The sequence below is a fragment of the Ruegeria sp. AM1 genome (assembly GCF_056540745.1).
In genome coordinates this window covers 170,716-225,999 of sequence record NZ_JBQFXH010000003.1, presented here as the reverse complement: position 1 = coordinate 225,999, position 55,284 = coordinate 170,716, and the positions used below count along the sequence as shown (strand labels likewise).

57 protein-coding genes (2 of these 57 cut by a window edge) are annotated in these 55,284 nt (G+C 60.8%); 21 read left to right on the top strand and 36 right to left on the bottom strand.

From position 1 onward, the window contains the following. Positions 1-52, bottom strand: partial view of an efflux RND transporter periplasmic adaptor subunit gene (locus tag ACR0I7_RS11535; RefSeq protein WP_480511111.1) — the start only. The gene continues 1,049 nt to the left of window position 1, outside the view; the window shows 52 of its 1,101 coding nt (coding positions 1-52); the start codon lies at positions 50-52; the stop codon falls past the left edge of the window. Positions 53-289: 237 nt separating this feature from the next. Further along, positions 290-733: a low molecular weight protein-tyrosine-phosphatase gene (locus tag ACR0I7_RS11530; protein WP_480511109.1), complete on the bottom strand. Its 444-nt coding sequence runs from the start codon at positions 731-733 to the stop codon at positions 290-292. A gap of 27 nt (positions 734-760) precedes the next feature. Here ACR0I7_RS11530 and ACR0I7_RS11525 point away from each other — a divergent pair, with 27 nt between their 5' ends. Beyond that, entirely contained in the window at positions 761-1,456 is a 696-nt protein-coding gene (locus ACR0I7_RS11525) for an NAD-dependent deacylase (protein WP_480511107.1), read from the top strand. Between the two features lie 70 nt (positions 1,457-1,526). Continuing rightward, a complete protein-coding gene (locus tag ACR0I7_RS11520) occupies positions 1,527-2,135 on the top strand; it encodes an HdeD family acid-resistance protein (RefSeq protein WP_480511105.1) in 609 nt (202 codons plus the stop codon). Between the two features lie 91 nt (positions 2,136-2,226). Here ACR0I7_RS11520 and ACR0I7_RS11515 read toward each other — a convergent pair whose 3' ends face one another. From ACR0I7_RS11515 to meaB, 4 genes are all read right to left on the bottom strand, one after another. Next, a complete protein-coding gene (locus tag ACR0I7_RS11515; RefSeq protein ID WP_480511103.1) occupies positions 2,227-2,691 on the bottom strand; it encodes a copper chaperone PCu(A)C in 465 nt (154 codons plus the stop codon). A gap of 42 nt (positions 2,692-2,733) precedes the next feature. Then, positions 2,734-3,084 carry a hypothetical protein gene (locus ACR0I7_RS11510; RefSeq protein ID WP_480511102.1) on the bottom strand — a complete coding sequence of 117 codons (351 nt, stop codon included), beginning with the start codon at positions 3,082-3,084 and terminating at the stop codon, positions 2,734-2,736. Positions 3,085-3,488: 404 nt separating this feature from the next. Next, positions 3,489-3,776, bottom strand: coding sequence for a 50S ribosomal protein L28 (gene rpmB, locus ACR0I7_RS11505; RefSeq protein WP_008756960.1), 288 nt, complete (start codon positions 3,774-3,776; stop codon positions 3,489-3,491). Positions 3,777-3,965: 189 nt separating this feature from the next. After that, positions 3,966-4,943 (bottom strand): methylmalonyl Co-A mutase-associated GTPase MeaB, encoded by a 978-nt coding sequence (meaB, locus tag ACR0I7_RS11500; RefSeq protein ID WP_480511100.1) that lies wholly within the window; start codon positions 4,941-4,943, stop codon positions 3,966-3,968. Positions 4,944-5,129: 186 nt separating this feature from the next. Between meaB and hrpB the strand changes: the two genes are divergently transcribed. The 3 genes from hrpB to ACR0I7_RS11485 all read left to right on the top strand — a co-directional run bounded on the left by hrpB (position 5,130) and on the right by ACR0I7_RS11485 (position 9,757). Next, positions 5,130-7,580 carry an ATP-dependent helicase HrpB gene (gene hrpB / locus ACR0I7_RS11495; protein ID WP_480511175.1) on the top strand — a complete coding sequence of 817 codons (2,451 nt, stop codon included), beginning with the start codon at positions 5,130-5,132 and terminating at the stop codon, positions 7,578-7,580. 149 nt (positions 7,581-7,729) lie between these two features. Further along, positions 7,730-8,188, top strand: coding sequence for an NUDIX hydrolase (locus ACR0I7_RS11490; protein ID WP_480511098.1), 459 nt, complete (start codon positions 7,730-7,732; stop codon positions 8,186-8,188). 90 nt (positions 8,189-8,278) lie between these two features. Further along, entirely contained in the window at positions 8,279-9,757 is a 1,479-nt protein-coding gene (locus tag ACR0I7_RS11485; protein ID WP_480511096.1) for an inorganic phosphate transporter, read from the top strand. 61 nt (positions 9,758-9,818) lie between these two features. Here ACR0I7_RS11485 and ACR0I7_RS11480 read toward each other — a convergent pair whose 3' ends face one another. Both ACR0I7_RS11480 and ACR0I7_RS11475 read right to left on the bottom strand, forming a co-directional pair. Further along, complete coding sequence (locus ACR0I7_RS11480; RefSeq protein WP_480511094.1) at positions 9,819-10,793, bottom strand: 2-dehydropantoate 2-reductase; 975 nt, start codon at positions 10,791-10,793, stop codon at positions 9,819-9,821. A gap of 69 nt (positions 10,794-10,862) precedes the next feature. Then, the gene (locus ACR0I7_RS11475; RefSeq protein ID WP_480511092.1) at positions 10,863-11,828 is read right to left on the bottom strand and encodes a pirin family protein; all 966 of its coding nucleotides are present in this window, start codon (positions 11,826-11,828) and stop codon (positions 10,863-10,865) included. Between the two features lie 219 nt (positions 11,829-12,047). Between ACR0I7_RS11475 and ACR0I7_RS11470 the strand changes: the two genes are divergently transcribed. Together ACR0I7_RS11470 and ACR0I7_RS11465 are read left to right on the top strand one after the other, a co-directional pair. After that, positions 12,048-12,527, top strand: coding sequence for a twin-arginine translocation pathway signal (locus tag ACR0I7_RS11470; RefSeq protein WP_480511090.1), 480 nt, complete (start codon positions 12,048-12,050; stop codon positions 12,525-12,527). Between the two features lie 6 nt (positions 12,528-12,533). Continuing rightward, positions 12,534-13,133 (top strand): ferric reductase-like transmembrane domain-containing protein, encoded by a 600-nt coding sequence (locus ACR0I7_RS11465; protein ID WP_480511088.1) that lies wholly within the window; start codon positions 12,534-12,536, stop codon positions 13,131-13,133. Here ACR0I7_RS11465 and ACR0I7_RS11460 read toward each other — a convergent pair. From ACR0I7_RS11460 to ACR0I7_RS11450, 3 genes are read right to left on the bottom strand one after another with little or no spacing between them, the layout of a single operon-like run. Beyond that, positions 13,130-13,474, bottom strand: a complete 345-nt coding sequence (locus ACR0I7_RS11460) for a 5-carboxymethyl-2-hydroxymuconate Delta-isomerase (protein ID WP_480511086.1) — start codon at positions 13,472-13,474, stop codon at positions 13,130-13,132. The two genes, ACR0I7_RS11465 and ACR0I7_RS11460, sit on opposite strands and share 4 nt — an antisense overlap. Positions 13,475-13,529: 55 nt before the next feature. Then, the gene (gene argF / locus ACR0I7_RS11455; protein ID WP_480511084.1) at positions 13,530-14,456 is read right to left on the bottom strand and encodes an ornithine carbamoyltransferase; all 927 of its coding nucleotides are present in this window, start codon (positions 14,454-14,456) and stop codon (positions 13,530-13,532) included. Between the two features lie 29 nt (positions 14,457-14,485). Beyond that, complete coding sequence (locus ACR0I7_RS11450; RefSeq protein ID WP_480511082.1) at positions 14,486-15,673, bottom strand: acetylornithine transaminase; 1,188 nt, start codon at positions 15,671-15,673, stop codon at positions 14,486-14,488. A 293-nt stretch (positions 15,674-15,966) separates the two neighbouring features. On the opposite strand from ACR0I7_RS11450, the gene ACR0I7_RS11445 reads away from it, so the two are divergent. Beyond that, on the top strand, positions 15,967-16,860 hold the full coding sequence (locus tag ACR0I7_RS11445) for a DMT family transporter (RefSeq protein WP_480511080.1): 894 nt from the start codon (positions 15,967-15,969) through the stop codon (positions 16,858-16,860). Here ACR0I7_RS11445 and ACR0I7_RS11440 read toward each other — a convergent pair. Then, positions 16,842-17,645 carry an ABC transporter permease gene (locus ACR0I7_RS11440; RefSeq protein WP_480511078.1) on the bottom strand — a complete coding sequence of 268 codons (804 nt, stop codon included), beginning with the start codon at positions 17,643-17,645 and terminating at the stop codon, positions 16,842-16,844. The two genes, ACR0I7_RS11445 and ACR0I7_RS11440, sit on opposite strands and share 19 nt — an antisense overlap. A 126-nt stretch (positions 17,646-17,771) precedes the next feature. Between ACR0I7_RS11440 and ACR0I7_RS11435 the strand changes: the two genes are divergently transcribed. Together ACR0I7_RS11435 and ACR0I7_RS11430 are read left to right on the top strand one after the other, a co-directional pair. Beyond that, complete coding sequence (locus tag ACR0I7_RS11435; protein WP_480511076.1) at positions 17,772-18,341, top strand: GcrA family cell cycle regulator; 570 nt, start codon at positions 17,772-17,774, stop codon at positions 18,339-18,341. 5 nt (positions 18,342-18,346) lie between these two features. Continuing rightward, the gene (locus tag ACR0I7_RS11430) at positions 18,347-18,991 is read left to right on the top strand and encodes an NUDIX hydrolase (protein ID WP_480511074.1); all 645 of its coding nucleotides are present in this window, start codon (positions 18,347-18,349) and stop codon (positions 18,989-18,991) included. A 3-nt stretch (positions 18,992-18,994) separates the two neighbouring features. Here ACR0I7_RS11430 and ACR0I7_RS11425 read toward each other — a convergent pair whose 3' ends face one another. Together ACR0I7_RS11425 and ACR0I7_RS11420 are read right to left on the bottom strand one after the other, a co-directional pair. Further along, on the bottom strand, positions 18,995-20,071 hold the full coding sequence (locus ACR0I7_RS11425; protein ID WP_480511072.1) for a DUF2235 domain-containing protein: 1,077 nt from the start codon (positions 20,069-20,071) through the stop codon (positions 18,995-18,997). Further along, positions 20,049-22,340 carry a xanthine dehydrogenase family protein molybdopterin-binding subunit gene (locus ACR0I7_RS11420; protein WP_480511070.1) on the bottom strand — a complete coding sequence of 764 codons (2,292 nt, stop codon included), beginning with the start codon at positions 22,338-22,340 and terminating at the stop codon, positions 20,049-20,051. The genes ACR0I7_RS11425 and ACR0I7_RS11420 overlap by 23 nt, the downstream gene beginning before the upstream one ends. A 140-nt stretch (positions 22,341-22,480) precedes the next feature. Between ACR0I7_RS11420 and ACR0I7_RS11415 the strand changes: the two genes are divergently transcribed. The 3 genes from ACR0I7_RS11415 (at position 22,481) to ACR0I7_RS11405 (ending at position 27,199) form a co-directional block, all read left to right on the top strand. Further along, a complete protein-coding gene (locus ACR0I7_RS11415; protein WP_480511068.1) occupies positions 22,481-25,531 on the top strand; it encodes a valine--tRNA ligase in 3,051 nt (1,016 codons plus the stop codon). A gap of 132 nt (positions 25,532-25,663) precedes the next feature. Then, positions 25,664-26,827, top strand: a complete 1,164-nt coding sequence (locus ACR0I7_RS11410) for a benzoate/H(+) symporter BenE family transporter (protein ID WP_480511066.1) — start codon at positions 25,664-25,666, stop codon at positions 26,825-26,827. Positions 26,828-26,866: 39 nt separating this feature from the next. Continuing rightward, complete coding sequence (locus ACR0I7_RS11405) at positions 26,867-27,199, top strand: DnaJ family domain-containing protein (protein WP_480511064.1); 333 nt, start codon at positions 26,867-26,869, stop codon at positions 27,197-27,199. On the opposite strand, the gene ACR0I7_RS11400 is transcribed toward ACR0I7_RS11405, so the two are convergent. The 3 genes from ACR0I7_RS11400 to ACR0I7_RS11390 all read right to left on the bottom strand — a co-directional run bounded on the left by ACR0I7_RS11400 (position 27,196) and on the right by ACR0I7_RS11390 (position 29,480). Then, a complete protein-coding gene (locus tag ACR0I7_RS11400) occupies positions 27,196-27,567 on the bottom strand; it encodes a VOC family protein (RefSeq protein ID WP_480511062.1) in 372 nt (123 codons plus the stop codon). The genes ACR0I7_RS11405 and ACR0I7_RS11400 overlap by 4 nt on opposite strands. Further along, positions 27,564-28,346, bottom strand: coding sequence for a crotonase/enoyl-CoA hydratase family protein (locus ACR0I7_RS11395; protein WP_480511061.1), 783 nt, complete (start codon positions 28,344-28,346; stop codon positions 27,564-27,566). Before ACR0I7_RS11395 ends, ACR0I7_RS11400 begins: the two co-directional genes overlap by 4 nt. 63 nt (positions 28,347-28,409) lie before the next feature. Beyond that, on the bottom strand, positions 28,410-29,480 hold the full coding sequence (locus ACR0I7_RS11390) for an SMP-30/gluconolactonase/LRE family protein (protein WP_480511059.1): 1,071 nt from the start codon (positions 29,478-29,480) through the stop codon (positions 28,410-28,412). Positions 29,481-29,572: 92 nt separating this feature from the next. Between ACR0I7_RS11390 and ACR0I7_RS11385 the strand changes: the two genes are divergently transcribed. Beyond that, complete coding sequence (locus ACR0I7_RS11385) at positions 29,573-30,682, top strand: pyridoxal phosphate-dependent aminotransferase (RefSeq protein ID WP_480511058.1); 1,110 nt, start codon at positions 29,573-29,575, stop codon at positions 30,680-30,682. Between the two features lie 286 nt (positions 30,683-30,968). Here ACR0I7_RS11385 and ACR0I7_RS11380 read toward each other — a convergent pair whose 3' ends face one another. From ACR0I7_RS11380 to ACR0I7_RS11350, 7 genes are all read right to left on the bottom strand, one after another. Further along, complete coding sequence (locus tag ACR0I7_RS11380) at positions 30,969-31,451, bottom strand: hypothetical protein (RefSeq protein WP_480511056.1); 483 nt, start codon at positions 31,449-31,451, stop codon at positions 30,969-30,971. 127 nt (positions 31,452-31,578) lie between these two features. Further along, positions 31,579-32,775: a pyridoxal-phosphate-dependent aminotransferase family protein gene (locus ACR0I7_RS11375; protein ID WP_480511055.1), complete on the bottom strand. Its 1,197-nt coding sequence runs from the start codon at positions 32,773-32,775 to the stop codon at positions 31,579-31,581. A gap of 55 nt (positions 32,776-32,830) precedes the next feature. After that, on the bottom strand, positions 32,831-33,463 hold the full coding sequence (locus ACR0I7_RS11370) for a bifunctional 4-hydroxy-2-oxoglutarate aldolase/2-dehydro-3-deoxy-phosphogluconate aldolase (RefSeq protein WP_480511054.1): 633 nt from the start codon (positions 33,461-33,463) through the stop codon (positions 32,831-32,833). Positions 33,464-33,466: 3 nt separating this feature from the next. Continuing rightward, positions 33,467-35,272, bottom strand: coding sequence for a phosphogluconate dehydratase (gene edd / locus ACR0I7_RS11365; protein ID WP_480511052.1), 1,806 nt, complete (start codon positions 35,270-35,272; stop codon positions 33,467-33,469). 2 nt (positions 35,273-35,274) lie between these two features. Further along, a complete protein-coding gene (gene zwf, locus ACR0I7_RS11360; RefSeq protein WP_480511050.1) occupies positions 35,275-36,720 on the bottom strand; it encodes a glucose-6-phosphate dehydrogenase in 1,446 nt (481 codons plus the stop codon). Between the two features lie 173 nt (positions 36,721-36,893). Continuing rightward, positions 36,894-39,137: a phosphoenolpyruvate--protein phosphotransferase gene (gene ptsP, locus ACR0I7_RS11355; protein WP_480511049.1), complete on the bottom strand. Its 2,244-nt coding sequence runs from the start codon at positions 39,135-39,137 to the stop codon at positions 36,894-36,896. 46 nt (positions 39,138-39,183) lie between these two features. Beyond that, positions 39,184-40,422 (bottom strand): aspartate kinase, encoded by a 1,239-nt coding sequence (locus ACR0I7_RS11350; protein ID WP_480511046.1) that lies wholly within the window; start codon positions 40,420-40,422, stop codon positions 39,184-39,186. A gap of 155 nt (positions 40,423-40,577) precedes the next feature. On the opposite strand from ACR0I7_RS11350, the gene ACR0I7_RS11345 reads away from it, so the two are divergent. After that, positions 40,578-40,934, top strand: a complete 357-nt coding sequence (locus ACR0I7_RS11345; protein ID WP_480511044.1) for a hypothetical protein — start codon at positions 40,578-40,580, stop codon at positions 40,932-40,934. Here ACR0I7_RS11345 and ACR0I7_RS11340 read toward each other — a convergent pair. The 5 genes from ACR0I7_RS11340 to ACR0I7_RS11320 all read right to left on the bottom strand — a co-directional run bounded on the left by ACR0I7_RS11340 (position 40,928) and on the right by ACR0I7_RS11320 (position 43,997). Further along, a complete protein-coding gene (locus tag ACR0I7_RS11340) occupies positions 40,928-41,566 on the bottom strand; it encodes an SDR family NAD(P)-dependent oxidoreductase (RefSeq protein WP_480511042.1) in 639 nt (212 codons plus the stop codon). The genes ACR0I7_RS11345 and ACR0I7_RS11340 overlap by 7 nt on opposite strands. Before the next feature lie 3 nt (positions 41,567-41,569). Next, positions 41,570-42,025, bottom strand: coding sequence for a DUF1178 family protein (locus ACR0I7_RS11335; protein WP_480511040.1), 456 nt, complete (start codon positions 42,023-42,025; stop codon positions 41,570-41,572). A gap of 51 nt (positions 42,026-42,076) precedes the next feature. Beyond that, a complete protein-coding gene (locus ACR0I7_RS11330; protein ID WP_480511038.1) occupies positions 42,077-42,559 on the bottom strand; it encodes an NUDIX hydrolase in 483 nt (160 codons plus the stop codon). Positions 42,560-42,687: 128 nt separating this feature from the next. Further along, positions 42,688-43,437 carry an EcsC family protein gene (locus ACR0I7_RS11325; RefSeq protein ID WP_480511036.1) on the bottom strand — a complete coding sequence of 250 codons (750 nt, stop codon included), beginning with the start codon at positions 43,435-43,437 and terminating at the stop codon, positions 42,688-42,690. 53 nt (positions 43,438-43,490) lie between these two features. Next, positions 43,491-43,997 (bottom strand): GNAT family N-acetyltransferase, encoded by a 507-nt coding sequence (locus ACR0I7_RS11320; protein ID WP_480511173.1) that lies wholly within the window; start codon positions 43,995-43,997, stop codon positions 43,491-43,493. A gap of 61 nt (positions 43,998-44,058) precedes the next feature. On the opposite strand from ACR0I7_RS11320, the gene ACR0I7_RS11315 reads away from it, so the two are divergent. After that, positions 44,059-44,664, top strand: a complete 606-nt coding sequence (locus ACR0I7_RS11315; protein ID WP_480511034.1) for a flavin reductase family protein — start codon at positions 44,059-44,061, stop codon at positions 44,662-44,664. A 96-nt stretch (positions 44,665-44,760) separates the two neighbouring features. On the opposite strand, the gene ACR0I7_RS11310 is transcribed toward ACR0I7_RS11315, so the two are convergent. After that, on the bottom strand, positions 44,761-46,395 hold the full coding sequence (locus ACR0I7_RS11310; RefSeq protein WP_480511032.1) for a SulP family inorganic anion transporter: 1,635 nt from the start codon (positions 46,393-46,395) through the stop codon (positions 44,761-44,763). A gap of 166 nt (positions 46,396-46,561) precedes the next feature. Here ACR0I7_RS11310 and ACR0I7_RS11305 point away from each other — a divergent pair, with 166 nt between their 5' ends. Together ACR0I7_RS11305 and ACR0I7_RS11300 are read left to right on the top strand one after the other, a co-directional pair. After that, positions 46,562-47,119 (top strand): invasion associated locus B family protein, encoded by a 558-nt coding sequence (locus tag ACR0I7_RS11305; protein ID WP_480511031.1) that lies wholly within the window; start codon positions 46,562-46,564, stop codon positions 47,117-47,119. A gap of 72 nt (positions 47,120-47,191) precedes the next feature. Continuing rightward, the gene (locus ACR0I7_RS11300) at positions 47,192-48,064 is read left to right on the top strand and encodes an S-methyl-5'-thioadenosine phosphorylase (RefSeq protein ID WP_480511029.1); all 873 of its coding nucleotides are present in this window, start codon (positions 47,192-47,194) and stop codon (positions 48,062-48,064) included. 11 nt (positions 48,065-48,075) lie between these two features. Here the strand turns inward: ACR0I7_RS11300 and ACR0I7_RS11295 are convergent, their stop codons facing one another. Continuing rightward, entirely contained in the window at positions 48,076-48,996 is a 921-nt protein-coding gene (locus ACR0I7_RS11295) for an alpha/beta hydrolase (RefSeq protein WP_480511027.1), read from the bottom strand. Between the two features lie 121 nt (positions 48,997-49,117). Between ACR0I7_RS11295 and ACR0I7_RS11290 the strand changes: the two genes are divergently transcribed. Then, positions 49,118-49,747 carry a LysE family translocator gene (locus tag ACR0I7_RS11290; RefSeq protein WP_480511026.1) on the top strand — a complete coding sequence of 210 codons (630 nt, stop codon included), beginning with the start codon at positions 49,118-49,120 and terminating at the stop codon, positions 49,745-49,747. 43 nt (positions 49,748-49,790) lie between these two features. On the opposite strand, the gene ACR0I7_RS11285 is transcribed toward ACR0I7_RS11290, so the two are convergent. Beyond that, entirely contained in the window at positions 49,791-49,964 is a 174-nt protein-coding gene (locus tag ACR0I7_RS11285) for a hypothetical protein (protein ID WP_480511024.1), read from the bottom strand. A 225-nt stretch (positions 49,965-50,189) separates the two neighbouring features. On the opposite strand from ACR0I7_RS11285, the gene ACR0I7_RS11280 reads away from it, so the two are divergent. Both ACR0I7_RS11280 and ACR0I7_RS11275 read left to right on the top strand, forming a co-directional pair. Then, positions 50,190-50,729: an adenine phosphoribosyltransferase gene (locus tag ACR0I7_RS11280; RefSeq protein ID WP_480511022.1), complete on the top strand. Its 540-nt coding sequence runs from the start codon at positions 50,190-50,192 to the stop codon at positions 50,727-50,729. Between the two features lie 170 nt (positions 50,730-50,899). Continuing rightward, positions 50,900-51,382, top strand: coding sequence for a fasciclin domain-containing protein (locus ACR0I7_RS11275; protein ID WP_480511019.1), 483 nt, complete (start codon positions 50,900-50,902; stop codon positions 51,380-51,382). 32 nt (positions 51,383-51,414) lie between these two features. On the opposite strand, the gene ACR0I7_RS11270 is transcribed toward ACR0I7_RS11275, so the two are convergent. The 4 genes from ACR0I7_RS11270 to ACR0I7_RS11255 form a co-directional block, all read right to left on the bottom strand. Continuing rightward, positions 51,415-52,830, bottom strand: coding sequence for an FAD-binding oxidoreductase (locus tag ACR0I7_RS11270; RefSeq protein ID WP_480511017.1), 1,416 nt, complete (start codon positions 52,828-52,830; stop codon positions 51,415-51,417). Between the two features lie 38 nt (positions 52,831-52,868). Continuing rightward, a complete protein-coding gene (locus ACR0I7_RS11265) occupies positions 52,869-53,687 on the bottom strand; it encodes an MBL fold metallo-hydrolase (RefSeq protein WP_480511016.1) in 819 nt (272 codons plus the stop codon). 81 nt (positions 53,688-53,768) lie between these two features. Then, entirely contained in the window at positions 53,769-54,353 is a 585-nt protein-coding gene (locus ACR0I7_RS11260) for a GNAT family N-acetyltransferase (protein WP_480511013.1), read from the bottom strand. Next, positions 54,353-55,284 carry the 3' portion of a M16 family metallopeptidase gene (locus ACR0I7_RS11255; RefSeq protein WP_480511011.1) on the bottom strand. Its footprint extends 331 nt past the window's final position, so 932 of the gene's 1,263 nt are visible here — the last part of the coding sequence; the start codon falls outside the window, past its right edge — the gene reads right to left on this strand; the stop codon is at positions 54,353-54,355. Before ACR0I7_RS11255 ends, ACR0I7_RS11260 begins: the two co-directional genes overlap by 1 nt.

Here is a 55,284-nt window from a genome sequence, read left to right as displayed (position 1 = left end):
CGCCCACGCCGCTGGCGATCACTGCGCAAAATATAAGGGCTTTCGTTTGCATCCGGTACTCAATCATCCGCAGGTGTGGTCCCTCATGATCACTATTCACGCTGACCTGCAGTGGAGCAACGCTTATTTGAACGGGTTTTTCGCAGGCCGCCGGTCTTTATCCCCAGGTTCAGGCAAACCGCCAAAGGGCCCGGCATAAGGCGCGCACCGCCCATCAACGAACAGAACCGCAGTCTCCGGCGCCGGAATATCGCCCTCCTTCGATCAGGGTGCAGGCGGCGGCGGGCGATCAGCGGCGCAGATGCACCGCGAGCCCCTCGACCGCAGCTTCGATCAGATCCAGCGCCCCGTCAAAATCGCGCGTGTAATAGGGATCGGGCACGTGATCGGGCCCCGTATGGGGCGCAAAATCGGTCAGCAGGCGCACCGGGGTGGTGTTCCCAGAGGGGCGCAGGGCTTCGATATTCTCGATATTGCTGGCATCCATGCCGATGATCAGGTCGAAGCGGTCGAAATCACCGGCGACAAATTGGCGGGCGCGCAGGTCGTCCAGCCGTATGTCGCGGTTCAGCGCGGCCTGTTGCATCGGGCCATAAGGCGGATCCCCGATATGCCAGCCCGAGGTGCCCGCGCTGTCCGTTTCATACTGCGGCGCATGGGCGCGAAAGACGCCTTCGGCGGCGGGGGACCGGCAGATATTGCCCAGACAGACAAAGAGGATACGGTGTGTCATGCACATGGTGTAGCGCGTGGAGGGGAAATGGAAAAGATCGTCATTCTGACCGGGGCCGGGATATCGGCGGAAAGCGGGCTGGGCACGTTCCGCGACGAAGGGGGATTGTGGGCGCAACACCGGATCGAAGACGTGGCCACGCCCGAAGGGTTCGCCCGAAACCCAGCGCTGGTGCATGGCTTCTATAACGCGCGGCGCGTGCAGGCGGCTGAGGCCCGGCCCAATGCCGCGCATGAGGCGCTGGCCCGGCTGCAACGCGACTGGCCCGGAGAGGTCATCATTGTCACACAGAATGTGGACGGGCTGCACGAGGCAGGCGGCGCCTATGAGGTGATCCATATGCACGGCACCCTTGCCGGTGCCTTGTGCGCCGCCTGCAGCCACCGCTGGGCCGCGCCGCCCGAGATGGCAGTCGGGGAGCCCTGCCCTTCTTGCCACAACCCCACCGCCCGGCCCGATGTGGTCTGGTTCGGCGAGATGCCGTACCGGATGGATGAGATTTACGACCATCTGGCCAAGGCGTCGATCTTTGCAGCTATCGGAACCTCGGGTCAGGTCTATCCCGCGGCGGCATTTGTGCATGAGGCGATCGCGGCCGGTGCGCGCACGGTTGAGCTGAACCTCGAGCCCTCGGCCGGGGTCTTAAGCTTTAATGACACCCGGTTCGGGCCGGCGACGCAAACCGTACCCGATTGGGTCGCGGAATTGCTGGGCCAGCGCTAGGCCGCAAAGGGTGCAGACATCCGATTGCATTCCTGTTTATGCTGCAAACACAACCAGCTGGGAGATCCCCATGACCGAGAACAAAACACGCGACGGCGAAATCATGGACGAGGCCAGCATGGCCAAACGGGACGCCCTGAGTGCTAACCTGTCCGACTTGTGGTGGACGTTCCTGCTGCGCGGCATTCTGGCGGCGCTTGTGGGCGTTGCTGCGCTGTTCTGGCCAACCAGCAGCATCTCGCTGCTGCTGCGCCTGGTGGGGCTTTTGCTGGTGCTGGATGGCGGGCTGACGCTGCTGGGCTTTGGCCGACGCGGGCTGATCGGCGGCATCGGGCTGGGTGCGATGCTGATCGGGCTGGTCCTGCTGATCTGGCCCGAAGGGGTTGCACGGATCACCTTTTTCCTGCTGGGCGCCTGGGCGCTGATCATCGGCATCGGCTCCCTGATGGCGCTGGGGCAGATGGCGGGCACAGACCCGTCCCGCGCAACCGTGCGCAACTCGGGCATTGTGGCGCTGATCATCGGGCTGGTGCTGATCTTCTGGCCCGGCAGCGGGCTGGTGGCGCTGGGATGGGCCATTGCGTTTTCGGCACTGGGTTTTGCGGCGGTCATGTTCTTTATGGCGGCGCGGTTCAAACAGGCAGGCGAACGCGTGGGCATGCGCACCATCAATCGCTAGACGCACAGTTCTCCACACAAGAACAGGCCGGGCAATGCCCGGCCTGAAGCATGGATGAGGGCCGCAACGCGGCCCGAAGACAGGCGTTGCCTTAGTCAGAATGCGCGCCCTTGTCCTGCCGTTCCAAATCGACAGGGATTTCCACCTCGATCTCACCCGCGTTTTCAAACACCAGCGTGACCGGGATAGTGGCCCCATGCTCAAACGGCTCTTTGATCCCCATGAACATCACATGGTCACCGCCGCGTTTCAGCATATGCATGTCCCCTGCGGGGATCACAAAGCCCTCTTCCAGGTGGACCATTTTGGCGACACCGTTTTCGTCGATCTTATGCGTATGCAGCTCGACGCGAGCCGACACATCCGACGTGGCGCTGATCAGGCGATCATCGGTTTCACCGGTGTTTTCGATCATCATGAAGGCCGCGCCCGCCTTTGCATGTTTTCCGGCGGCGCGGGCATATGCGTCATCGATCTTGATGGTATCTTCCGCAAAAGCGGCAGAGGCAAGCGCCACGGCGGCCAGAGAGGCCAGCAGAGTGGTTTTGAAAGTCATTGGAAGGTCCGTTCTTATTGTCTGAATTGCATTACAAAGGGTTCAGACAACAAGCGGTGGCGCCCGCGCTGGATGCGCCGCGCAGGGCACAACAATCAGATTTCCGATCCGTTCTGCTGGCGCGAGATGTGTCCGCCGGGGCGCGCGTGGAAGGTCCGGTCCGGCAATCGCCAGAGCGCTCAGCAACACCTGCGCATAGTCCGGGCAATAATGCGGCGGTGCGGTGGGCGCGCCGTTTGCGTCTATATAGACAACAACCGGTCCACTGCCGGTACACAGCACCATCTGACCCGTTGCACGCTCCATCCCGCGCGACGCAGCGACGGCCTGCCCTGTCAGGGCAACCAGCAGCGACAGCGCAAAGGGCAGAATTTGTGCAGAAACAAATCTCATCTTAGCCCCGGTATAGGACGAGGCTTAAACGAGCTTCAAGCGCCAAACAGTCGCGCCTGAAGCCCGGCTTAGTAGTCCAGCCCAGGCCGTTTAATTGACCCATCTGTAAAGCTGGTATGCGACCGGTTCACCCGCCGCTGAATGCGCGAGCAGGCCGAAATTGCCTTGCCGGTCAGGTTGGTAAACAACAGGAAAAAATAAAAACTCTTTAAAGACATAACCTGGCCCCCGCCGCTTCACACGATTGACCCTAGGTCATCCGCAGCGTGCCGTATGTGAACAACTTCACGTTCGACGTGATTTATTAAGATTTTTAGGGAAAATAGCGCCAAACGGCATGAGGCACAAAACAAAAACCCCCGCTCCGCAAGGAACAGGGGCAAAACATTCAGGCTGGAAACGCCTTACGCCGAAGCTTGTGCCTTGGCGATTTCTTTTTTGACTTTCAGCGCGTTGGCGGACAGTTCGTCGTCCTTGGCTTTGGCCAGGAACGCGTCCAGACCACCACGGTGGTCGACCGAGCGCAGAGCAGCCGCCGAGATGCGCAGCTTGACGCCACGGCCCAGAGTCTCAGACTGCAGGGTAACGTCGTTCAGGTTAGGCAGAAAACGACGACGAGTTCTGTTTTTGGCGTGGCTGACATTGTTGCCAGTCATCGGGCCTTTTCCGGTCAGTTCGCAACGGCGCGACATGGTTTCTTCCTTTGTTTCTGGAGGCCGGGCAGCAGCCTGCGGCCAAATCACAAGAGGCGCAACCCGAAGTCGCGCCCGAAAACTGGTTGGATGCGTGTAGTGGGAATCACAGGAAGGGTCAAGACAGGCTGTGCGAAATCTTTCACGGGATTTCAAGACTGCTCTGCCGAGGGCTGCCCCGCCGCCCTCTCACCCCGTCGCCAGCAGGTTCAGCATCCGATCCGCCGCAGCAGATGGGCTGAGATGACCCGCCCCCACTTCAGAGCCCAGCCGATCCATCTCGGCCCGCGCGTTCGCCGTGTCGAGACGGGACAGCAGCGCATGACGCACCTCCTGGTCGAACCAGAATCGGGCCTGTCCAGCGCGGTTGGCATCCCAATGCCCCTGCGCGCGGCGCCATTCACTGAGCTCCTGCATCTCTTGCCAGGCTTTGTCGAGCCCGTGTTCCTCGACCGCCGAAACGGTCATCGCTTTGGGAAAGCTCTCGGGGTCCTGCGGGCGTTTGCGCAGCAGGCGCAGCGCCCCGGCATAGTCGGCGCAGGTGCGGGTTGCGGTGGCTTTCAGATCGCCATCCGCTTTGTTCACAAGGATCATATCCGCCATTTCCATGATCCCGCGCTTGACGCCCTGCAATTCGTCGCCACCGGCGGGGGCAAGCAACAGCAGGAACAGGTCGGACATCTCGGATACGACCGTTTCAGACTGACCGACACCCACGGTTTCGGTCAGCACCACGTCGAACCCGGCGGCCTCGCACAGCGCGATCGCCTCGCGCGTGCGGCGGGCGACGCCGCCGAGATGGCTTTGGCTGGGGGATGGGCGGATAAAGGCGTTTTTCTCGCGGCTCAGCCGTTCCATTCGGGTCTTGTCGCCCAGAATGGACCCGCCCGAGCGGGCCGAGCTGGGATCGACGGCCAGAACTGCCACGCGCAGCCCCTGCCCGGTCAGCATCATGCCGAAGCTTTCGATGAAGGTGGATTTGCCCACACCGGGCGTGCCTGACAACCCGATCCGCAACGCTTGCCGCTCGGCCCCGGCCAGTTCGTCCAGCAAGGCCGTGGCCTGTTCCCGGTGGTCGGGGCGTTTGCTTTCGACCAGAGTGATCGCACGCGCCAGCGCCCGGCGGTCTCCGTTCAAAATCCTATCGGCAAGGCTTTCTGTCTGCATCTTCGTCCCAATCGTCACGGCACGACTACTTGCCGCCTTGGGATGCGGTTTGTCCAGCCCGGAAGGTCCGGAAATCTGTCTGCTGTCGTTTCTTGTAATCTCCGTGTTGTTTTTCGTGCCGAGGCGCTAGCGTGCAGCCCGCCTTGTCTGGACGCCATCAGCCGGATCGCGGATAAGAGCCCAATGATCACACGCCTGCCCATTGATGACGCCATCCCGGACCTGTTGAACGCGCTGCGCGACCATGGGCGGGCGGTGCTGCAGGCCCCTCCGGGCGCGGGTAAGACGACACGGGTGCCGCTGGAGATGCTGCAGGCCGGCCTGTGTGCGGGCAAGATCGTGATGCTAGAGCCGCGCCGGCTGGCCGCGCGCGCCGCAGCAGAACGGATGGCCGAGACGCTGGGCGAACGCGCGGGCGAAACCGTCGGCTATCGGGTGCGCGGAGAGGCCAAGGTGTCCAAGGCAACCCGGATCGAAGTTGTGACCGAGGGCATCCTGACCCGGATGCTGCAATCCGAGCCCGATCTGCCCAGTATCGGCGCGGTGATCTTTGACGAATTCCACGAGCGCTCGCTGAATGCCGATCTGGGGCTGGCCTTATGTCTGGAGGTCACGGGTGCGCTGCGCGACGATCTGATCCTGCTGGCCATGTCGGCGACCTTGGATGCCGAGCCGGTGGGACGGTTGATGGATGCACCGCTGATCACGTCAGAGGGGCGCAGCTATCCGGTGGAAACGCGCTGGTTGGATCGTCCGCTTGCCGCTCAGGCACGGCGGCTGGATGCGCTGGTTGATCTGGTAGTGCAGGCTGAACGCGAGAGCCGCGCGATTGGCGGTGGGATTTTGGTGTTCCTACCCGGAGAGGGAGAAATCCGACGCGCCGAGGGAGCGTTGGCCAAGAGGTTGCCCGAGGCATGCGTGGTGCGTCCTCTCTTTGGTGCCCTACCCTTTGCCGCCCAGCGCGCCGCGATTGCGCCGGTCGAGCGCGGGCGCAAGGTGGTGCTGGCGACGTCGATTGCCGAAACCTCGCTGACCATACCGGACATTCGCGTGGTCGTGGATATGGGTCAGGCTCGGCGCGCACGGTTCGATCCGGGGTCCGGCATGTCGCGGCTGGTGACCGAACGCGTCACTCGGGCCGAGGCCACGCAGCGCGCGGGCCGGGCCGGACGTGTGGCCGAAGGGGTCTGTTACCGACTGTGGTCAAAGGGCGAAGAAGGCGCGCTGTCCGCGTTTCCACCCGCCGAGATCGAAGCAGCGGACCTGACCGGTCTGGCGCTGGAACTGGCGCTGTGGGGGGCAGAGGCCGGTGATCTGGCCTTTCTGACACCTCCCCCGCAGGGCAGCATGGCCGAAGCCCGCGCACTGTTGGCGATGCTGGGGGCGCTGGACGACAAGGGGCGCATCACCGCTCACGGGCGAGCGCTGGCCGCTCTGCCACTGCATCCGAGACTGGGGCATATGCTGGTCACCGCAGGGGTAGAGGCCGCACCGCTGGCCGCCCTTATGGCCGAGCGCGATCCACTGAAAGGCGCGCCGGTTGATCTAAACCTGCGGCTTGAGGCGGTGCGGGATCCCGGACGGTACCGCAGCAGGCGGCCCTGGCCCGCAAATCCCGGCGTTGTGGACCGCATCAAAGGTGAAACCCGGCGATTGCGATCACAGGCCGGATCGGTAAACCGCGATCTGAGCCCGGCGGCGATGGCAGCGCTGGCCTATCCCGACCGGATCGGACAACGCCGCAAGGGTGACATCCCGCGCTATGTGCTGAGCGGCGGCAAGGGCGTTGTGATGGAAAGCGACGATACGCTCGCCGCAGCCCCCTATCTGGTGGCCATCGACACCGACGGCAATCCGCGCGAGGCAAGGCTGCGGATGGCAGTGCAGATCTCGGACCGGGAACTGCACGCGCTGTTTAGGGATCAGATTCACTGGGCCAAGAGCTGTGCCTGGTCAAAACGCGAACGGCGGGTTGTGGCCCGCAAACAGCAACGTTTCGGCGCGATTACCTTGGAGGATCGTATCTGGAAGGATGTGCCGGACGAGGCCGTGGCCGAGGCCATGCTGGACGGCGTACGCGATCTGGGTATCCGGTTGCAGGGGACGGCCGCACGGCTGGCCGCCCGGGTCGAACTGGTGCGCGGGACCGGAACTGCACTGCCTGATTTCTCAGAGGCGGGGCTGATGGCGGACCTGGAAGACTGGCTGCGCCCGATGCTGACCGGGGTGCGCAGCGCAGAGGACTGGAAACGGTTCGACCTGCTGCCCTCCCTTCAGGCGCGCCTGAGCTGGGATCAGATGCAGGAGCTGGACCGCCGCGCGCCCGCGTCTTTTGTCACGCCGTTGGGCCGCAAGGTGCCGATTGACTATGGCAAGGCAGTGCCCGAAATCTCGGTGCGGTTGCAAGAGCTGTTTGGCGTGTCGGAACACCCGATGATCGGCGACGAGGCGTTGAAGATCACGCTGTTGTCGCCTGCGCAGCGCCCGATCCAGATCACCCGCGATCTGCCCAGGTTCTGGGCCGGGTCTTATGCGGATGTGCGCAAGGATATGCGCGCGCAATATCCAAAACACCCCTGGCCCGAAGACCCGACACAGGCCGACCCGACCCTGCGAGCGAAACGTCGGCGCAGCTGATCCGTCCCGGCGATTTCCGGCGGAAAATGGCAAAAATCCCACGAAATCGCCCCAAAACAGGCATTTTGAGGCGCAAATCTTGAGAACGCCGCTCTGTGTCTCTATGTGACATAAAGTTTTAACCTTCCGAATGCAGTGTAAGCAGACTGATGTCGAAATGGTCGCGAAAGATATGGGATGAGGTTGCACGACCTCTGTTGCTGCGCCCAAAGCGGGTGCAGTTCGCGGCCCTGTGTACCCAGGGCACCGGCGCAGAGACCGAGGTGCTGCTGATCACCAGCCGAGACACCGGACGCTGGATCATCCCCAAGGGCTGGCCCATCGACGGGCTGGACGGCCCGCAGGCCGCCGCGCAGGAGGCCTGGGAAGAGGCCGGCGTGCGCGAGGCCAAGGTCAATCCCGACCCGGTCGGATACTATACATATGGCAAGGTGCTTAAGGATGGTTCGGTCGAGCCGGTCCTGACCAATGTGTACCACCTAACGGTCGCCAAGCTGTCGGATGACTATCCTGAGGCGGATCAGCGGGAACGCCATTGGGTGTCTCCGCAGGTTGCCGCCGCGCGGGTTGACGAGCCGGAACTGCGTGATCTGCTGCTGGAATTCTAACGCATTTTCTTCAATTTTATGACAACACACTTGTCCTGCTGTGGACAACGCGTTAGCGCGCGGGCGTCATAACTGTTGATGTGTAGCCCCATGTCCGACTCAAAACCAAATCCCCGCTGGCAAAAGCTGGATCGTGATCTGCAGCGTATCACCAGCGTTGAACGTGCAGGTGCCTATGTTGCACGTCCGATGCTGGCGCCCGGCATTGCCCTGGCCTTTATTGCGCTGGCAGGCCTGTCGGCGGCCGTTTTGTTCGGGCAGGCCGATGGTGGCCTGATCGTGGTCGCAGCCGCCGCATTCGGCGCCTATATGGCGATCAATATCGGGGCCAATGACGTGGCCAACAACATGGGCCCGGCGGTGGGTGCAAATGCACTGACCATGACCGGCGCGATTGCCATTGCCGCCGTGGCCGAAAGCGCGGGCGCGCTCTTGGCGGGCGGAGATGTGGTTTCGACGATCTCGAAAGGGATTATCGACCCGATGTCGGTGCAAAACAGCAACGTCTTTATCTGGGCAATGATGGCAGCGCTGATTTCTTCGGCCATGTGGGTCAATCTGGCCACCTGGGTCGGTGCGCCGGTATCAACCACCCATTCGGTTGTGGGCGGCGTCATGGGCGCGGGTATCGCTGCTGCGGGCCTGAGCGCGGTCAGCTGGGGCACAATGGGTGCTATTGCGGCCAGCTGGGTGATCTCACCGGTCTTGGGCGGCGTGATTGCGGCACTGTTTCTGGCGTTGATCAAGACCAAAATCCAGTATCAGGACGACAAGATCGCAGCCGCGCGGCGCTGGGTGCCGATCCTTGTAGCAGTGATGGCGGGCGCGTTTGCGACCTATCTGTCGGTCAAGGGGCTGAAACGGATCGTCAGGATCGATCTGGAGGTCGCCCTGCTGATCGGACTGTCTGCGGGCGCGCTGGCCTGGGCGGTCACAGTACCGTGGGTCCGGCGCAAATCCGAGGGGCTGGAGAACCGCACCAAGTCGCTGAAAACACTGTTTGGCCTGCCTCTGGTGATCTCGGCCACCTTCCTGAGCTTTGCGCATGGGGCCAATGACGTGGCCAATGCGGTGGGCCCGCTGGCGGCCATTGTACATGTCGCCGAGTTCGGCGATTTCGCCGCAAAAGTTGCGATCCCGACCTGGGTGATGATCATCGGGGCCTTCGGGATCTCGTTTGGCCTGTTCCTGTTTGGCCCCAAGCTGATCCGCATGGTGGGCAGCCAGATCACCAAGCTGAACCCGATGCGCGCCTTTTGCGTCGCGCTGTCAGCGGCGATCACGGTGATTTTTGCCAGTTGGCTGGGCCTGCCGGTCAGCTCGACTCATATCGCCGTAGGCGCGGTATTTGGTGTGGGCTTCTATCGCGAGTGGCATGCGGATCGGCGCTGGCAACGGTCCAACCGTCAGCGCCCGGCGGATGTGCGTCTGGCCAGAGAAGAGCGCCAGCGGCGCAAGCTGGTGCGCCGATCGCATTTCATGACCATCGTGGCTGCGTGGATTATTACCGTACCAGCCGCCGCAATCATGTCAGCCATGATCTTCTGGGTGCTGACCGCATTTGGATAGGTCCGGGTTTTGGCAAGGCGCTGCCGCGTGCTCGGGCGATATTTGTACCGGATGAAGCGGCTCAGCGCATGATCTGATCGGCGGCCAGCGATGCGCGGTGGTCATCCTGGATCAGTTTTGTAACCCGGTTGCAGATCGGTGTTGGCACCTCATGTGTCCGGCCCAGGCGGATGATTTCACCCTGCAGGCTGTCTATTTCGGTCGGGCGGCCTGCCATCAGATCATAGGCCATGGATGTGCGGGCGCTGGGGTCAATGGTCAGCATCCGCGCGGCGATCCGGGTAAAGAGCGGCGTGGGCAGACGCAGGATATGCGGGACCAGCCAAGCGGGCAGCGGCGTGGTTGAGGCAACGGCGTGACCAGCGGCCTTGAGAACGGCCAGCGCCTCGGCCATCTGGTCGGCCATCAGGCGACGCCAACTGCGATCCAGCAGTTGCTCGCGCAGCGTCAGCCCCGACAGCGCATTCAGCGCGTTGTTGAGGTTAAGAACCAGCTTGCCCCATTGCACCGCCTGAATGTCATCGCTTTCGGTTACCGGCTGATTGCTGCTGCTGAGCTGCGCAGCGAGCGCACCCGGCCCGGCCTGAATCACGATATCGCCCGAGGTCGCCCGGTGGTAACTCGCCTTATCCGACGGCACCACGTTGAAAGGTACCATGCCCGCGCGGACGTCGTGCTGCGGCAGCGCGGTGCGCAGCCTGCGCGCATTGTCCATGCCGTTTTGCCAGGACAGAACCGGGATCGCGGGCAGGGCATGCGCCGCGATCAGCGCGGCCATTTCAGAGGTGGCCCCAGATTTCACGGTGACGATGATCAGCTCGGCGGTGCCGAGGCAGGCCGGGTCTGTGCTGGTGATCAGTTGATCAGCAGAAAGGCTGCAGCGCAGCCCGGAAAAATCGGTGACCGTCAGCCCATTTTGGCGGATCGGATCCAACACGCGCGCGCGCCCTAACAGTGTGACGGTGTGGCCCGCATCGGCCAGCCATGCCCCGCAATAGCAACCGATGCTGCCGGCCCCTGCGATGACAATCCTCATGGTACGCTCCTCTGTCGCTGACAGGATTGCCGGGAACGCGCCCTGTGGCCAGCCTGACGTAACGACAAATCAGACGCGCGCCCGTCTAGGCCGGGTACGGTCAAGCTCGGCGGAGATTTCGATGAATTGCTGATCGTCGCCGGGTGGCAGGTGGAACGCGCCGTTGGCCCAGTCGGCGGTTTTCCATTCGCGGGTCGCGGTTTCGATCTTTTCCTGCGAGGAAGAGACAAAGTTCCACCAGATATAGCGATCTTCGTTCAGGGTTGCGCCGCCCAGCAGCATCAACCGCGCACCCAACGGTCCGGCCCTGACCGAGAGGCAGTCACCGGGGCGAAACACCATCATGCGGCCCGCATCGAAGGTATCACCCGCGATCTCAACTGAACCTTGGGTGACATAGACGCCGCGATCTTCGTGGTCGTCGGGCAAAGGGAAGGCCGCTCCGGGATCGAGTTGCACATCCAGATAGAAGGTCTCGGACAACATGGTGACCGGGCTGGTTTCGCCATAGGCTGAGCCGAGGATCAGGCGCGCGTTGACGCCGGTATCTTGGATATGCGGCAGCGCACCCTGTTTGTGGTGTTCGAAATCGGGGGCCATATCCTCATGCGCCTCAGGCAGAGCAATCCAGGTCTGGATACCAAAGAGCTGGTGTGTCTTGCCGCGCGTTTCGGCGCTGGTGCGTTCGGAATGCGTGACACCACGACCGGCGACCATCCAGTTGACCTCGCCCGGATAGATCATCTGATGGGTGCCGAGGCTGTCGCGATGTTCAAACTCGCCCTGATACAGATAGGTTACGGTGCCAAGCCCGATATGTGGATGCGGACGGACATCGATGCCACCATCGGTGATGAATTCAGCGGGCCCCATCTGGTCGAAAAAGATGAACGGCCCGACAAGCTGACGTTTGACGGACGGCAGCGCGCGGCGCACTTCGAACCCGCCCAGATCGCGGGCGCGTGGAATGATCAAGGCCTCAAGCGCGCCGCTGTCGGAGGGGCAGTCCGGGCTGTGGGTTGGGTTCCAGCTCATGCGGGTCTCCTGTGGGCTGAGGGCGTTGGATCATATGTTGAATAATGTGAGTATAATGCGATATATCAACAAATAAACCGCATGAACGCACATAAGGGGTGCAGCCGCTCAGACCTGTGGTCCAACCGGTTACAAGACGCCAATCACATCCGGCACGCTCGGAATCGTGACGGATCGTGCTATCATTCGCAGAAAGGCAGTTTGGTAGGAGATTTCTTGATGTCCGGGTTTGCGTTCAACCGTCGTCGGATACTGTGTGCCGGAGGTGCCGCGCTGGTCTGTGGTTTGGCCGCGCCCGCACATGCCAAGGGGCTTGCGGCAACGGCATCAATGCGGGGCGGGTCGAACAACTACCGCCCCGGCGCGCCGATCGTGGACCGGATCGGGGGCGGCGGGTTCTGGATGACTGGCACCGTGCGCCGTGCGGGCGATGGTGCACCCCTGCCCGGTCAGCGCATCCAGATCTGGGCCCACACCACCGAAGGTCATGAGCGGGACCCGCAGAGCCACGGGGCCACGCTGACGGATGCCAATGGCGCGTTTCGGCTGGAAATGCCACAGATCGTACCGGCCTTTGGTCAGCCGCATGGGCATCTGGCCTATGACAGCGGTGAGTTTGAGACGGTATTCCTGCGACCGGTGATGGACAGTTCGAAGGACAAGACTTTGGCCGCTCATTTCGTCCTCAAGCCCGCCTGATCCGGGGTGAGCCGTTCATTTCTGATTTGGGCAGCCCTGAGTGTCATCATCGCTGTGCCGATCATCGCCGCCGGATTCAGCCCTTTGCTGGCGTGGCGCGACCCGGTTTACATCGTGGCAGGATTTGCCGGCATATTGGGCATGTGCCTTCTGCTGATGCAGCCGTTGCTGGCGGGACGATGGCTGCCGGGGGTGTCGCCGATCGCCAGCCGATATTGGCATCGGGTATGCGGGCTTGCGCTGGTGGTGGCCATTCTAATCCATGTTGGCGGACTGTGGCTCACCAGCCCGCCGGATGTTCTGGATGCGCTGTTGTTCGTCTCACCCACCCCGTTCTCAGTCTGGGGCGTAACCGCCATGTGGGCCGCATTTGCTGTGGCGTTGCTGGGCGTGTTCCGACAGCGCCTGAGGTGGCGGTTTCGGGTTTGGCGGTTGAACCATACCGCGCTGGCCAGCGTGACGATCATTGGCAGCGTCGTGCATGCGATGCTGATTGAGGGCACGATGGAGTTTATGACCAAGACCGCGCTATGCGGACTTGTTCTGTTGGCCAGCGTCCGAACGTTAATCAGACTACGGGTTTGGGACGTGAAACGGCGCGCTTAGGCGGACAGACGTTTGGCATAGGTCGCGCGGGTCATTTCGACATCCTGCACGGTGATGCTGCCGACAGCTGGTGCAGCCGTTGCCAGAACATCCAGAATGATTGCGTTCAGCTCGGCCCGCGTCGCCTCATCCCGGCCCTGCATCAGCAAGAGCGTGGCATGGATGAAGGTCTGCGGCGCGGTCCCGATACAGGAATACGGGACCGGCATGGCGCGGATTTTCAGCGTTGGGGCGTCGAATTCCTCATGCGCGGCAAGGACTGCGTAGAGTTGCTCGCAAATGGCCTGAAAGTCATGGGACTGCTCAAGCCCCGCCGAGAATTCGAGGGTGACATGTGGCATCAGGTGCTCCGGTGTATGTGAGAGCCATTCGGCTCTCTTTGGTTTTCTGCGGGTCTCAGACGTTCAGACACCAGCGCATCACCGCCTTTTGGGCGTGCAGACGGTTCTCAGCCTCGTCAAAGATGACCGAGTTCGGGCCGTCCATCACCTCTGACGTCGCCTCTTCTTCGCGGTGCGCAGGCAGACAGTGCATGAACAACGCGTCGGGTTTGGCATGGGACATCAGTTCTTCGTTGACCTGATACGGGCGCAGCAGGTTGTGACGGCGTTCCTTGGCAGACTGGGAATCATGCATCGAGACCCAGGTGTCGGCCACGACCAGATCGGCCCCCTCAACCGCCTTGAACGGATCGCGTTCGACGACGATTTTCGAGCCTTTCTGACGGGCGAGGCCCATGAACTCTTCCTCGGGATCGAACTGCGCGGGGCCGGTGAAGGTCAGGTCAAAACCAAACTGGCCCGCCGCGTGCAGGAATGAGGCGCAGACATTGTTGCCATCCCCCGTCCAGACGACTTTCTTACCTTTGATCGGGCCGCGATGTTCCTCGAATGTCAGAACGTCAGCCATGATCTGGCAGGGATGGGTGCGGTCGGTCAGGCCGTTGATCACGGGCACGTCGGAATATTCCGCCATCTCAGTCAGGATGGTTTCGTCGAAGGTACGGATCATGATCATATCGACATAGCGCGACAGGACGCGGGCAGTGTCCGCGATGGTTTCACCATGGCCCAGCTGCATGTCCTTGCCCGACAGCACCATCGTCTGGCCACCCATCTGGCGCACACCAACGTCAAAAGACACGCGGGTCCGGGTCGAGGGCTTTTCGAAAATCAGCGCAACCATCCGGCCCGCCAGCGGCTGGTCGTCATCCGGGGCAGCCTTGGGGCGGCCCAGACGCGCCTGTTTCATGGCGCTGGCCTGATCGATCATGCCGCGCAGGTCGGCAGCGTCTGTTTTGTGGATATCGAGGAAGTGGTTCATTTCACTGTCACTTTGTTCTTTCGTCCGGATCAGGCGGTGGCCAGAGAGGTTTCAACCTGCTTTGCAGCTTTGTCGAGGCGGATCACGGCCTGCGCGATGTCATCTTCGGTCAGGGTCAGCGGTGGCAGCAGGCGGATCACGTTATCCGCCGCAGGGACAGTGATAACCTCGTTGTCATAGCCAGCATTGACCAGATCGTTATTCGCCGCCTTGCATTTCAGACCCAGCATCAAGCCCGCGCCGCGCACCTCTTCGAACACGTCTGGGTGGTCGGCGACCAGCCCTTCGAGCTTTTGACGCAAGAGGCCCGCCTTGCGGTTGACACCATCCAGAAATGCGGGTGTGGCGACCTGATCGAGCACCGCACAGCCCACTGCGCAGCCCAGCGGATTGCCGCCATAGGTCGAGCCATGGGTACCTGCGGTCATACCGCTGGCGGCCTCTTCGGTGGCCAGCACGGCCCCCAGTGGAAAGCCACCACCAATGCCTTTGGCAACCATCATGATATCCGGGGTGATCCCCGCCCATTCATGGGCAAACAGCTTGCCGGTGCGCCCAACACCGCACTGCACCTCATCCAAAATCAGCAACAGACCGTTGTCATCGCAAATCTGCCGCAGCGCTTTGAGTTCTGCATCGGGTACAGGGCGAATGCCGCCCTCACCCTGCACGGGCTCGATCATAATGGCGGCGGTTTTGTCATTGATGGCGTTGGTAACGCCGTCAAGGTCACCGAAGGTCAGATGCACAAAGCCCGGCAGTAAGGGACCAAAGCCCTTGGTCATCTTTTCCGAACCAGCCGCCGCAATGCCTGCCGACGACCGACCATGGAACGAGCCGTCAAAGGTAATGATCTCGACCCGATCAGGCTGGCCCTTTTCGTAGAAATACTTGCGGGCCATTTTCACGGCCAGTTCGCAGGATTCCGTACCGGAATTGGTAAAGAACACCGTGTCGGCAAAGGTGTGTTCCACCAGCTTATCCGCCAGCGCCTGCTGCTGCGGGATGTTGTAGAGATTCGACACATGCCACAGCGCATGCGCCTGTTCGGTCAGCGCGTTGACTAGTGCCGGATGCGCATGACCCAGCGCGTTCACTGCGATCCCTGCGCCGAGATCCAGGAAACGTCGGCCATCCGCCTCGGTCAGCCAGGCGCCTTCGCCTTTCACAAAGCTGAGCGGCGCGCGATTATAGGTCGGCAGAACGGACGGGATCATCGGATCATCCTTTTCGGGTAAGTTAAGCCTCGTGAGTGATACACTCGGCCCATGTTCGTCAACAGATTTGGTGAGGTTTGCGCGCATTTGGTATGCGCGAACAGATCAAGGCGCCGGTTACGCAGTAAAGCGTCGGCGTCGGAGGCGCAGGATATGCGAAGGTTTGATCATGGAGAGGCCGTATAACGGCGAGCGGGCGATCTGAAAACCCAAAAAATTGGGCACCTGCGGATTTTGCGGCAAATTTGCATTTCCGGCTTGTCATTTTCGGTGGCCTGTCGCACCGGTAGGCCATGTTTGTTCCCAAGAAACACAACCCACCTCTGGCAGCTGCGCTGATCTGCGCTGCCAGCGCGCTGTTCGCAGGCACAACACTGTTGGCCAAGGCGCTGGGATCGGGGGCCTTAGGTCCTGCCCTGCACCCGCTTCAGATCAGCCACGGGCGGTTTCTGTTTGCCTTTCTAGCAATCCTCGGCGCTGTCGCTGTCTTGCGGCCTCGATTGCGACGACCGCATTGGGGGCTGCACATCGGACGGACCACATTCGGCTGGAGCGGTATAACGCTGATGTTTGCATCGGTCGCCTATATCCCCATGGCGGACGCAACCGCGATCTCATTTCTGAACCCGGTTTTTGCCATGGTGCTGGCGATACCGCTGCTGAAAGAAAGCGTGGGCCCATGGCGTTGGATGGCCGCGGGAGTGGCATTAGCCGGTGCGCTGATCCTGTTGCGTCCGACACCCCAGAGCTTTCAACCCGCAGCCCTTTTGGCGCTGGCTGCGGCGGCTCTGATCGGGATGGAACTGATCTTTATCAAGCTGTTGTCGGGCAAAGAGATGCCGATCCAGATTCTGCTGATCAACAATACGATGGGCATGACGATTGCCAGCGTGGCTGTTCTGGCCGTGTGGGTCCCCCCTACGCCAGCGCAATGGGCTGCACTGGCAGGGATTGGCGTGCTGATGGCTTGCGCGCAGGCATGTTTCGTCAACGGGATGGCGCGGGCGGATGCCTCTTTTGTGGCACCGATCAGCTATGCGACGCTGATATTCGCCGGGGTTTATGACCTTGCCGTCTTTGGCGTGACCCCCGATGCGATCAGCCTGTCCGGCTCGGCCATCATCCTGACCGGTGCCCTGATCCTTGTCTGGCGCGAAGCGCGGCAGCGTCAGGCCTTGAGCCGGTAACCGGTGCGCAGCATCTGCCAGGTCAGCGCACAGACCAGCGCTGTGGCCACCGCGCAGACCGCAAACCCCAGATAAGGTGAACTGTCCGAGACCCCGATCATCCCATATCGCAGCCCGTCAATCAGATAGAAGACGGGATTCACATGACTGATCCGGTTCAGCAGCGGCGGCAGCGCATCGACCGAATAAAATGTCCCTGACAAGAAGGCGAGTGGGGTGACGATGAAATTGGTAATCGCCGCCATCTGGTCGAATTTGTTGGCAAAGATACCTGCGAACAGGCCCAGCGCGCCCATGAAGGCGCCACCAAGAATAACAAAGACCAACGCGATCAATGGATGCTGCGGTACCAGCCCCAGAACAAGCGCTAGAGCTGCGGCCACCACCAGCGCGATCAACACTCCGCGGACGACACCTCCGGCGAGATAGCCCAGCAGGATTTCCAGCGGAGACAGCGGCGGCATCAGCGTATCGACGATATTGCCCTGCACTTTGGCGATGACCATGGATGAGGATGTGTTGGCGAACGAGTTCTGGATTACCGTCATCATCATGATACCCGGCGCCAGAAAGGTCAGAAAGGGCACGCCCATCACATCCGGTCGCCCCGGACCAACCGCGATGTTAAAGATCAACAGGAACAGCCCGGCCGTCACCAGCGGTGCCAGCAATGTCTGTGTCCAGACCGATAGGAACCGCAGAGATTCACGCTGGGCCAGCGTATAGAGGCCCATCCAGTTGACCGCCCCGAACCGGCGGGTGCTGTGATCTGCGGAAATCTGCATATTCTGCCTCTTATCTGATTCGAAGACCGCTTGTAACTCGGCGCGCAGTGTTTAGAATAGGGGGCTGAGACGAATTCCCAAGGCGGCCCGAATCCGGGGCCGCTTTCCGCTTTTGAAAGGCTAACGATGTCCTGGACTGACGAGCGTGTAGAGCTGCTGAAGAAAATGTGGGGCGAAGGCCAGTCGGCCAGCCAAATTGCCAAGGAGCTGGGCGGCGTGACCCGCAATGCGGTGATCGGCAAGGTACACCGTCTGGGCCTGTCGAACCGTGCAACCAGCGCTGGTGCAGCCAAAGCTGAGCCCAAGGAAAAGCCGGCCCCCGCACCCAAGGCCGAGGCCAAGCCCAAGCCCGCCCCCAAGACCGAACCGGCCCGCCCGGCCCCGGCGCCTGAAGCGAAACCAGCCACGCCTGCGCGTCGCCAGATCATCCCCGCGGGTCAGCCGCTGCCTCCGCAGCCTTCGGCGAACGAAATCAGCCCCGAGGCGCTGGCCAAAGTCAACGAGATTGAGAAAAAGGCCAAGAAGCTGACGCTGATGGAACTGACCGAGAAAACCTGCAAATGGCCCGTGGGCGACCCCGCGACTGAGGATTTCTGGTTCTGCGGCCTGCCCGTTGAGGCGGGCAAACCCTATTGCGAGGCACATGTGGGCGTCGCGTTTCAGCCCATGAGTTCGCGCCGCGACAGACGTCGCTGAAGCTGATGCGCCAGGGTCCGACAGCGATGGAGGATACCTGGCTAGCACGGGCAAAACGCTTGCTCGCGCTGTCTGAGACCGGCCAGCACTTTACCAAAGACCCGTTTGATCGGGAGCGCTATGACGAGATCGCAGACATAGCGCGTGCCATGCTGGCTGATCTTGGGAATGTGCCCCTATCCCAGATCGACGGGCTGTTTCCGGGACATGCAGGCGGCTATGCAACGCCAAGTATAGACATACGCGGCGCAGTGATCCGCGATACGCGCATCCTGCTTGTACGTGAGCGCAGTGATGGCAAATGGGCAATGCCCGGTGGGTTTGCCGATATTGGGTATTCTCCTGCCGAGAACATCGAACGCGAGGTTTGGGAAGAGGCAGGGCTAAGAGTGCGCGCGCGGCAACTTTATGCTCTGCGTCACAAGGCACGGCATCCCTATCCGGCGGACGCGCGGGATTTCTACAAAGTGTTTTTTCTTTGCGACGAGATTGAAGCCAGCATTCCCATAGCTGGCGCCGAAACCACGGAAGTGGCTTTTTTTACGACAGACGACCTGCCCGATCTTTCACTTACCAGAACTATTCGCTCTGATATCTTAACGGCCTTCAAGGTCGCGGCATCCGACAGCCGAGCAGCGGAATTCGACTAGACACTACTGAGCCGGATGTGATGGCGGGTCGGGCATCGGCACCCAGCGAGGCAACTCGTCCGGCGACACCGAGACGTGCAAGCGCTCGGATCGGTCCTTGCCTAATTTGCGATGCTTGCGGAGCAGAAAAATCTTTCCCCAGCCGCGCCACGTACCGACGGAAGGCGCGGATGTGTCGGTTGGAAAGCGGTCGCGCCAGCCATCGGGCAGCGACAAGCCGTGCGACTCGGCCTTGTCCAGCATCCAGATCAGGGAGATGTTGCTGAGGGGGCGGGCCTGTTCGAACCCGTTCAGTTGGCCGCCGACATCGCCATGTGTGCCGCGAAACCAGACCTGCTCGATATGGCCCTTGAAATCGGGGGTACAGGCCCAGAGTACCGGCTCATACACTTCGCGGGTCTCGTCCAGCGCCATGGCGTGATAGCCGTGGCGGGTGGCGGGGCCAAGCTGGTGGTTGTGGAAGGCGTGGCGTTCCTCGGCCCAGCGCCAGAGCAGCGGCAGACGCAGGCCCAGCGCCTTGACCGTATCCCAGACGCCGACCATTTCGATGGCGACATCCTCGTGGCAGAATTCCCGACGGAAAACCGCCGCAGCATCGCCACTGGCGTTGCATTCATAGTGACGGTAGGCCTGTTTGATATTGCGCTCAGTGGCGTGTTCAGCCTTGAGCAGACCAATGGCGTCGATCACCCCGGCAAGACTGCGGACACCGTAAGCGCCGCGTGAATAGCCGATGAAATAGATATGGTCCCCCGGCTTATAGCGGGATGCCAGATAGCCATAGGCCCGGCGTATCTGACGGTTGATGCCCCGCCCCATCAGCACATCCAGCGTGGTCTTCCAGCTCTCCCACTGCACGCCGGATTCGTAGAAGACCGAGACCTTGCTGCCCATTTCGCACATCATGCGGTAGGTCAGTCCGGCATGGGTCTCATAACCGGGTTCAAGTGTCGACATGGTGCCGTCAAGGATGATGACATGGCTGATCGGTTCGCGATGGCGCGTCTCGGCAGAATGCTCGGACCGCAGCGGCCGTCCAAGCCATCCCAGAACTTTCTTAGTGAGCCGTGACAGTACCATCCTTAAGCAATTCCCAAACTTTCTGCGGTGTGAAAGGCATATCAGCCTGCCGCACCCCGTAATCCCAGAGCGCATCCTGAACCGCGTTCGATACAGCGGCCAGCGCACCCACGGTACCTGCCTCGCCACAGCCTTTCATCCCCATCGGGTTGGCGGTTGACGGAACCGGCGCCGAGGTAAACTTAATCATGGGTACGTCACCCGCGCGGGGCAAGGCATAGTCCATGAAACTTGCCGTGAGCAGCTGCCCGTCCGCATCATGCACAACGTGTTCATTCAGCGCCTGGCCGATGCCCTGCACCACCCCGCCATGCACCTGCCCTTCGGCCAGCATCGGGTTGATAAGGTTGCCGAAATCATCAACCACCGTATAGCGGTCAACTCGCGTTTCGCCAGTGTAAGAATCGATAACGATTTCGGCAACATGCGCCCCGTTCGGATAGCTGCGCGCATCCAGCGTCACCCGCGCCTGATGCAGCAGCAGATCGGTGCGCCCGTCGGCACGGGCCATATCAGCCGCTTCGATCAGGGTTGGCGTCAGGTTCGACCCCGGCGCGCGAAAGGTTTCATGGTCGAAGGTCACATCCGCCTCCTCGACCCCAATCTTATCGGCCAGATAAGGCGTGAATGCGGCAACCATCCTGTCCACGGTCGCCAGCGTCGCGTTGCTTTGCACCGTAACCGAGCGCGACCCGCCAGTGCCGCCGCCCTGTGCCATCCGGTCGCTGTCACCCTGCACCACCGTGATCCGGTCGGCGGGGATACCCGTCTGATCCGACAGGAACTGGGCATAGACCGTCTCATGCCCCTGCCCGTTCGATTGTGTGCCCACATAGAGGTTCACGCTGCCATCCTCGCAAAACTCGACCTTTGCGCCCTCGGTAGGATCACCCAAAATACTTTCGATATAGTAACACAGCCCCTGACCCCGGATCAGGCCGCGGTCCGCATCGGCGGCCTTGCGGGCTGCAAAGCCCTCGGTCAACTCGCCCGCGCGGCTGAGCACCATGTTGAAATCACCCACATCATAGGTCTCACCCGTGGCCGAGACATACGGGAAGGCATCGGGGCGGATGAAGTTCCTGCGCCGCAGCTCCCACGGATCAACACCTAGCTCGCGCGCGGCGCGGTCCATGACCCGTTCCAGGACATAGATCGCCTCAGGCCGGCCGGCACCGCGATAGGCGTCGATCTGCGTGGTGTTGGTATAGAACCCCTCGACCCGCAGATAGGTGGTCTGAACGTCGTAGACCCCCATCAGAACCTTGCTGAACAGGCTGGTCTGGATCGCCTGCGCGAAGTGGCTGTTATAAGCACCAAGGTTGACCTTGCTGTGGACCCTGTAAGCGGTGATCTTGTTATCTGCATCAAAGGCCAGTTCGGCCAGCGAGGTCAGATCGCGGCCATGATGGTCGGACAACATCGCCTCGGTCCGGCCTGACATCCAATGCACTGGACGGCCCAGTTTCATCGCCGCAACAGCCACCGGGAAGTATTCGGGGTAGGGCATCGCCTTCATGCCGAACCCGCCGCCCACATCCGGGGTTGTCACCCGAATGGTATCTGCCTCAAGCACAAGTTTTTTCGCCAGTTCATCTTTCATCCCCCAGACGCCCTGCCCGCCATAGGAGAAATGCAGCCGACCCTCGGCCCAGCTTGCCTGACAGCCGCGGGGTTCGATGGAATTCACGATGACCCGGTTGTCATAGACATCCAGCGAGACGGTGCGCGCGGCGGCCTGAAAGGCGGCCTCGGTCGCCTGTTCATCTCCCATACCCCAGTCAAAGGCGCGATTGTCGGGGGCCTCGGGGTGCAGCGTCTCGCCGCCGGGGCCAAGGTCCAGCTTGGCGGGGCGGTCCTCGGTGTCCATCCAGATCAGCTCCAGCGCGTCATGGGCCTGTTCGGGCGTTTCGGCCACCACCATGGCAATCGGTTCGCCGACAAAGCGGACACGCCCGCTGGCCAGCATGTGCCGGGTGGGGGCTGCACCTTTGCTGTTGTCGCGATTGGTCATGATGGTTGCGCTCATCCCCGTGTCGACGCCTGCGGCCTGCAAATCATCAAGGGTCATGACCAGATGCACACCCTCGGCATTGCGCGCCTCATCGAGATCCAGCCCAGTGATATCCGCATGGGCAACCGGGCTGCGAAAGAACACCGCATGCAGCGCGTCGGAGGGCACCGCATCATCCATATACTTGCCCTGCCCGGTCAGAAACCGCTGATCTTCGGTCCGTTTAACGGGCTGGCTTTTGCCGAACTTTTCCATGGGATGATCCTTTGGCTGCCTCAGAGGGCGACACTAGTCTGCAGCTTGCAGATGTCCAGAGCGCGCAGACCCTTCCCCTTTGGTAGTCCTTACGATATTGCAGGCGCTGACCTTCAATTCGATGACGCAGGACGCATCCCATGGCGATGGAAAAGACATTCAACGCGGCCGAGGCCGAGGCCCGCATCTACGAGGCCTGGGAACAGGCCGGAGCCTTCAAGGCAGGCGCGAACCGTTCGCGCGACGAAAGCTTTACCATAATGATCCCGCCGCCCAACGTGACAGGTGCTTTGCACGTGGGTCATGCGTTCAACAACACGCTGCAGGATATCCTGACCCGCTGGCACCGCATGCGCGGGTTCGACACGCTTTGGCAGCCCGGTCAGGACCATGCGGGCATTGCCACCCAGATGCAGGTGGAAAAGATGCTGGCGGCCACCCAGCAGCCCGGTCGGCGCGAGCTGGGACGCGAGGCATTTCTGGACAAGGTCTGGGAATGGAAAGGCGAATACGGCGGCACGATCATTGAGCAGTTGAAACGTTTGGGCTCGTCCTGTGATTGGTCGCGCAACGCCTTCACCATGGCGGGCGCGCCGCGCGATCCGCGTACGGGTCATGAGAATTCGGCCAATTTCCACGATGCGGTCATCAAAGTCTTCGTCGATATGTACGAAAAGGGCCTGATCTATCGCGGCAAGCGTCTGGTCAACTGGGACCCGCATTTTGAGACCGCAATCTCAGACCTCGAGGTCGAGAATATCGAAGTTGCGGGCCATATGTGGCACTTCAAATACCCGCTGGCGGGCGGCGAGACCTACACTTACGTCGAAAAAGACGAGGACGGGAATATCGTGCTTGAGGAAGAGCGCGACTATATTTCGATTGCCACCACGCGGCCCGAGACCATGCTGGGCGACGGCGCGGTTGCGGTGCATCCCTCGGACGAGCGGTACGCGCCAATTGTTGGAAAACTCTGCGAGATCCCGGTTGGCCCGAAAGAACACCGCCGCCAGATTCCGATCATCACTGATGACTACCCCGACCCCGATTTCGGCTCGGGCGCGGTGAAGATCACCGGCGCGCATGACTTCAACGACAACATGGTTGCCAAACGCGGCGGCATTCCGATGTACCGCCTGTTGGACACCAAAGGCGCGATGCGGGCGGATGGCGCGCCCTACGCCGAAGAGGCGGGCAAGGCGCAGGAATACGCGCGCGGCAAAGAGTTCACTGAAAACGAGATCGACGCGATCAACCTGATCCCCGATCACCTGCGTGGCCTCGACCGGTTCGAGGCAAGGGCGAAAGTGGTCGAAGAGATCACTAGTGACGGTTTGGCGGTCATGACCCGCGCGGATGATCCGCGTCTGGGATCGACCGCCTTGAAACCCGATCACGAAGGCGCGAATAAACTGGTGCCGCTGGTCGAGAGCAAACCGATCATGCAGCCTTTCGGCGACCGCTCAAAAGTCGTCATCGAGCCGATGTTCACCGATCAGTGGTTCGTTGACGCCGAAAAGGTCGTCGGCCCCGCGCTGGACGCGGTCAAGGACGGTACGGTCAAGATCATCCCCGAGGCGGGCGAGAAGACCTATTACCACTGGCTGGAAAACATCGAGCCCTGGTGCATCTCGCGCCAGCTTTGGTGGGGACATCAGATTCCGGTTTGGTATGGGCCTGAAAAGGAACTTCCAGATCCGTTCGACAAAGCCAAGGTCAAGCAGATCGCGTTCTGCGGGGCTAACGAACAAGAAGTCCTTGCCAAAGCACATGAGTACTACGGTCAAGACGTCGAGCTGGAGTTTGGTGAAGGCGGCTACGAATTTGTTGCTACTACGGATTCAGTGAACCTTGAAAAGGTGTACCTGCGCCGCGACCCCGACGTCCTCGACACGTGGTTCTCCTCCGGTCTCTGGCCTATCGGCACGCTGGGCTGGCCCGAACAGACCGAAGAACTGGAACGCTACTTCCCCACGGACGTTCTGATCACCGGCTTCGACATCCTGTTCTTCTGGGTCGCCCGGATGATGATGATGCAACTGGCTGTGGTCGATCAGATCCCGTTCCACACCGTCTACTTGCACCAGCTCGTCCGTGACGAGAAGGGCAAGAAGATGTCCAAGACCACCGGCAACGTCATCGACCCTCTGGAGATCGTGGACGAATTCGGCGCCGATGCGCTGCGCTTCACCAACGCCTCAATGGCGGCGATTGGCGGTGTGCTGAAACTGTCCCGCGAGCGCATCACCGGCTATCGCAACTTCGGCACCAAGCTTTGGAACGCCGTCCGTTTTGCCGAGATGAATGAGGTTTTCACCGACGCCGTGCCGCATCTGGATGTCGCTGACCTGAAACCCAAGGCGGCCGTGAATCGCTGGATCATCGGCGAAACCGCCCGCGTGCGGGAAGAGGTCGACGCAGCGCTGGAAAGCTATCGCTTCAACGACGCGGCCAACGGGCTTTATGCCTTTGTCTGGGGCAAGGTCTGCGACTGGTATGTGGAACTGTCCAAACCCCTGCTGCAGGGCGATGACGCCAAGGCGCAGGCCGAAACCCGCGCCACCATGCGCTGGGTTTTGGATCAGTGCATGGTCCTGCTACACCCGATCATGCCCTTCATCACCGAGGAACTCTGGGGCCTGACCGGCGACCGCGCGGAAATGGTCGTCCACGCCGACTGGCCGACCTATGGCACTGAACTGGTGGATGCAGAGGCAGATCGTGAGATGAACTGGGTGATCTCGGTGATCGAAAACACCCGCTCGGCCCGCGCGCAGATGCGGGTGCCTGCGGGGCTGTATGTGCCGATGCTGGTGACCGAGATCGACGACCACGGCAAGGCTGCTTGGGATCGCAATGAGGCCCTGATCAAACGTCTGGCGCGGATCGACAGCCTGACAGCGGCAGATCAACTGCCCAAAGGGACGATCTCGATCGCGGCCCCCGGCGCGTCCTTCGGGCTGCCGCTGGCCGATATCATCGACATCGGCGCAGAAAAAGAGCGGCTGGAGAAAGCCAAGGGCAAGCTGGCCAAGGAACTCGGCGGTCTGCGCGGACGGCTGAACAACCCCAAATTCGTGGCCTCGGCCCCGGAAGAAGTTGTTGCGGAAGCCAAAGCCAACCTTGCCGCGCGCGAGGAAGAAGAGGCGAAGCTGAACGAAGCTCTGGAGCGTCTGGCGGAAATCGCCTGATCGCGCCTTTAAGAAAACTGCAAAACCCGTCGGGTCCAAACCGGCGGGTTTTCTTGTTGGGGTGACGTTTTTTACCTTGTTCGCAGCGGCTTGCGATTGCTAGCAATCTCAGGAAACAACCTTGAGGCTGTGATGGCGCGCGCTTTCCCCCCGATGCAGACCGTATCCACCGGCCTGGTAGTGGCTGTCGTTGGTTTCTTCAGCTCGTTCCCGATTGTCCTGCAGGGACTGAACGCGATGGGCGCCTCGGCGGCAGAATCCGCATCCGGCCTGATGATGGCAGCGGTTGCTATGGGGCTGGCAGCGATTGTCCTTAGCCTTTGGTACAAGCTGCCGATCAGCGTGGCGTGGTCGACACCGGGCGTTGCGCTACTGGCCGTCTCTGCCACACCTGCCAACGGGTTTTCGGGCGCAGTTGGCGCGTTTCTCTGCGCCGGAGCGCTGACAGTGATTGCCGGGCTCTGGCGGCCACTCGGGCGGCTGGCAGCGGCAATCCCGACCACTCTGGCGCAGGCCATGCTGGGCGGTGTCTTGCTTCCCTTGTGCATCGTGCCGTTCAAAGCGGCCGTTGAACTGCCCTGGCAAGCGCTGCCGGTTATACTGACATGGTTCATCGCAGGCCGGATCAACCGGCTGGTGGCGGTTCCAGCGGCGGTGGTGGCTGCAGCCATCGTCGTCATCCTGAATGCCGGTGACAGCACAATCAAACCCGAGCAGTTGATTGCAGCCCCGGTCTGGACCATGCCGAGCTTTTCACTGGCCTCAGCCATCGGGATCGGCCTGCCCCTGTTCATCGTGACGATGGCCACGCAGAACATCCCCGGAATCGCGGTGATGCGCAGCTTTGGCTATACGCCTGACGCGGGCAAGATGTTCTCTGCCGTGGGTGGGGCCAGCATATTGTCTGCTCCATTTGGTGCGCCGGCGACATGTCTTGCAGCGATCACCGCTGCGATGTGTTCGAACGAGGATAGCCACCCCGACCCTGCGCTGCGCTATTGGTCAGCGATCATGGGGGGCGTGTTTTACTGCCTGTTCGGCATTTTCGCCATCGCCATCACTAGCTTTGCCGCCCATGCCGATCCTCTGCTGATGGGTACTCTGGCAGGCGTCGCGCTGATCGGCGTGATGGCCAACGCCACCTTCGCCGCGCTAGAGGTTCCGGCAGAGCGTGAAGCCGCCGTACTGACCTTTGCAATAACCGCATCGGGCATCACAACCTTTGGGCTCGGGGCAGCCGTCTGGGGGCTGGTCGTTGGCGGGCTTGTTTACGTTGTGGGCAAGCGCATGCGCTGAACGCTTTCGCGAGATACGCCGATAGCGTATGTTTGGTCTATGCTGAGATCATTTGGCAAACTGGTGGAACACCAGATCAAGAAGGCGCAGGCCGAGGGTCAGCTGGAGGGGCTGGAGGGCGAAGGCCACCCGCTGCCAGACCGCTCGTCCGAGGCGCAGACCGATCCAGCCCTGGCAGCCGGTCACCGGATCATGGCCCAGGCCGGAGTTTTGCCCGAAGAGTTTGATATCAAGAAACAGTTGGATGCCGCGCGCAAGGCTTATGCGATCCTTACCGATCCCGAGGATCGTAAGGTGGCGATGGCGGGCATCGCCGAGCTTGAGATGCGATACAACATGGCCCGCGATGCGCGGCGGGCGTTTATGCGCTAGCTTAAATCAGCAAAAGCCCGGCTGGACACTGAAATTGAGTTTTTTGACGGATCTTTCGCGTTGGCGAACTCATATCCGTCCGCCTGATGAATAGTGCCGAAGCTCAGTCCATTTTCTGCTGCTCGGGCGCAAAAAGCCGTCACGTCTTCTATATCAAAAACCAGTTTAACAGCAGCCTGCCCTTCGCGCGCGGATTTGGCGGCTGGATGCAGCAACAGATGTGCTCCTCCGGCGGGTGGAACAAGCTCGATAATGCGATCACCTGCCGCTTGCCGAGCGGCATAGCCGAAGTGTTCCTCATAAAAGCGCACCATCTCGTCGATACGCTTGGTATAAAGGATGATCCGCGTGATCGCCACCGACGTCATTTGAACTCGGGCTTGCGGCCCTGCATTTGGGCCATCACGACTTCCATCTGATCAGGCTTGCCGATCAGTTCGATTTGTTCAGCGGATTCCTCCAACAGAACTTCGGCGCGGGATTTGCTTTCAGCCACTTCAATCAGACGCTTGGCGGCGCGGATGGCTGAGGGGCTTTTGCCTGCGATGTCCTCGGCCAGCGCCCATGCCTCGGTCAGCGGATCGTCTGAGAGTTTGGTGACCAGCCCCCATTCGGCCGCCTGTGGGGCTCCGATGGGGCGGGCGGTGTATGTCAACAGGCGCAGCACGTCCGAGCGCACCAGTCGAGGCAGCAGGACCATTCCGCCCATATCAGGGATGATGCCCCATTTCATCTCCATCACCGCCAATTTGCTTTCGGGATGCGCGATGCGGATATCAGCCCCCAAAGCGATCTGCAGCCCACCGCCATAAGCCACGCCCTGAATGGCACAGATCACCGGCACAGGGACGCGCCGCCAGACCAACGCCAGTTCCTGCATCTCATTGGCATCCTCATGGCTACGGGCCATCAGCCACTCGGTCGGGTCTGTGTGGGCCATCGAGGCAAAGCTGGCCATGTCTAGCCCGGCGCAGAAACTCTTGCCCTCGCCCGACAGGACCACGGCGCGGGCGTCCGAGGCGGCGACCTCGGCCCCGGCGGACAGGATGGCCTTGATCATCGCGTCATCCAGCGCGTTCATCTTGTCGCCGCGCGTCAGCGTGACATGAGCGATGTGGTCCCTATAGTCGACTGATACGCGCGCCATGCAGGCCTCCTGAAACTGTTTCTTCGATATTGCCCTGCCCCGGTGGCCCGCGCCACCGCGACGTCAGGGCAGCTGCGACACCGGCAACCGTCCAAACCACGGGGAATCGAGCGTCATTACATAGAACTGATCCTCGGCAATCTGGCTGCTGGTGGTGATGCCCAGACGTCCATCAGGGTCCTGCAGGGTGCGCAGGACGGTGCCGTCGCCGTCGAACTGAACCACCATGCCGCGATGGATCGGTGCAGGCCGCACCATCGGACCCAGCCTCCAGATCACCTTGCGCAGAAACGGATAGGGCATCAGCTTTTCCGCCGGAACACGCGGGCTGGCAAACGCCATCCAGTAGGTGCCATCGCCCTGTGCCTTGAGGTTATCCGGATAGCCCGGCAGGTTATCGAGAAACAGTTCGGTTTCCCCCGCCTTGGGGCCGGTCAGCCAGTGTTTGTGTACCCGTGCCCGCCCGGTTTCAGCGATCAGCAGGAAGTCTTCGTCCGGCGAAAGTGCGACCCCATTGGTATAGACAAAACCCTCGGCGACTTTCTCAGTTTTACCGTCAGGCGTGTAGCGGGCGACATAGCCGGTGGGCGATTGCTCCCAAATCGTCATGACCGAGGTGGGTTTGGTACCCCCCATCGTCTCGGGGTCAAACCGGTCAGACGAGTTCGAGAAATAGACCGTGCCATCCCGCGCCACATCAAGGTTGTTGGCATAGATCACTGGTTCGCCGTTTATCTCGGCCACCAGCGTTTCCAGCGTGCCCGGCCCGGTCCAGCGCATCAGACCGCGAAAACTGTCGGCGATATACAACACGCCATCCGGCCCCGCCCTCAGGCCCAGCGGGCGCCCGCCCAGATCGTCGATCTCTTGCGGTGTGTCGCCGTCAATCCGGTAGAGTTTCCCCAAGAGGCTGGTGGTATAAACCGCACCATCGGGCAATATGGCGATGTCTTCGGGGCCGATCTCTCCATCCGGCAGGGTGATCAGCTGAAGTTTGTCCAATTCACTGTTCTCCACGAAATCACCGGTAAATCCGGGCGGTTCAGGCGGGTCATAAGCAACCGGAGCGACCGGGACGGGCCATAACATCAGATAGGCGAGCCCGATCACGAGCAGGATCAGAAGAATGCGCATGGAACCTCCGGCCAAGTCTGATCGCAGACTGCCGCCGAACGTGGCATCGCGCAAGGCTTGCCCAAGGGACAGGCTTGCGATTATCTGCGCCCATGACTGGACCCCGATACACTCCGCTTGCTTTATCCCTGCCTGCAACCGTGCCCTTTGTGGGGCCCGAAACACAGGAACGCCAGCGCGGCGCGCCGTTTGTGGCGCGGCTGGGCGCGAATGAGAGCATCTTTGGCCCGTCCCCGCGCGCCGTAGAGGCGATGCAGAGGGCGGCGGCTGACATCTGGATGTATGGCGATCCAGAAAACCACGATCTGCGCCATGCGTTGGCCGATTTCCATGGGATCGCGCCCGAGAATATCGTGGTGGGCGAAGGGATCGACGGGTTGCTGGGCTATCTGGTGCGGTTGATGATCGGGCCAGGCGATGCGGTGGTAACCTCGGACGGAGCTTATCCAACCTTCAACTATCATGTCGCCGGGTTTGGCGGGGTGCTGCACAAGGTGCCCTATCGCGATGACCATGAGGACCCGGACGCGCTGTTTGCCAAAGCGGCAGAGGTGGATGCCAAACTGGTTTATCTGGCCAATCCCGACAACCCGATGGGCAGTTGGCATTCCGGGGCAGATATCGTCGCGGCGATGGACGCTCTGCCCAAGGGCTGCTTGCTGGTTCTGGACGAGGCTTATGTGGAATGCGCACCGGACGGCACCGCCGCGCCGGTCGCCGCAGATGATCCGCGCGTGATCCGAATGCGCACCTTTTCAAAGGTTTACGGCATGGCAGGCGCGCGCGTTGGCTATGCGATTGGGACGCCCGAGTTGATTTCGTCTTTCAATAAGGTTCGTAATCATTTTGGCATGAACCGCGCGGCACAAGCCGGCGCGCTGGCGGCGCTGCAGGATCAGGGTTGGCTGGCACAGGTGCAGCAACAGATCACTGAGGCCCGCAAGCGCATCAGCGAGATCGCGTCAGAAAACGGGCTGACCCCTCTGCCCTCGGCCACCAATTTCGTAGCAATCGACTGCGGGCGCGATGTTGCGTTTGCCAAAGCTGTTCTGGACGCCTTAACCGCACAAGGTATCTTTGTGCGCATGCCGTTTGCAGCCCCCCAAAACCGCTGCATCCGTGTGAGTTGTGGTTCCGAGACTGACTTGGAGGCGTTTGCCAAGGCTTTGCCGCAGGCACTTGCAACGGCGCGTGCGGGTTGACCGAAACCAAGAGGATTGCCTACCACCCGTTCAGGCAAGCACTATGACCAGGTTCCAATGATTGAGAACAGCCATAAGACGGGCACGCGGGCGGTTCGTAGCCCTGCAACATGTTTCCCAGATATTCCAACCTGTTCGGCATGATCCGGCGAACAGCACTCTCGACCCCTGCAGGTAAACGACCCGGATGATAGATCATCGTCCACGCGAACAGGGCGCTTTCGGCGATGTCTTCCTTGTTTGGATTTTCAGCGGCATAAGTTGTGACAAAACCGCCGTCCGAAGCCTAAGCTTTCTGCCAGTCTGGATCGCTTGAAATGAGCGGATCCAAGGCGATGTGCGCGGTTTCATGAAATACCGTTTCATCGAGGTCATGCTCGGCCAACCTACGCTCGATAAGACCGTCGTATAACGTGAAAAACCGCCCGCGATCCTCGGCCCACGCGTTCCCGTCACCATCGAGAATATTCACATATTTTAACGCAGCCCTCATCGGGATAGGCAATCTGGATACCGAAGTCGCTGCGGCCAAGACGCTTTGCTGTGGGTTTCTGACATCAGGGTGGACATTGATCCGAATTTTCTGATCGGGGTAGCTCACGTCGAAATGCGACGCGCCTTCGACAAAAAGAACGTCGCGCCGTGGGTCATACATTTCAGTCCGACCGCCACTATTCTCTGAGATGGTCCAACAGGCCCCGGGATCATTTGACAGGATAAAATCCAGGTCGTTTGAAGCCACTGAATTTGGATACGGCGCCTGTGCCATCGCCAAAGCTGGCGCGCTGCTCAGAAGTATCGACACAAAGATACTTCAAAAAACTCTGCCCCAACTGGCAAAACATAACTGGCCAATATCCTTTGTGGATGCGCTCGGACAACGAACCGACGCCGAATTATTCGGTTGCCGCCAAAGCACCTGCGGCGACCTCAAGCGCGCCCTGCCCCCGCGGGATGTTCAATGCGGCCAGGCCTGTCTCGATGCCGCCCAGCAGCGCCATGATCATCTGACCATTCACGTGACCCATATGGCCAAGGCGGAAACACCCATCCTGATCCTCCATCCCCAGCCCGATGCCCAGCGTCAGGCCAAGATGGGCCTCGCAATAAGCGCGCAGCGATGTTCCGCGCCCCTCGGTCAGGCGCAGCGCGGTCACGGCATGGCTGCGATGGGCCCGGTCGGCGACATTTAGGTGCAGAGCGCCACCTTCGGCCCAAACCTCACAGGCGGCCCAGACGGCTTTGGCCAGCCTCTCATGGCGAGCCCAAACATGTTCCAGCCCCTCGGCGTGGATCAAATCCAACGCGGCGCGCAGGCCGTAGATATGGTGGGTCGGCGCGGTGCCGCCGAAATATTGGTAGAACCAGTCCGGCTGGCTGCGCGGGACCCAGTCCCAATATCCTGAAACGCGCGGCATGGTGGCCCGTTTGGCCTGGGCCTTATCGTTAAAAAAGACAAAGGACATGCCTGCGGGGGTCATCAGGCCCTTTTGGCAGGCGGTGACCATCACATCGACGCCCCAGGCATCCATCTGGAACCTATCGCATCCCAACGAGGCGATGCAGTCGGCCATCAGCAGAGCCGGATGGTCGAGGTCATCCAACAGCGCCCGCAATGCCGGAATGTCGTTGCGAACCGAGCTTGACGTGTCGACATGTACGGCAAGAACAGCCTTGATCCGGTGATCGGTGTCGGCCGTCAGCGCCTCGGCGATGCGGTCGATATCCCATGGGGCGGACATGCCGAAATCGATCACCTCGACGGATGCGCCAAGACGTTCGGCCATCTCGCCCCATCCATGGGTAAACCGGCCCGAGGCCGGAGCAAGGACAGTTTCGCCCGGGGCGATCACATTGGACAGGGCGGCCTCCCACGCGCCGTGGCCGTTTGAGATGTAAATGGCGACGTCGTGGCGTGTCCCCGCAACACGCAACAGATCGTCGACCAGTTGCGGCATCATATCAACCAATTCGCCCGCGTAGATATTGGGCGAGGGGCGGTGCATGGCCTGCAGCACCACATCAGGGATCACCGAAGGGCCGGGAATAGCAAGATATCCGCGCCCCTGCGACAAAGTCGTTTTTTGCGTCATATGGTAGGTCAACCTGTCTGAATTGCCGCCTACCCTAGCGCGCAGTGATGCCGCGTCAATCCGTCAGAGCAGCCGCATCGCGCGCGAGTTCTTCGATGCCGGCCCAGTCGCCCTGGCTCACCAACTGTTTCGGAGCGACCCAGCTGCCGCCCGCGCAGATGACGTTGGACAACGAGAGATAATCCATGGCGTTCGCCGGTGAGACACCACCGGTCGGACAGAAGCTAATCTGCGGCAGCGGCGCCCCGATGGCCTTGAGTGCAGGAGCACCGCCTGAGGCCTCGGCAGGGAAGAATTTCAGCATATCATAGCCCTTTTCCAACAGAGCCATCGCCTCGCTGGCGGTTGCCGCGCCGGGCAGCAGGGGTAAGCCTTCTGCCTCACAAGCTGCAATCAGGGCATCGGTCGCGCCTGGTGATACGCCGAACTGCGCGCCGGCGGCCTTGGCAGCACGGACATCTTCGGGCGTGACCAGCGTCCCTGCGCCGACAACACCGCCCGGCACATCGGCCATAGCGCGGATGGCATCCAGCGCGGCGGGAGTGCGCAGAGTGACCTCAAGCGCAGGCAACCCGCCTGCGACCAGTGCCTCGGCCAGCGGACGGGCCTGTGCGGCATCATCAACGACCAGAACCGGGACAATGGGTGCAAGCGCGCAGATTTCGCGCGTCTGTTGGGTTTTTGACATCACTTATGCTCCAAAAATACTGGCACCCGCATCGGCCGAGCCAACGGCGTTGCGGAAAGCGCCAAACAGATCGCGCCCGACACCGTGTTGATTGCCCGACAGATCAGCGGTTGCCGGGGTCCGGTCCAAGGCGCCAGGGGTCAGAATTTCCAGCGTGCCCTCTACGGCATCCACGCGCAGCAGATCCCCATCCTGCAAGCAGGCGATCGGGCCGCCGTCCAGCGCCTCGGGGACAACGTGGATCGCGGCGGGCACCTTGCCGGAAGCGCCAGACATGCGGCCGTCTGTGACCAGCGCCACCTTTTGCCCGCGCCCCTGCAGGATCGACAGCATCGGGGTCAGCGAATGCAGTTCGGGCATACCGTTGGCCTTGGGGCCCTGAAAGCGGACGACCACGATGATATCATCGGTGAACTCTCCGGCCTTGAAGGCGGCTTTGACTGCGTCCTGATCGTGGAATACGCGCACGGGCGCCTCGACCACCTGATGTTCAGGCGCAACGGCCGAGACTTTCATGACGCCGGTGCCCAGATTGCCGATCAGACGCGACAACCCGCCCGTGGGCTGGAACGGGTCCTGAGCCGGGCGCACGATCTTGTCGTTAAGGCTGTGGCCGGCGCCGTCTTCCCAAACCAGTTCGCCCTTTTTCAGCTTGGGCTCTTTGGTGTAGTTGTGCAGGCCCTGCCCGGCAACCGTGAGCGTGTCAGGGTGCAACAAACCGTTCTCGAGCAGCGTGCTGATCGTGAAACCCAGACCGCCTGCGGCGTGGAAATGATTCACATCGGCCAAGCCGTTGGGATAGACCCGCGCAACCAGCGGGACCACGGCGGAGATGTCGGAAAAGTCCTGCCAATCCAGCACGATACCACCTGCTCGTGCCATGGCGATCAGGTGGATCAGAAGGTTAGTGGATCCGCCTGTGGCCATCAGGCCGACGATGCCATTGACGAAGGCCCTTTCATCCAGAATCTGGCAGACCGGAGTATAGTGATTGCCCAGCGCGCTGAGCGACAGGGCCCGGCGCGCGCCTTCCTCGGTCAACGCATCGCGCAGGGGCGTGTTGGGGTTGATAAAGCTTGAGCCCGGCAGGTGCAGACCCATGAACTCCATCAGCATCTGGTTGGTGTTGGCGGTGCCGTAAAAGGTGCAGGTGCCGGGGCCGTGATAGGCGGCCATCTCAGCGGCCATCAACTCATCGCGGCCAATCTCTCCGGCGGCGAATTTCTGGCGGATCTTGGCTTTTTCGTCGTTCGGCAAACCACTGGTCATAGGGCCAGCGGGCAGGAAAACTGCGGGCAGGTGGCCAAAGGCCTGTGCGCCGATGACCAGACCGGGCACGATCTTGTCGCAGACCCCCAGAAACACAGCCGCGTCATAGGTGTTGTGGCTGAGCGCAACACCAGTCGCCAGCGCAATCACATCGCGGGAAAACAGCGACAGCTCCATCCCTGCCTCGCCCTGCGTGACGCCATCGCACATGGCGGGCACGCCGCCCGCGACCTGAGCCGTGCCACCCGCCGCCCGGATCGCATCGCGGATCAGGGCAGGATACTGCTCGAACGGCTGGTGCGCGGACAGCATGTCGTTATAGGCGGTGACAATCCCCAGATTGCCCGCCGTACCTGTGGCCATCGAAGCCTGATCCTCACCCGCACCGGCATAGGCATGGGCCTGACCGCTGCAGGATAGATGCGCGCGGGCCGGACCTTTGGATTTGGCCTGCTCCATCCGTTCCAGATGCGGGCCGCGTGAGGAGGCGCTGCGGTCAACAATACGTTTGGTGACGTCGGCAATAACTGTGTTGAGCATGACTATCCTCCGATCTGACGCCAGCGGCGCCCATCGCGATGCATCAGCATCAGGGCCTCTTCGGGTCCTGAGCTGCCCTGATCGTAGCGCGCGGGCCGGTCGCCGCGTTCTTCCCATCCGCGGATGATGGGGTCGACCCAGGCCCAGGCGGCCTCGGCCTCATCCCCGCGCATGAACAGGGTCTGGTCGCCGCGAATGACATCCATAACCAGCCGCTCATAAGCGTCCGGTGCCTGCTCGTCATCACCCAGCGCGTCAGCAAAACTCATATCAAGCGACACATCAGACAAGCGGAACCCGCCCGGCCCCGGATCCTTGATCGTGGTGCGCAAAGTGATGCCTTCATCGGGCTGCAGGCGGATCACCAGCACGTTGCCACGTAGCGGACCGACATTGGGAAAGATCGTGTGCGGCGGGTCGCGGAAGAACACCGCAATCTCGGATTCGCGCGCGCGCAAGCGTTTACCGGTACGCAGGTAGAACGGAACCCCGGCCCAGCGCCAGTTGCCCAGATGGACCTTGAGCGCAATGAAGCTTTCGGTACGGCTGGCGGAGTTGCCTACGTGGTCCAGATATCCGTCACCGCCCTTATCTGTCCGGTACTGACCGCGCGCTATGTCGGATTGCTCGACCGGTTCAAGCGCCTCGATCACCTTGACCTTTTCGTCGCGTACCGAATTGGGTGAGAATTTCGACGGCGGCTCCATCGCGGTGAGGCACAGAAGCTGAACCAAGTGGTTCTGGATCATGTCGCGCATCGCGCCGGACTGATCGTAATAAGCCCCGCGCCCTTCGACCCCAACCGTTTCTGCCACAGTAATCTGTACATGATCGACATGGGTTGCGTTCCACAGCGGCTCGAAAAGGGAATTAGCAAAGCGCAGTGCCATCAGGTTCTGCACGGTTTCCTTGCCCAGATAGTGGTCGATCCGGTAAATCTGATGTTCTTCAAAGCAGCCGCGCAGCCCTTCGTTCAGCGCCTTGGCCGAAGCCAAGTCATGGCCGAACGGTTTTTCGACAACAATCCTGCTGTCGGGGGTCGCAAGACCGTGATCCTGCAGTCGCTGAGCAATGCCGGAAAACAGGCTGGGACCTACCGACAGATAAAAGGCGCGCACGACATCGGGGCGCAGGGATTTGCTGAGCTTTTTCCACCCTGCATCCCCGAGCGCATCAACAGGCACATATTCAACGCGCGTCAGAAAACGGTCGAGTACATCCGGTGCAAATTCCGGAGCAAACTGCTGCATCGAGGCGCGAATTTGATCCCGGAAACCCGCATCGTCCATCTCGGACCGAGCGGTGGCAATGATGCGCGCATCTTCGGGCATCTGGCCTACTTCGAACCTGTGATACAGACCCGGCAAGATCTTTCGCTGCGCCAGATCACCGGTTGCGCCGAACAACACCAGATCAAACGGATGGACTGGTATTACGCGTGAGACCATCGCACGGCTCCTTTCGAGTTCATCGCGACCATCTTAACATGACGGCCTTCGCACATGGGAAACGCGCAGATACCGGCTCATGTTATCGCTAACATTCGCCGTTTCAATAAAAAGTCGCGGCTGGAAAATCAAGCGCTGATTTGCATCGGACCCATATTCCTGCAGGCCGCACCTCACCCCTGTTCACGCAGCCAGTCCATAACCTCAGGGCGAACGGTCTGTACGCCGCGGTGACGGGCATCGGCAATGATCTTGCGAACATCCTGCAGGTTTGACCGCAACAGCAGACTCTTGACCGGACCGATCGAGGCCGGGCGCATCGACAATGTGCGAATACCCATCGCAGCAAGGCACAGTGCCTCAACCGGGCGACCCGCATCTTCGCCACAAAAGCTGAGCGGGGTGTCCGAGATATTGCAACGTTCCACGATCCGCTCGATAAAGCTGAGGAAGCTGACATTCAGCGTGTCATAGCGGCGGCGCACCAGTTCGTTTTCGCGGTCGGCCGCAAAGAAGAACTGTTTCAGGTCATTGCCGCCGATCGAGATGAAATCCACCTCGTCAAAGAATTTCTGCGGCGCAAAGGCCAATGATGGCGTTTCCAGCATTGCGCCCACCTCGAGCGACTCGGGCAGGAGATGGCCCAGCCGCCTTTCGCGCTCGATGGTTTTATTCACCTCCCAGCGAGCCTCGCGATATTCTTCGGCCTGCGCAACGAAGGGGAACATGATGGTCAGCGGGCGACCATCTGCGGCGCGCAACAGGGCCTGCAACTGCATGCGCATGACGCCGCGTTTATCCAGACCGACCCGGATCGCACGCCAGCCAAGGGCCGGGTTCGGTTCCGCCACATGTTTCATATAAGGCAGCACCTTGTCCGAGCCGATATCGAGCGTGCGGAACACCACCCGCTTGCCCTGTGCGGCGTCGAGAACACGCTTGTACTGGCTGACAAGCTCGGACCGTTTGGGCATCTGGTTGCGCACCAAAAACTGCAATTCGGTGCGGAACAGGCCCACCCCTTCGGCCCCAGAGTTTCCAAGCGACGGCAGATCGGCCATCAGGCCCGCATTCATCACAAGATTGATCTGCGCACCGTCCTGCGTAACTGTCGGCGTTTCCCGGATCGAGGCATAGCGTTCCTGCGCCTTGGCCTGCATCGCGACCTTATCGCGAAATGCAGTGACCACGGTATCTTCGGGGCGCAGGTGAACAATACCTTCGTCCCCGTCGACCAGAATATGGTCTCCGTTCAGTGCCTCAGTCGTGATCCGGCCCACATGCACCACAAGCGGGATGGCAAGGGCACGGGCAACAATCGTCGCGTGGCTGCCGACCGAGCCTTCCTCAAGGACGATGCCTTTCAGCGAGCGGCCATATTCCAGTAGATCGCCGGGGCCGATATTGCGGGCGATCAGAATCGGGTCAGGCGGCAGATCAGCGGCGTCAGTTGCCCCCTGCCCCGTCAGGATGCGCAACAGCCGGTTACTGAGGTCATCCAGATCAGCCAGCCGTTCGCGCAGATAGGGGTCGGTGACCTGCTCCATACGGGCGCGGGCTTGCGACTGTTCTTTCTCCACTGCGGCTTCGGCGCTGAGGCCCAGGGCGATGTCCTCTTCCATGCGGCGCATCCAGCCCTTGGAATTGGCGAACATCCGGTAGGCTTCGAGAACCTTCAGCTGTTCCTTGTCGCCGTTCTGCGAGATCTCAAGCATCTTATCGACACCCACGCGCAGCTCTTCGACCGCATCAACCAGACGCTCGCGTTCGCGATGCGGGTCTTCGGCAATCGGATTTGTAACGACAACGCGGGGTTCGTGCAGCCAGACATGGCCTTCGGCTGCCCCCTCCTGCGCGGGGCCACCGCTCAGCTGTACCGATTGCTGGTGCAGGGGCGACAGCGCAGCGCCTTCGCCGACAAATGCGCCCAGCTCGGCCATTTCGGCCAGAACCATGGCAACAACCTCCAGCGCATAGACCTCATCCGCTGAAAACTCGCGCGCGTCGCGTGACTGGACAACCAGCACACCCAGTTTTTCGCCAAGCCGCTGCACCGGAACGCCAAGGAACGAGGAAAACCGTTCTTCGCCCGTTTCCGGCATATAGCGGAAGCCCTTGGCCGATGGCGCATCGGCTGTGTTGACCACCTTGCCGCTTTTAGCGACGCGGCCCACCAGCCCCTCGCCCATACGCATCCGGGTCTGATGCACCGCTTCGGGTGACAGACCTTCGGTTGCGCACAGTTCCAACGTGTCCTGATCCCGGAACAGGTAGATCGAGCAGACCTCGGCCCGGATGCTGTCCGCAATCAAGTGCGTAATCCGGTCAAGACGTTCCTGACCAGCGGCCTCGCTGGCCATCTCTTCGCGCAGCCGCCCCAGCAGCTTGCGGGATTCTGTTTCGGTGCCGTCTGCCATGGCCCAACCAAATTACGGTGTCAGACGTGACCCTTGGCCGATCAGCTCAGGCCGCCTTGTCCAATTCAAAGGCATCATGCAGTGCCTGAACAGCAAGTTCCATGTATTTCCTGTCGACAAGGACGGAAATTTTGATCTCGGAGGTTGTGATGACCTTGATGTTGATCCCCTCATCCGAGAGAACCTTGAACATTTTTGCCGCCACACCCGATTGCGAACGCATGCCGATGCCCACGACAGAGACTTTGCAGACGTCTTCGTCCGCAACCAGGTCGGCATAGTTCAGATCGCCTTTTTCCTTGATTGCCAGCAGCGCCTGTTCGGCGCGCGCCACCTGATTGGTGGGGCACGAAAAGGTCATGTCGGTGCGCCCTTCGTCCGAAATGTTCTGGACGATCATATCCACATTCACACCCTCTTCGCTGAGCGCGCTGAAGATGATCGACGCGATGCCCGGACGGTCGGCCACAGAGACCACGGTCATTTTGGCTTCGTCGCGGGAATAGGCCACACCGGCCACTACGTTGGATTCCATGATATCCTCCTCGTCGCAGACCAATGTGCCCGCATTGTCGGATTGTTCTTCGAAACTGGACAGCACTCGCAGACGCACCTTGTAGCGCATCGCCAGCTCGACCGAGCGGGTTTGCAGCACCTTGGCGCCCAGCGAGGCGAGTTCGAGCATTTCCTCGAACGAAATCTTTTCAAGCTTGCGCGCCTTGTCGCAGATGCGCGGGTCCGTGGTATAGACCCCATCCACATCCGTGTAGATGTCGCAGCGCTCGGCTTCGAAGGCTGCGGCAAATGCTACGGCGGTGGTATCTGACCCGCCCCGGCCCAGCGTTGTGATGCGGCCCTCAGGGCTGATGCCCTGGAAACCGGCCACAACGGCAACTTTCATGCCTTCGCCGAATTTCTGGTTGATATTATCGGTCGGGATCTCTTCGATCCGCGCCGATGAATGCGCGCCGTTGGTGATCAAAGGCACCTGCCAACCCTGCCAGCTGCGTGCAGGGATATCCATCTGCTGCAGCGTCAGGGACATCAGCCCAGCAGTCACATTTTCACCCGACGACACCACCGCATCATATTCACGGGCATCATAGAGCGGCGAGATCTCATCGACCCAGCCAACCAGTTCGTTGGTCTTGCCCGACATGGCCGACACAATCACAATGACATCATAGCCTTTGGCCACCTCAACACCGATGCGTTTGGCAGCACGGCGGATGCGGTCCAGGTTGGCGACGGATGTGCCGCCGAATTTCATCACGAGTACGGGCATGGGGGCTGTTGTCTCCGCGCCTTGGAATTCTGATCCCGTGCGTCTTATGCGAGGGGACGTGCAAGAGCAAGTGGGCAACCACGCGAAAGCCCGGCTTTACAATGTCAGGCCGGAGTGTCAGCGTAAATCCAACAATTTGCACCAAGAGGTTTACGATGCTCCGTTACGCTTTCGCCGTCGCAATGATATCGACATCAGCAACTGCACAGGTTGCATCGCTGACCGCAACCGATGGAAAAAACGCTCTTGGCACTGTGCCCTGTGCCGCTTTGGCGGGCGATCCGCTGCAAAGCTGCAATGCCGAATTGCGCCGCCACGACGATGGCACCGCGACATTGGCAGTGGCGTTACCAACCGGTACGGTGCGCAGCATCTACTTTATTGATGGCTTGCCAAGTTCCAGCAGTTCAGCGTCAAAACTGACTCATGAAACGCGCGGCGACCTGATGGTGATTTTCATCGATCCGGGCGAGATCTACGAGATCCCGACAGCGGCATTGAACACTCAATAGGCGTGCGGACGGCCGTCCCAGGTCTCGAAACATCCGGTGTTTTCAGGGCCGAGCACTGCGAACCGTTCGCTCAGGCCCGCGACGGCCTGAGCGGTGGTGATATCAGCGCGCACTCCACCCATATCGGTCTGCACCCAGCCCGGATGGTAGATACCAACCGCGATACCGTCTGCATGCAAATCCGTTGCCAGGTTGCGCCCCAAATTCAGCGCCGCCGCCTTGGAGGCGCGATAGATGTAGCTGCCGCCCGGCGCATGCGTATGCGAGGCCATCTGCGATGACAGGATCGCAACCTTGCCCTTCGCCGCCCGCAGATTGGGCAGCAGCGCCCGAACCGTAAGAAAGACACCGGTCACATTGATCGCAAAGCTTTGCGCCCACATTTCGGCCGGGTAACCGTCAATCGACTGCCCTTTGTCCAGATAGACACCAGCGTTGCAGATAAGCAGATCAACCGGCTGGCCGGCAAGACGCGCAGCCATGGCCTTGTGCTGCTCCGGGTCGGTGACATCGAGAGCCACCTGCGCAGTGCCGTCACGTGCGGTTCCGGTGACGCTGTGATCTTGCGCGCGATAGTAGTCCGCCAGGGATCGTCCTATGCCACGGCCAGCCCCGGTGATGACAACATGCACCGGTCAGTTCGTTTTGCGGGTTGGAATAAACGGCAGCGGCGCGACGGGCACGCCGTCTTCGATCAGCGCCTTGGCTTCTTCAAGCTTGGCCTCGCCATAAATCGGTCGGTCCTGTGCGTCACCCAGATGCATCTTGCGTGCCTCGGCGGCAAAATTCTTGCCCACATAGTCGGAATTCTCTTCGACCTTGCGGCGCAGCTCGGCCAGAACCTTTTCCACATCCGCAGCGGGCGGCTCGACCGCGATTTCGCTGTTTTGCGGCGGCGCAGGTTCGGTTGCGGGTTTGGCATTGCGCGCTGGGCGAACCCGGGGCGTCATGATCGCCTTTTCAACATGGACAGAGCCGCAGACGGCGCACGTTACCATACCCGCCGATGCCAGCTTGTCATAGGCATCTGCGGACTGAAACCAGCTGTCAAATACATGACCGTTGTCACATTTCAAAGCGTACTGAATCATCTGTCGTCCAATTGACCGGTTGGCAAATAGATACCGACCGGCATGGCAATATCAAGTCTTTCCAGTGGCCATTGGATTAGGATGTGGATCAAACCTCATCAATAGTGCGGCAAGATCGGGCTCTGACACGCTCAGCGCTGCTTTAACGGGCAGACACCATTTGCGGGATCGCTGGCCGCATTCCGGAAATTCAGACGCGATGCGGTCGACCCGCAAGGGGTATACATCGACCAGGCACATCCTGGCCCCTTTGCCAGCGCGTTGTTTGATATATGAAAACTGCCCTAGCCGGTTGGCCGCGCAAGACCCTCTGACCCCGGCCTCTTCCCAGGCTTCCTGAGCCGCGCTCTCGGACGGGCTGAGTCCATCCATCAGCCAGCCCTTGGGGATGATCCAGCGTCGGGAGCGGCGCTTGGTGATCAACAGCACCTCTGGCTGATCGCCAGTCATGCGGTAACACAAAGCGGCCGACTGGGACGCAACCGGAAGCTGCCCAGCGCTGGCCAAAATATGTGGCGAAAGCCTTGCGTTCATAACGCCGTCACGCCTTTCAATCGGGTATCAATGCCTGTTTTAACAGCCCATTTTTCTTTGTTTATCGGGCTGATAGGCAAAGGATACCACAGATGGCGCGATGCGCCAAGCCGGCGTCGCAAAGAGGATCAGTGCAGCATACGCTGCGACAGGCGCTGCACCAGATCGGCATGGGGAATATCGGCATCCATCGCCAGTCGGCGCAGCCCGAAATGGACCCGCGCCACCTGCTGATAATAGCGGGTATAGACGAAATTCGTACCACCCCCAGCAAGCGCCCCCAACAGAGGTACCGATTGCGCCGCCAGCTTCTGCCCCAAGACAACCGAAAGGCGCGGGGCAACCATAGTGATCATTTTTTGCATCGCCGGGCCGGTCAGGGTCAACCGAACCGAGAAAAATCCTAGGTCAGCCCCATCATCATGGGACATCGGTCCTGCTGCGGATAAGACACGGATACAGTCGAATTTGACGTTTTCTTCTGCCGGATCAAAGCCTTCGCTTGCCGCCGCGCCCTGAATCGCGCGCAGCAGCATGGCCGTTGTGGCAGGCAGTTCTATCAGCGCGGTCGAGACCCCCCCCAACCCGCCAGCAGCCCCCATAGCGGTTGTCACGGCGGTGTTGACCCATGGTTTTTGGTCCGGGATCGCCTGCCTGCTGCCCTGCGCGGCATGTGTGGCCAGCCAAAGCGCCTGTTCCGTGGCATCGGTCAGGCCCAGGCGCACCGGTTCGGGCAGCGTGTCCAACAGCGACTCCGCTGATCCGCCCAATCGGTTCAGCAGCTTGACCCCTGTTCCGCCTGCCGACCGGTAGTGCGCGGCCAACCGATCCAGTTCGGCCTCTGCATCAATTTTCTCGATCAGAACAACGTCTTGCATGCGGGTCCTCCTGATATTGAAACATTGGCACCTGACGGCGGTATTTCAATAGGTCAGCGGGTCCAGCGGGTGACGAGGCCAGCAATCCCGGCCCACGCGGCGTCGGCCAGTTCCATGCCCAGAATACGCTCGGGGTTGGTGGGTGGCGGCATCTCGACCCCGTGCAAACGCGTGAACCCAAATCGCGCGTAATAGGGGGCGTCGCCCACCAGCATCACCCGATCCCAGCCCTTGCGGCGACCAGTTTCAACCCCTTCGTGGATCAGGTATCCGCCCAGCCCCTCACCCTGATGGGTCGGGTGCACGGCCACAGGGCCCAGCAGCAGCGCGTCGTGATTGCCGATATGGACCGGCCAGAAGCGGATGGCACCGGCCAGGATACCCTGCCCGTCCCGCGCCACCTGCGACAAGCCCGCCACCGGTGGCACATCATCCCGCAGCCGATAGGACGACAGCGCCTCACGCCCCGGCGCAAAGCAGAGGTCATAGAGCGCCTCGACCTCCCACCAGTCGTCGGGCTCTTCCGGCCTGATACTGAACTGCTGCACCCCTGCCCTCATTTTCCTTGCTGGCATCCGCCCTAGCACTTCGCTACGTCTTGGGCAAACGCTTGGAGATAAGATGTTCTATCGACCCGAAGACGGCCATGGCCTGCCGCACAATCCGTTTAACGCCATCATCACGCCACGCCCTATCGGCTGGATTTCGACACGCGACGCGGATGGGATCAACAATCTGGCCCCTTATTCCTTTTTCAACGGCGTCGCCTACACCCCGCCGCAGGTGATGTTTGCCTCAACCGGCAGCAAGCAGGATCAGGATAGCGGCAAGGACAGCATCGCGAATATCGAGGCGACGGGCGTGTTCTGCGTCAATGTCGTAGGCTATGCCCATCGCGACGCGATGAATGCAAGCTCGGAGGGGCTGCCCAAACATATAGACGAGTTCGACCACGCGGGGCTGACACCGGTTGAGTGTGAAACGATCCCCTGCGCCCGGATCAAGGGCGCGCCCGCGGCGCTTGAATGCAAGCTGACCCAGATTGTCACCCTGCCGGGAGAAGCCAACCGGGCCGTGTTTGGTGAGGTCACGGGCGTTCATCTACAGGACGATCATATCCGCGATGGCAAGTTTGACGTGACATCCTTCCAACCGCTGGCACGGCTTGGATATCGGGACTACTCGGTCGTGACTGAATTGTTCAGCCTGACGCGACCTGATGACTGACGAGATCATCGGTTGCTCTGTCTGGATGACCCAGAGCGCTTAAAGCCATCAGCCGATCAGAAAAAAAGGCGGCCCCACAAGGCCGCCCTTTTGGAATTAATGCCCGCCCAGAATACCGGTGCGCACAGAATAGTCGACGGCCAGACCATAATCGGGGTCGTCGTCGCTATCGACCATCAGGTGGCCTGCTTTGTTCAGCAACCTGTGGCAATCGCGGCTGAGGTGGCGCAGCATGACGCGCTTGCCTGCGACCTCGTATTTACCTGCGATGTTTTCGATGGCCTGCAGGGCCGATTGGTCGACAACGCGGCTTTCGGCGAAATCGACGATGACGGTTTCGGGGTCGTTTGCCACGTCAAACAGCTCGATGAACCCCTCGGACGAACCGAAGAACAGCGGGCCCTGAATTTCATAAACCTTCGCGCCTTTTTCGGTCTCAGACTCGCGCGTGATCGCGTGGATACGTTTGGCGTTGTTCCAGGCATAGGCCAGCGCCGAGACAATCACACCGACGACAACGGCAACCGCGAGGTCCTCCATCACCGTGACCACGGTGACCAGCACGATGACGAATGCATCCATCATCGGCACCTTGCGCATGATGTTGAACGAGTTCCAGGCGAAGGTCCCGATCACAACCATGAACATCACGCCCACCAGCGCGGCCAGCGGGATCTGTTCGATCAGCGGGGCCGCGAACAGGATAAAGACCAGCAGGAAAAGCGCGGCCGCAATCCCAGCGACGCGGGTGCGTCCGCCCGATTTCACGTTGATCATCGACTGACCGATCATCGCGCAACCGCCCATGCCGCCGAAAAAGCCGGTGGCCACGTTGGACACGCCCTGAGCGATACATTCTTGCGAAGCACCGCCGCGTTTGCCGGTGATCTCACCCACAAGGTTCAGCGTTAGCAGCGATTCAATCAGGCCAATCGCGGCCAGAATAACGGCATAGGGCAGTATAATCTGAAAAGTTTCCCAAGTCAGCGGCACCATCGGGATGTGGAAGGACGGCAGGCCACCCTCGATCGAGGCCAGATCGCCCACACGCGGCACGTCCAGCCCCATGCCAATCACCAGCGCTGCAACCACAACGATCCCAGCCAGCGGCGCAGGCACGATACGGGTCAGGCGCGGCATGATCCAGATCACCGCCATCGTCAGCGCCACAAGACCCAGCATGGTATAAAGCTGCATGCCGGACAACCATTCTCCGCCACCCATACCATGGCCGGTGTTCTCCATGGAACCGGGCACTTTGAACTGCCCCAACTGGGCAAGGAAAATCACAATAGCCAGACCGTTTACAAAGCCCAGCATCACCGGATGCGGCACCAGACGGATAAAGCGGCCCCAATGCATGGCCCCAGCAATAACCTGCAGGATGCCCATCAAAACCACGGTCGCAAACAGGTATTCCACACCGTGCTGTGCAACTAGCGCCACCATGACCACAGCCAGCGCACCGGTCGCGCCCGAAATCATACCCGGACGCCCGCCAATCAGCGCAGTGATCAGCCCCACCATAAAGGCCGCGTAGAGCCCCACCAGCGGATGCACACCGGCCACAAAGGCAAAGGCCACAGCCTCGGGCACAAGGGCCAGCGCGACGGTGAGACCCGACAACAGTTCGATGCGCAAGCGCGATACGGTCAGCCCCTCGTCCGGCATCCAGCGCAGGTCGGGTATGGCTAGGCGATTGGCAAAGCTTGCCAGCAAGGCTCGGGGCATTGGACAGTCCTGTGGGTTCATATGTTCGCGCGAAAGGGGTCTTTTACCTGTGTTCCCCCGCACGAGCTACTGCGTTAGGCGGGAGGCAGCCATGCTGCAAGCGCATAGCTTGCCTCTCTCGACAACGTGACTTGAAGACCCCCGCCGCCATGCGCAACCTAGCTCCATGAGATGGTTTGTTCTTTTCCTTCTGGCCCCGCTTTCGGCATTTGCGCAGGATCGACAAGGGAATAACACCCCCAGCGACTGGCGCGTGACCCACTACGAAACCTTCGGCATCTGGAACTCGATCTGCGATGAGCGCGAGGAAGACGGCGCGTTGAAACAACGGTGTTACATCCGCTGGGCCGATGTGTTCTCGCTGCGCCCGAAATTTGCCGCCCAGTTCCTTTTTGTCACGCCGGCGCCCGACGGCTATCAGGTCGAGTTCGGGATCGAACCCGGCACCCTGTTCAGCCCCTCCGGGTTTCGCATCGATCAGGGCACAGACACGATCTGGCGCACTCGGCGCCCGGGCTGTCTGACCGGGTTGAGTTGCACGTTTCAGGGCCGCGCGGCGCAGACTGTGCTGGAGGCCATGCAGGCGGGCGACACCTATCGGTTTGTCTTTCGCGACCGTCATGGACAGTCGCAGAACCTGACATGGCCGCTGGAGGGATTTGGATCGGCCTGGGATGATTTTCGCGCACAGGCGCAGGCGCGCGGTCTGCTCGCGGCGGAATAGCCACCCGCCCCTTGCCAAAACCCACGCCAGCCCGCAGAAATCCGACATCATACACGCAAACGGAGAACAGCTGTGACCCAGACCAAAATTGCCGTCATTGGCGGATCGGGCATCTATGACATTGACGGGTTGGAAAACGCGGAATGGGTCAGCGTCGAAACCCCATGGGGCGCCCCTTCCGATCAGATTTTGACTGGGTCGCTGGACGGAGTTGCGATGGCGTTTCTACCCCGTCATGGGCGCGGCCATGTGCATTCTCCGACCGAGGTGCCCTATCGCGCCAATATCGACGCGCTGAAACGGCTGGGCGTGACGGATGTGATCTCGGTATCAGCCTGCGGGTCGTTCCGCGAACATATGGCGCCCGGAGATTTTGTGATCGTCGATCAGTTCATCGACCGAACTTTTGCACGGGATAAGAGCTTTTTCGGAACCGGCTGCGTGGCACATGTCAGCGTCGCCCACCCGACCTGCCCACGCCTGTCAGACGCTTGCGAGACGGCGGGCAAGGCTGCAGGCATCACGGTCCATCGGGGCGGCACCTATCTGGCTATGGAGGGGCCGCAGTTCTCGTCACTGGCTGAGTCCAAAATGTACCGCGAGCAATGGGGCTGCGATGTGATCGGGATGACCAATATGCCCGAAGCCAAGCTCGCCCGAGAGGCAGAGCTTTGCTACGCTTCCATCGCCATGGTCACGGATTACGACAGTTGGCACCCGGATCATGGTGAGGTCGACGTCACCGCTATTATTGCAACCCTGACCGGCAATGCCGAAAAAGGCCGCGCCTTGGTCAAGGGCTTGCCCAACCTGCTGGGGTCCGAACGCGCACCTTGTCCACATGGCTGCGACCGGGCGTTGGAATATGCCATTCTGACTGCACCCGAGAAACGCGATCCGGCGCTGCTGGCCAAGCTGGATGCTGTGGCGGGGCGAATCCTCTGATCCGCACCCGGTTATTGTGGTGGCAGGTTCGCCTGAACCTGCTGCCATAGCCCATGATCCCACAAGTCGTTGTGGGTGCCGTTTGGGATGACAATCAGGTTCACATTGTCGTTTGGAAGCGCCGCAAGCGCCTGGCCATGGTGTACGGGGACAACCTCGTCATTTGTTCCATGGAAAATCAGCGTCGGCACGTCGATATCGGCGATTATCTCTCGCGTCGCGAACCGATCCTGCATCAACAAATTGACAGGCAGCCAGGGGTAACGCTCGCCCGCGACGTCAACGGTGGCGGTAAAAGGGGCTTCCAGCACCAAAAGCTCGGCGTTTGGGCGCTGTGCTGCGACAGCAGCGGCCACACCTGTGCCCAAGCTTTGTCCGTGAAGAATGACCGGCGCACCCTGCGCATCCAACCAGTCGAACAGCTCTAGCCCATCTGAGATGAAAGCTGCCTCTGACGGCTGGCCTTCGCTGCCCGGAAACCCGCGATAGCTGGGCGCAAGCAGCCCATAACCGCTGTTGAGAATTTCGCGCATCCGGTCTGCCCGGTCGCCCAGATTGCCGCTCTGCCCGTGAAAGAACAGCACGGTGGGGGCACTCTCGGTTGCAGCAGGCGCGAGCCACACTGCCAATGTGGTGCCATCCGACATCGGCAGTGAAAGGGTTTCGACATTTGACAGGCCAACCTGATGCGGCGCGGGCAGCTCCCCGCCCGGCTTGAACAGCAGCTCCCGCTGGTTCAGGTACATGTAACCAACCGCGCCGGCATAAAGCAACAGGGCCAGGGCGATCACCGCACAGACGCCCCGTCTTACGCCCCCTGGTTTCAGCCGGGCATCATCTTTGCCCGGATATGCGCCTTCGGTCTGTACCATCAGCCCCTCCTTGATCAGTATCCCCAGTTTGGGGTTCAGCCCTGCGAAATCAAGAAACATGCCCGAAGCTTAACCTTGCCTTAAGGTTCCCCGAGCCTGCGGCCAAACGCCCGAGCCACAAACCGCTTGACGTTGGCCGGGGACCTGAGGCTTGCTGAGGCGCGTAAAAACGGGATGTCTCATGTCATTTGAACTCTGGCTGGCCTTTGTTGCCGCATCAACCGCCCTGTTGCTGATCCCGGGGCCTACAGTCTTGCTTGTTCTCAGCTACGCCCTGTCCAAGGGGCGCAGCGTTGCCGTTGCCTCGGCCACGGGGGTTGCGGCGGGGGATCTTCTGGCCATGACGGCCTCGCTGTTGGGGCTTGGGGCGCTGGTTCTGGCCTCGGCCACTCTGTTCACCACGCTGAAATGGGTGGGTGCAGCCTATCTGATCTGGATGGGCATCAAGCTGCTGCGAAGCGCCCCATCAGACGGCATGGCAACCGTTGCCACGCAGCGCAGCGTGACCGCGCGCAGCGTTTTTGGTCATACGGCGGCGGTGACGGCGCTGAACCCGAAATCTATCGCCTTTTTCATCGCGTTTGCGCCGCAATTTCTGCGCCCGGCAGAGCCACTGGGTCCGCAATTCGCCATTCTGATCGCCACGTTTGTGGGATTGGCCTGGTTGAACGCGCTGGCCTATGCGCTGCTTGCCGACCGCCTGCGCCGAATGATCGGACGCGCGGGCGTCATCACCGCGATGACGCGATTTGGCGGGCTGACCTTGATCGGGATGGGAATGGCCACGGCTGTTCTGCGGCGCCCGGCCTGATCCTGCATCGCAAAACAGGCTGCTTCTGCCCACTCTGAGGGGATTAGCGTTCCGCGTTTTCCTTCATGAACCCGCGTATGAAACGCCGGATTTCGCGCGCGGCTGAGGTATCAAGCTCTCTGCAAAGCCCGACAAAGGCGTCACGTTCATCTTTGTCCAGACGCAACACAAGCTGGCTGTTTTTCTTTGTAAAGCCCTTACCGTCTTTCTGTCCCACGTGTCTTGCCCTATCTAAATCTCAAGCATTTTGCGGTAATTTGTATATACAACGCATAACAAATGTATATATCCAAGCATCTAACACCCCCAAAAGGCATCAGGCAACGCCCCGTGATGTTGGTCTGTCATTTCTGTCGAGAAGCCAGCGAAAGCAGACTCGCCTTGCATGAACGGGCTGAATGGGCCAAACACCCGCGCGTGTCTGGCGCAAAAGGAATAGCCCATGTCGAGAAACAAATCGGTCAAGGACTACATTCGGACAATCGTTGATTTCCCCCATGAAGGGATCATGTTCCGCGATGTCACCACTTTGTTTGCCGACCCGCGCGGGTTTCGCATGGCGATTGACCAGATGCTGCACCCCTATGCTGGAGAGCAGATCGACAAAGTGGTCGGGCTTGAGGCGCGTGGCTTTATTCTGGGCGGGGCCATTGCCCATCAGCTGAGCGTCGGCTTCGTGCCCATCCGCAAAAAGGGCAAACTGCCCGGCACTACGATCAGCCAAGAATACAAGCTGGAGTATGGCGAGGCGATTGTCGAACTCCACGATGATGCCATCCAGCCTGGCGAAAAGATTCTTGTCGTCGATGACCTGCTGGCCACGGGCGGCACCGCAGCCGCTGGCATCAAGCTGATTGAACGGCTGGGCGGGCAGATCGTTTCCTGCGTGTTTGTGATCGACCTGCCGGAACTGGGCGGCCGCAAAGTGCTGGAAGAAATGGGCATGGACGTCCATGTCCTGTGCGAATTCGAGGGGCTTTGACGTCCCGCCATTCACGTTTTTGTGAGTGGCTTTTTCAATCCCTCCGGGCTTAGCGCGCTTTGATCTTGTTTCAAGCTGAGTTCCTTCACACATTCGGTGATCTTCCCGTCAGACAGCGGCGTACCCCGTTTGATGCCGACTGAGGCATTCTCAACAAGGGAAGTATCGTCATGTTTCGTAAAATCGCAGTTGCCGGTGTTGCCAGTATTCTTTTCAGCACAACCGCCATGGCAGACGGTCATGGGAAAGACATCGTGGATACTGCGGTGTCTGCAGGCAGTTTCTCAACCCTGGTGGCCGCCGTTCAGGCCGCTGAACTGGTCGACACACTGAAAGGCGACGGGCCGTTCACGGTCTTTGCCCCAACAGATGACGCATTCGCTGCGCTGCCCGAAGGCACGGTCGAAACGCTGCTGAAGCCCGAGAACAAGGACCAGCTAGTGGCCATTCTGACCTATCACGTGGTGCCGGGCAAAGTCATGTCGGGCGATTTGTCTGACGATATGACAGCTGCCACCGTTCAGGGTGGGGAGATCACCATCGATCTGGATTCCGGTGTGATGGTTAATGACGCCAACGTGGTTCAGGCTGATATCGAGGCTGAAAACGGCGTTATCCACGTCATCGACAAAGTGATCCTGCCCGCCTCCTGAGGCCTTTTCGGCGCGGCCTCATCAGGTCGCGCCTATCCTCTGAGCACCGCGCCGGGGTTCATGATCCCCTTTGGATCAAGTGCCGCTTTGATCACCCGCATTGCCTGCAATTTGGTCGGGTCGGCGTATTCCTCAAGATCTTCGACTTTGAGACGACCCACCCCGTGCTCGGCGCTAACCGACCCTCCGAACGCGTGAACCAGATCGTGAACCGCATGTTTGACCGCTTTGCGCTGTTGGTCAAACGCGCCCCTATCATGCCCTTTGGGCGGGAATACGTTATAGTGCAGATTGCCATCCCCCAGATGGCCAAAACAGTTGATCCGGAACGGGCCCAGCCCCTCAACCGTCTGCGCCCCGCGCTGGATGAATTCGGGAATGCGCGCGATGGGCACCGAGATATCATGGCTGGATACCGAGCCGATCATCCGGTTGGCCTCGGGGATGCGCTCCCGCACCGCCCACAGCTCAGCGCGCTGGGTTTCGTTCTGGGCGATCACACCATCGCTGACCAAACCCCGCACGACACCGGCCTGAAACAAGGCCTCAAGCGCCTCTGACGGGTTAAGACCCACTGGCAACCCAAACTCTGTCAGAACACACCATTCGGGCGCATCTTTAAACGGTTGCCGCACATCCGGCAGGGTTTCGGTCAGAAAATCCAGCCCCTGCTTGTGGATCAGCTCGAACGTGCTGACCGCCTCGCCCACCTGATCGCGCGCCAACGAGAGCAGATCAATGGCCGCTTCGGGGGACGACACCTGAAACACGGCTGTGCCAATGCCAGACGGGATCGGAAACAGCTTGAGCGCCGCTGCCGTGATGATGCCAAGCGTCCCCTCTGCACCGATCAGCAGGTTCCGCAGATCATAGCCGGTGTTGTCTTTCCTCAAGCGGCTCAGCCCGTGCCAGATCTCACCATTGGGCAAGACCGCCTCAAGCCCCAGGCACAGGTCGCGCGCATTGCCATAGCGCAGCACATTGACCCCACCCGCATTGGTCGCAAGATTGCCGCCAATGCGACATGACCCCTGCGCCGCAAGGGCCAGCGGGAACAGCCGATTTTCGGATTGGGCGGCGGTCTGCACATCCGACAGGATCGCCCCGGCCTCAACCTCCAGAATGTTCTCGGTCGGATAGATGCCACGGATCGCCGCCATCCGCTCGAGCGAGATAACAAGGGGTGCGGGTCCATTAGCCATCACCTGCCCGCCAACCAAACCGGTTCCCCCGCCATACGGGACAACCGGCACCTGAGCGTCGGACGCCAGCCGCACCAGCGCGGCTACTTCCTCAACCCGGCGCGGCAGGGACAACAGGCCAATATGTCCGGCAAACCTTCCGCGCGGCTCTTCCAGATAGCGTGGCTCAACCGGGCGCAGAACATCGTCGCCCAGCTGTGCGCGGATACGATCGGCAAAACTCTGATCGGCTGACTGCAAACTCATAGCATTTCAATGCCCAAGCTCGGTTGCCGGGGCAAGCCCTATTCCAGCTCGATCAGATAGCGCGGCTCCAGCACCACCACGGTTGGCCTGCTGGGCAATGTGCGCAGCGAGACCTCAATCTCGGAAATCCCCTGCCGCTCGACCACGAAATCATCCCGTATGCCCTCCAGAAAACGCGCCAGTGAGTAGTCCGAGAACCAATGCATCGGAATGATGACCGCGCTTTTCAGCCGCCGCAGCACCGTGATCATCTCGGGCAGCGGCATGGTCGTGCCACCATCCACTGCGGCCATCACCACATCCAGCCGCCCCAGCGCGGCAAACTGCGCCTCGGACGGGATGTGATGCAGGTGTCCCAGATGGCCGATACACAGCCCTTCGACCTCGAACACAAAGATCGAATTGCCGCGCTCCTCCAACCCGGCATAGGCCGAACGAATATCGGTCGACACATTCCGGACCAGCATCTCGCCCAAATCCAGATGATGTTCGATCCCCTGCCCGAATTCGCCCCAGCCTGGCAACACATGCGGAATCGCCGGATCAGGATGCGCGGTCCAATGGGTGCTATGTGCATGGTTCATGGTGACCACATCCGGGATCAGATCAGCGCCGCCAATAAACCCGGTAAAGTCGGTCACCGCATTCAGTCCGCCCGGCGTCTGGATCAGAAACGAGGCATGCGCGACATAGCTGATCCGAACTGAGAACTCGGACACCGGATCGCTCCACGCGGCTCTGTGGACGTATTCAATCCCAGGTGTGGCATCTGCAATGGCAATGCAATGGCTTGGCCGCCGCTCCTCAGCAACAGCCATATTCGCACTCACCATCAAGGCCGCGATGATCCAACGCATGACCCGAGTGTAGCGCAGAACGCCCACAAGTCATGCCCCTTGTTCATCTGACCCGAATTTCGCGGAGCTTGGGGCGGCCATCTATCCCGCGTCAGTCTTCCCGCGCCGGTCAGATCGCAAACTGGCATAGAGCACATGCGTTCGCCACCGCCCGTTGATCTGCAAATAAGACTGCGCCACGCCTTCATATTTAAAGCCGGAGCTTTCCAGCAATCCCCGCGACGCCGCGTTTTCAGGCAGGCACGCAGCCTCAATCCGGCTGAGATCAAGCCGTGCAAAGGCATAATGCACCACCGCGCCAATCGCCTCGCGCATATAGCCCTGGCGGGCAAAGGCCTGCCCTGTCCAATAGCCCAGTGTTCCCGCCTGCGCCGGCCCGCGGCGCACATTGTCCAAGGTAATCGCCCCCATCAGCACATCATCGCTGCGGCGAAACAGAAACAACGGGATGGCTGTTCCGCTGGCCACCGAACGCTGCGCCCAATAGACCCGGTTGGTGAACGATTTGCGGCTCAGGTGATCCTTGGCCCAGATCGGTTCCCAAGGGGTCAGGTAATCGCGCGAGGCCCGACGCAGCGCAGACCAGTCGTGAAAATCGGAATGCACCGGCGGGCGCAGGCTCAACCGCTCGGTTTCAAGTTTCAGCTTGCGTCGGCCCAACAGCATCACGCCGCTCGCCTCTCCTGCAGTTCGGTCAGCGTGGGTGCCCCGGTAACCGGTCCATACAGAGCCAGCGCCGCGGGCGCTTGTACGGCCATATCCTCAGCAAAGGCCCGCACATCCCCGGTGCTGACCGCATCGATCTTGGCAACGGTATCTTCCAACGAGGGCACGCGATCCCAAATCTGCACCAGACGCGCCAGACGTTCGGCGCGGTTCGATGGGCTTTCCAGCCCCATCAGCATACCTGCCTTCATCTGGGCGCGGGCGCGGGCGACCTCTTCCGCGCTCATATCTTCGGCGGCACGTTTCATCTCATCAATGGTGATGGTCGCCAGTTCGCCGATCTGATCGGCAGACGTTCCGGCATAGATCGTGGTTGTGCCGGTGTCCGCATAGGCCCCGGTTTGCGCAAAGATCGTATAGCACAGGCCACGGCTTTCACGGACTTCCTGAAACAGACGCGAGGACATGCCCCCGCCCAGCGCAGTCGAATATATCTGAGCGGTATAGATCGCATCGTCGCGATAGCCGGGGCTTTCCAAAGCCAGTGCGAAATGAGCCTGTTCCAGCTCTTTCTCTTGCCGCGCCTCGCCACCGGTGAACCGCGCAACCTCGGGGATCAGACCCTTGCGCGGTTTCAGATGGCCAAACATCTCTTCGGCCATTTTCATCAGCGCATCATGATCCACGGCGCCAGCCGCCGACAGGATCATCTGCTCGGGCCCGTAATGCTCGGCCACAAAACCCGACAGGTCCTCACGCGAAAAAGCGCTGACCCGCTCGGTCGGCCCCAGAATGGTGCGGCCCAGAGGTTGATCGTGATAACTCTGCTCTTGCAGCCAGTCGAAAATCACATCGTCGGGCGTGTCATAGGCCTGCCCGATCTCCTGCAGGATCACGCCGCGCTCAACCTCGATCTCGCGCGGATCAAAGA

Coding starts and splice junctions, on each gene's coding strand:
- ACR0I7_RS11530 (WP_480511109.1), bottom strand. CDS start 733: ATGACACACCGTATCCTCTTTGTCTGTCTGGGCAATATCTGCCGGTCC.
- ACR0I7_RS11525 (WP_480511107.1), top strand. CDS start 761: ATGGAAAAGATCGTCATTCTGACCGGGGCCGGGATATCGGCGGAAAGC.
- ACR0I7_RS11520 (WP_480511105.1), top strand. CDS start 1,527: ATGACCGAGAACAAAACACGCGACGGCGAAATCATGGACGAGGCCAGC.
- ACR0I7_RS11515 (WP_480511103.1), bottom strand. CDS start 2,691: ATGACTTTCAAAACCACTCTGCTGGCCTCTCTGGCCGCCGTGGCGCTT.
- ACR0I7_RS11510 (WP_480511102.1), bottom strand. CDS start 3,084: ATGAGATTTGTTTCTGCACAAATTCTGCCCTTTGCGCTGTCGCTGCTG.
- rpmB (WP_008756960.1), bottom strand. CDS start 3,776: ATGTCGCGCCGTTGCGAACTGACCGGAAAAGGCCCGATGACTGGCAAC.
- meaB (WP_480511100.1), bottom strand. CDS start 4,943: ATGCAGACAGAAAGCCTTGCCGATAGGATTTTGAACGGAGACCGCCGG.
- ACR0I7_RS11490 (WP_480511098.1), top strand. CDS start 7,730: ATGTCGAAATGGTCGCGAAAGATATGGGATGAGGTTGCACGACCTCTG.
- ACR0I7_RS11485 (WP_480511096.1), top strand. CDS start 8,279: ATGTCCGACTCAAAACCAAATCCCCGCTGGCAAAAGCTGGATCGTGAT.
- ACR0I7_RS11480 (WP_480511094.1), bottom strand. CDS start 10,793: ATGAGGATTGTCATCGCAGGGGCCGGCAGCATCGGTTGCTATTGCGGG.
- ACR0I7_RS11475 (WP_480511092.1), bottom strand. CDS start 11,828: ATGAGCTGGAACCCAACCCACAGCCCGGACTGCCCCTCCGACAGCGGC.
- ACR0I7_RS11470 (WP_480511090.1), top strand. CDS start 12,048: ATGTCCGGGTTTGCGTTCAACCGTCGTCGGATACTGTGTGCCGGAGGT.
- ACR0I7_RS11460 (WP_480511086.1), bottom strand. CDS start 13,474: ATGCCACATGTCACCCTCGAATTCTCGGCGGGGCTTGAGCAGTCCCAT.
- argF (WP_480511084.1), bottom strand. CDS start 14,456: ATGAACCACTTCCTCGATATCCACAAAACAGACGCTGCCGACCTGCGC.
- ACR0I7_RS11450 (WP_480511082.1), bottom strand. CDS start 15,673: ATGATCCCGTCCGTTCTGCCGACCTATAATCGCGCGCCGCTCAGCTTT.
- ACR0I7_RS11445 (WP_480511080.1), top strand. CDS start 15,967: ATGTTTGTTCCCAAGAAACACAACCCACCTCTGGCAGCTGCGCTGATC.
- ACR0I7_RS11440 (WP_480511078.1), bottom strand. CDS start 17,645: ATGCAGATTTCCGCAGATCACAGCACCCGCCGGTTCGGGGCGGTCAAC.
- ACR0I7_RS11435 (WP_480511076.1), top strand. CDS start 17,772: ATGTCCTGGACTGACGAGCGTGTAGAGCTGCTGAAGAAAATGTGGGGC.
- ACR0I7_RS11430 (WP_480511074.1), top strand. CDS start 18,347: ATGCGCCAGGGTCCGACAGCGATGGAGGATACCTGGCTAGCACGGGCA.
- ACR0I7_RS11425 (WP_480511072.1), bottom strand. CDS start 20,071: ATGGTACTGTCACGGCTCACTAAGAAAGTTCTGGGATGGCTTGGACGG.
- ACR0I7_RS11420 (WP_480511070.1), bottom strand. CDS start 22,340: ATGGAAAAGTTCGGCAAAAGCCAGCCCGTTAAACGGACCGAAGATCAG.
- ACR0I7_RS11415 (WP_480511068.1), top strand. CDS start 22,481: ATGGCGATGGAAAAGACATTCAACGCGGCCGAGGCCGAGGCCCGCATC.
- ACR0I7_RS11410 (WP_480511066.1), top strand. CDS start 25,664: ATGGCGCGCGCTTTCCCCCCGATGCAGACCGTATCCACCGGCCTGGTA.
- ACR0I7_RS11405 (WP_480511064.1), top strand. CDS start 26,867: ATGCTGAGATCATTTGGCAAACTGGTGGAACACCAGATCAAGAAGGCG.
- ACR0I7_RS11400 (WP_480511062.1), bottom strand. CDS start 27,567: ATGACGTCGGTGGCGATCACGCGGATCATCCTTTATACCAAGCGTATC.
- ACR0I7_RS11395 (WP_480511061.1), bottom strand. CDS start 28,346: ATGGCGCGCGTATCAGTCGACTATAGGGACCACATCGCTCATGTCACG.
- ACR0I7_RS11390 (WP_480511059.1), bottom strand. CDS start 29,480: ATGCGCATTCTTCTGATCCTGCTCGTGATCGGGCTCGCCTATCTGATG.
- ACR0I7_RS11385 (WP_480511058.1), top strand. CDS start 29,573: ATGACTGGACCCCGATACACTCCGCTTGCTTTATCCCTGCCTGCAACC.
- ACR0I7_RS11380 (WP_480511056.1), bottom strand. CDS start 31,451: ATGGCACAGGCGCCGTATCCAAATTCAGTGGCTTCAAACGACCTGGAT.
- ACR0I7_RS11375 (WP_480511055.1), bottom strand. CDS start 32,775: ATGACGCAAAAAACGACTTTGTCGCAGGGGCGCGGATATCTTGCTATT.
- ACR0I7_RS11370 (WP_480511054.1), bottom strand. CDS start 33,463: ATGTCAAAAACCCAACAGACGCGCGAAATCTGCGCGCTTGCACCCATT.
- edd (WP_480511052.1), bottom strand. CDS start 35,272: ATGCTCAACACAGTTATTGCCGACGTCACCAAACGTATTGTTGACCGC.
- zwf (WP_480511050.1), bottom strand. CDS start 36,720: ATGGTCTCACGCGTAATACCAGTCCATCCGTTTGATCTGGTGTTGTTC.
- ptsP (WP_480511049.1), bottom strand. CDS start 39,137: ATGGCAGACGGCACCGAAACAGAATCCCGCAAGCTGCTGGGGCGGCTG.
- ACR0I7_RS11350 (WP_480511046.1), bottom strand. CDS start 40,422: ATGCCCGTACTCGTGATGAAATTCGGCGGCACATCCGTCGCCAACCTG.
- ACR0I7_RS11345 (WP_480511044.1), top strand. CDS start 40,578: ATGCTCCGTTACGCTTTCGCCGTCGCAATGATATCGACATCAGCAACT.
- ACR0I7_RS11335 (WP_480511040.1), bottom strand. CDS start 42,025: ATGATTCAGTACGCTTTGAAATGTGACAACGGTCATGTATTTGACAGC.
- ACR0I7_RS11330 (WP_480511038.1), bottom strand. CDS start 42,559: ATGAACGCAAGGCTTTCGCCACATATTTTGGCCAGCGCTGGGCAGCTT.
- ACR0I7_RS11325 (WP_480511036.1), bottom strand. CDS start 43,437: ATGCAAGACGTTGTTCTGATCGAGAAAATTGATGCAGAGGCCGAACTG.
- ACR0I7_RS11320 (WP_480511173.1), bottom strand. CDS start 43,997: ATGAGGGCAGGGGTGCAGCAGTTCAGTATCAGGCCGGAAGAGCCCGAC.
- ACR0I7_RS11315 (WP_480511034.1), top strand. CDS start 44,059: ATGTTCTATCGACCCGAAGACGGCCATGGCCTGCCGCACAATCCGTTT.
- ACR0I7_RS11310 (WP_480511032.1), bottom strand. CDS start 46,395: ATGCCCCGAGCCTTGCTGGCAAGCTTTGCCAATCGCCTAGCCATACCC.
- ACR0I7_RS11305 (WP_480511031.1), top strand. CDS start 46,562: ATGAGATGGTTTGTTCTTTTCCTTCTGGCCCCGCTTTCGGCATTTGCG.
- ACR0I7_RS11295 (WP_480511027.1), bottom strand. CDS start 48,996: ATGTTTCTTGATTTCGCAGGGCTGAACCCCAAACTGGGGATACTGATC.
- ACR0I7_RS11290 (WP_480511026.1), top strand. CDS start 49,118: ATGTCATTTGAACTCTGGCTGGCCTTTGTTGCCGCATCAACCGCCCTG.
- ACR0I7_RS11280 (WP_480511022.1), top strand. CDS start 50,190: ATGTCGAGAAACAAATCGGTCAAGGACTACATTCGGACAATCGTTGAT.
- ACR0I7_RS11275 (WP_480511019.1), top strand. CDS start 50,900: ATGTTTCGTAAAATCGCAGTTGCCGGTGTTGCCAGTATTCTTTTCAGC.
- ACR0I7_RS11270 (WP_480511017.1), bottom strand. CDS start 52,830: ATGAGTTTGCAGTCAGCCGATCAGAGTTTTGCCGATCGTATCCGCGCA.
- ACR0I7_RS11265 (WP_480511016.1), bottom strand. CDS start 53,687: ATGCGTTGGATCATCGCGGCCTTGATGGTGAGTGCGAATATGGCTGTT.
- ACR0I7_RS11260 (WP_480511013.1), bottom strand. CDS start 54,353: ATGCTGTTGGGCCGACGCAAGCTGAAACTTGAAACCGAGCGGTTGAGC.